We start from the raw sequence: 55,436 nt of genomic DNA on the forward strand, positions 1-55,436 counted from the left end.
TTATCGTAACGGCAAATCAGTGTATAGATTTCCCGTCTCACCCGCTCGAGGGGCGCTCGCGATCGTCACGAACGTTGTGGTGGGATGCGGTGGACGCTGATGTCGCGATTGACGGTCGCGGCGGATAGCGGACGGCGAAATCGTGCAGGCCTGACGCCCTAGTGGCAGGTGTCTCCCGCGAGATGCGAAAGCATCTTCGCGAGACGGTGACAAGCAAGCCCAGTCTCACCGGGGAGAGTACGTATAAGCCGTAACCCATCGCGCAGGGAAAGCCGGGTTGTTCCCGGTTACACCTGTGGTCCTACCCCCGTGCTTTCTACATTGCACGGGGCCCATGGGTGCGATCGGCACCCGGCTTTCCCTGCGCCCTCTGCTCACAGAGCGGCGAAACGAAGGGCAAGACTCGGACAGTTCATGTCGCGAGAACGCATGTCTTTACCACGCGGCCGCCAATCGCCGCCGCCTCCGGCCCTGTCCAAAGAAGTCTGCTCCCCATCCACCAATATAAAGAGAGGTACGCCGGATTCCGCCGCAACTCTGGGGCGTATTTTTCAACTCTGGGGATAGGATTCCGGCACGGAAGGTACCGCTTTCAATATCTGTCGATTTGACAGGGGCCGCCTCAGCACCCATGTTCGGCCCGACATGGCGGGTCGCGAGTCTAGTGGAACCCGTCTTCAAGTTTCCCCATAAGCTATTGGAATGACATGAATATCGTCATTGTGGAGTCGCCGGCCAAGGCCAAGACGATCAACAAATATCTGGGTGCCTCCTATGAGGTCCTGGCGTCGTTCGGCCATGTCCGCGACCTCCCTGCCAAGAATGGTTCCGTCGATCCGGACGCCAATTTCCAGATGATCTGGGAGGTCGACGCCAAGGCCGCCGGCCGGCTCAACGATATCGCCAAGGCGCTGAAGGGTGCCGACCGCCTGATCCTCGCAACCGACCCTGATCGCGAGGGCGAAGCGATCTCATGGCACGTGCTCGAAGTGATGAAGGAGAAGCGCGCGCTGAAGGACCAGAGGGTCGAGCGCGTGGTTTTCAACGCCATCACCAAGCAGGCGGTCACCGAGGCCATGAGGGCGCCGCGCCAGATCGACGGCGCGCTGGTCGATGCCTACATGGCGCGCCGCGCGCTGGACTATCTGGTCGGCTTCACCCTCTCACCTGTGCTGTGGCGCAAGCTGCCCGGCGCGCGCTCGGCCGGTCGCGTGCAGTCGGTCGCCCTGCGGCTGGTCTGCGACCGCGAGCTCGAGATCGAGAAGTTCGTGCCGAAGGAATACTGGTCGCTGGTCGCGACGCTGCTGACGCCGCGCGGCGAGGCCTTCGAGGCTCGACTCGTCGGCGCCGACGGCAAGAAGATCCAGCGCCTCGACATCGGCTCCGGTGCGGAAGCCGAGGACCTCAAAAAGGCCATCGAAGCCGCGCTGTTCACGGTCGCGACCGTCGAGGCCAAGCCCGCGCGGCGCAACCCGCAGGCCCCCTTCACCACCTCGACCCTGCAGCAGGAAGCGAGCCGCAAGCTCGGCTTCGCGCCGGCGCATACCATGCGTATCGCCCAGCGGCTCTACGAGGGCATCGACATCGGCGGCGAGACCACCGGTCTCATCACCTATATGCGGACCGACGGCGTGCAGATCGATCCGTCCGCGATCACCCAGGCGCGCAAGGTGATCGGCGAGGATTACGGCAACGCCTACGTGCCCGATGCACCGCGCCAGTACCAGACCAAGGCCAAGAACGCCCAGGAAGCCCACGAAGCGATCCGCCCGACCGATCTGTCGCGGCGTCCCGCCAGCATCGGCCGCCGGCTCGATGCGGATCAGGCGCGGCTTTATGAATTGATCTGGAAGCGTACCGTTGCGAGCCAGATGGAATCGGCGGAGCTCGAGCGCACCACCGTCGACATCGAGGCCAAGGCCGGATCGCGCGTGCTTGAGCTGCGCGCCTCGGGCCAGGTCATCAAGTTCGACGGCTTCCTCGCGCTCTATCAGGAAAGCCGTGACGACGAGGAGGACGAGGATTCGCGCCGACTGCCGGCGATGAGCGAGGGCGAAGCGGTGAAGCGCCAGAGCCTCGCTGTCACCCAGCATTTCACCGAACCGCCGCCGCGCTTCTCGGAAGCCTCGCTGGTGAAGCGGATGGAAGAGCTCGGCATCGGCCGTCCCTCGACCTACGCCTCGATCCTCCAGGTGCTGAAGGACCGCGGCTACGTCAAGCTCGAGAGGAAGCGGCTGCATGGCGAGGACAAGGGCCGCGTCGTGGTCGCCTTCCTCGAGAACTTCTTCTCGCGCTACGTCGAATACGATTTCACCGCCGACCTCGAGGAGCAGCTCGACCGCATCTCCAACAACGAGGTGGCCTGGCAGCAGGTGCTGCAGGATTTCTGGCGCGGCTTCATCGGCGCGGTGAACGACATCAAGGATCTCCGCGTCGCCGAGGTGCTCGATGCGCTCGACGAGATGCTGGGCCCGCACATCTATCCGCCCCGCGCCGATGGCGGCGATGTCCGGCAATGTCCGACCTGCGGCACCGGCCGGCTCAACCTCAAGGCCGGCAAGTTCGGCGCGTTCGTCGGCTGCTCGAACTACCCGGAATGCCGCTACACCCGTCCCCTCGCCGCCGACAGCGCCGAGAGCGCCGACCGCATCCTCGGCAAGGATCCCGAGACCGACCTCGATGTCGCGGTGAAGGCCGGCCGCTTCGGGCCCTACATCCAGCTCGGCGAGCAGAAGGATTACGAAGACGGCGAGAAGCCGAAACGCGCAGGCATTCCGAAGGGCACCTCGCCCGGCGATGTCGATCTCGAGCTTGCGCTGAAGCTGCTGTCGCTGCCGCGCGAGATCGGCAAGCATCCGGAGACCGGCCAGCCGATCACCGCCGGGCTCGGCCGCTTCGGGCCGTTCGTGAAGCATGAGAAGACCTATGCCAGCCTGGAGGCCGGCGACGAGGTGTTCGACATCGGGCTCAACCGCGCCGTGACGCTGATCGCCGAGAAGGTCGCGAAGGGTCCGAGCGGCCGCCGTTTCGGCGCCGACCCGGGCAAGCCGCTCGGCGACCATCCTTCACTTGGCGCAGTCGCGCTGAAGAACGGCCGCTACGGCGCCTATGTCACCGCGGGCGGCGTCAACGCGACGATCCCGAGCGACAAGACGCCCGACGAAGTCACGCTGGCGGAAGCGATCGCGCTGATCGACGAGCGCGCGGCCAAGGGCGGCGGCAAGGCCAAGAAGGCGAAGGCTGCGAAGCCCGCCAAGAAGGAAAAGGCTGCCGACAAGGCCGATGGCGACGCCGACGCCAAGAAGGCCGCGGCGAAGAAGGCTGCCGCCAAGCCGAATTCGGGCGCGACCAGCAAGGCGCGCGCCCCGGTCTCGTCGGCTGCAAAAACCTCGGCCGCGAAGCCCGCGGCAACCAAACCGCCCGCGAAGAAGAGCGCCGGCAAGGCAAGAGGATAAGTGAAAGCTAAAAAAGACCATGGCTTTCCGGCCCGGGACGCCATCGTCGCCTTCATCCGCGCCAATCCAGGCAAGGTCGGCACCCGCGAGATCGCCCGCGAGTTCGGCCTGAAGAACGCCGACCGCGTCGAGCTGAAGAAAATCCTGCGCGAGCTCGCAGACGACGGCACGGTCGCCAAGCGCGGCCGCAAGATGCACCAGCCGGCCGCGCTGCCGCCGACCGTGCTGGCCGACATCACCGGCCGCGACAGCGATGGCGAATTGATCGCCACGCCCGCCGAGTGGGACACCGAAGAGAACGGCAGCGCACCCAAGATCCGGATCGAAACGCCGCGGCGGCCGAAGCCCGGCACGTCAGCCGGCGTCGGCGACCGTGCGCTGCTGCGCGTCGAGATCACGGACGAGCGCGACGGCGCGCCCTATCGCGGCCGCGTCATCAAGGTGATCGACCATGCGCGGAGCCGCATCCTCGGCATCTTCCGCCGTAACCCCGACGGCAGCGGCCGGCTGATCCCCGTCGACAAAAAGCAGGCCGGCCGCGAGCTCAACATCGCAAGGCACGATACCGGCGAGGCCGAGGACGGCGATCTCGTCAGTGTCGATCTGGTCCGCAGCCGCGGCTATGGGCTTGCCTCGGGACGGGTCAAGGAGCGCCTCGGCTCGATCGCGAGCGAGAAGGCGATCAGCCTGATCGCAATCAACGCCCACGATATCCCGCAGGTGTTCTCCATGGCCGCGATCCGCGAGTCCGAGGACGCCAGGCCTGCAACCTTGCAGGGCCGCGAGGATTGGCGCGACGTGCCGCTCGTCACCATCGATCCGCCCGACGCCAAGGATCACGACGATGCCGTCCATGCCGAGGTCGACCCCGATCCGAACAACAAAGGCGGCTACGTCGTTCATGTCGCGATCGCCGACGTCGCCTTCTATGTGCGGCCGGGCTCGGCACTCGATCGCGACGCGCTCCAGCGCGGCAACTCGGTCTACTTCCCCGACCGCGTGGTGCCGATGCTGCCCGAGCGCATCTCCAACAATCTGTGCTCGCTGGTGCCGGGCGAGCCGCGCGGCGCGCTCGCGGTGCGGATGGTGATCGGCGCCGACGGCCGCAAGCGCTCGCACACCTTCCATCGGGTGCTGATGCGCTCGGCCGCGAAGCTGAATTACGCGCAGGCGCAGGCCGCGATCGACGGCAAACCGGACGACACCACCGGTCCCCTGCTCGATCCGATCCTCAAACCGCTGTGGTCGGCCTACGAGCTGGTCAGGCTTGCGCGCAACGAACGCGACCCGCTCGACCTCGATCTGCCCGAGCGCAAGATCCTGCTCAAGCCCGACGGCACCGTCGACCGCGTCGTGATTCCCGAGCGGCTCGATGCACACCGGCTGATCGAGGAGTTCATGATCCTTGCGAACGTCGCCGCGGCCGAGATGCTGGAGAAGAAGGGCCTGCCGCTGATCTACCGCGTGCACGACGAGCCGAGCCAGGAGAAGGTTCACAATCTCCAGGAATTTCTGAAGACGCTCGACCTGCCCTTCACCAAGCAGGGTGCGCTCAGGCCCTCGCAGTTCAACCGTGTGCTGGCGCAGGTCGCCGGCGAAGATTACGAGCCGCTGGTCAACGAGGTGGTGCTGCGCTCGCAGGCGCAGGCCGAATATGCCGCCGAGAATTATGGGCATTTCGGATTGAACCTGCGCCGCTACGCGCATTTCACCTCGCCGATCCGCCGCTATGCCGATCTGATCGTGCATCGTGCGCTGATCCGCGCGCTCGGCCTCGGCGAAGGCGCGCTGCCGCCGGACGAAACGATGGAGACGCTCGCCGAGATCGCAGCGCAGATCTCCGTCACCGAGCGTCGCGCGATGAAGGCGGAACGCGAGACCGCCGACCGGCTGATCGCCCATTTCCTCGCCGATCGCGTCGGCGCCAGCTTCCAGGGCCGCATCTCCGGCGTGACCCGCGCCGGCCTGTTCGTGAAGCTCGACGACACCGGCGCTGACGGGCTGGTCCCGATCCGCACAATCGGGTCAGAATATTTCAACTACGACGAGACCCGCCACGCGCTGATCGGCTCGCGCAGCGGGATCATGTACCGGCTCGGCGACGTGGTGGACGTGCGCCTGGTCGAAGCCGCCCCCATAGCGGGTGCGCTGCGGTTTGAGCTATTATCCGAGGGGCAGGCCATTCCGCGTGGCAGAAAACGCGATGGCGAAAGAGCCGGGCGGCGCGTCAAGGCGCACAAGGAGCGGAAGGCGCGCAGCAAGGACCGCAAGCCGGCCAAGCAGAAGCCCGGCAAGTCGAAGCGAGGCAAGTCATGGAAACGGTGACCCCGCCTACGGTTGTCTGGACCCGCGACACGGCCAATCCCGAGAAGCGCGACCTGTGGGGCGCGATGAAGCGCGGGTTCCGCGGCCGCTGTCCGCGTTGTGGCCAGGGCAAACTGTTCCGCGCCTTCCTCAAATGCGACGGCCACTGTCCGGTCTGTGATCTCGATTTCTCGCCGCATCGCGCCGACGATCTGCCCGCCTATCTCGTCATCATCATCGTCGGCCATATCGTGGTACCGACGGCTTTGATCGTCGAGACCGATTATTCGCCGCCGGTGTGGCTGCAACTTGCGATCTATCTGCCATTCACGCTGTTTGCGTCGCTCGCGCTGCTGCAACCGGTCAAGGGAGCCGTGATCGGGCTGCAATGGGCCCTGCGCATGCATGGCTTTGACGAAAATGCCCCTAGCGACATCCCGCCGGTCTAGCTAAACCGGACGCCAACAAGAGCCGAAAGGGATGAAATGACTGAAGCTGCCGCTGCCGTCCACCAGGGGGAAAAAGAACCCGATCATCATCCGTATTTCCGGCCGAAGGATGCAGCGACGCTGATCCTGATCGACCGCTCCGGCGCGAGGCCGAAGGTGCTGGTCGGCAAACGCCACGACAAGGTCGTGTTCATGCCGGGCAAATACGTCTTCCCCGGCGGCCGCGTCGACACGGCCGACAACCGCGTTCCCGTCGCCGCGCCGATCACCGCCGAGCTCGAGGCCAATCTCCTGAAGGGCAGTCCGAAGATCACTGCGGGACGCGCGCGTGCGCTCGCCAATGCCGCGATCCGCGAGGCCTGCGAGGAGACGGGACTTTGCCTCGGTCGCAAGGTCGAGAAGACGGCGAAACTCGAAGGCGCGTGGAAGCCGTTCGCCGATGCAGGCCTGTTGCCCGATCCGTCCGGCCTGTTCCTGATCGCGCGCGCGATCACGCCACCCGGCCGCGTCCGCCGCTTCGACACCCGCTTCTTCACCGCCGACGCCTCGACGATCGCGCACCGCGTCGAAGGCGTGGTTCATGCCGATGCCGAGCTGGTCGAGCTGGTGTGGGTCGAGATCGGCTCCGAGCCGCTCGCGGATGCGCATGCGATGACCAAGAACGTGCTCGCCGAGCTCGACCGCCGCCTCGCCACCGGCCCGCTCCGCCACGACGCAGCCGTGCCGTTCTTCCATTTCTATGGCGGCAAGATGCACAAGGACGTGCTGGGGGCGTGATATGAGGCGCGTCATTCCGGGGCGCGCTCCGGAATGACGTTGTCGAGGGAGCTCGCAAAAACAAAATAATCTTCCCGATGGCGCGCCGCGCACCGCCTCCCTATCTGTTCCGCTAACGACATCAAGGACGGAACGGGGCAATGGCGAAGCGTCAACTCAAGCTCGGCGCGTTCATGCGGCCGATCAGCATCCACACCGGCGCATGGCGCTATCCCGGAGCCTGGCCGGACGCCAACTTCAATTTCGGCCATATCAAGACACTGATCCGAAAGCTCGAGGCCGGCAGGTTCGACGCCTTCTTCATGGCCGACCATCTGGCCGTGCTCAACATGCCGATCAACGCGCTGAAGCGCAGCCACACGGTGACGTCGTTCGAGCCGTTCACGCTGCTCTCGGCGCTGTCGGCCGTCACCGAGCACATCGGCCTGATCGCGACCGGCTCGACCACCTTCGACGAGCCCTATCACGTCGCCCGCCGCTTCGCCTCGCTCGATCACATCTCCGGCGGCCGCGCCGGCTGGAACATCGTCACGACGTCCAATCCGGATGCCGCGCTGAATTTCGGGCTCGACGATCACATGGAGCACGCCGAACGCTACAAGCGCGCCCGCGAATTCTACGACGTCGTCACCGGCCTGTGGGATTCCTTCGCCGACGACGCGTTCGTGCGCGATGTGGAATCCGGCCTGTTCCTCGACCCTTCGAAAATGCACGTGCTCGATCACAAGGGCAAATATCTCTCGGTGCGCGGTCCGCTCAACATCGCCCGCCCGGTGCAGGGCTGGCCCGTGATCGTGCAGGCCGGCGCATCCGAGGACGGCAGGCAGCTCGCGGCCGAAACCGCCGAGGCCGTGTTCACCGGCGGCGGCAGCCTCGCGGACGGCCAGAAGCTTTATGCCGACATCAAGGGTCGCATGGAGAAGATCGGCCGCGATCCCGAGCACTTGAAAATCCTGCCAGGCGCGTTCGTCGTGGTCGGCGACAGCGACGAGGAGGCCCGCGAGAAGCGGGCCTTGCTCGACAGCCGCGTACACTATGAGAGCGCTATCGCCTCGCTCTCGGTGGTCCTCGGCACCGATGCCTCGGGCTTCGATCCCGACGGACAATTGCCGCCTATTCCGGAGACCAATGCCAGCAAGAGCGGCCGCCAGCGCCTCGTCGACGTGGCGGCGCGCGACAAGCTGACCGTGCGCCAGCTCGCCCAGCGCGTCGGCGGCTATGGCGGGCTCGCCTTCGTCGGCACGCCGAAGACCATCGCCGACCAGATGGAGCAGTGGCTGACGGAGCGCGGCAGCGACGGCTTCAACATCATGTTCCCCTATCTGCCGCAGGGGCTGTTCGAATTCGTCGACCGGGTGGTGCCCGAATTGCAGAGGCGCGACATCTTCCGCAAGGAGTACGAAGGCACGACGCTGCGCGAAAATCTGGGCCTGCCGCGGCCGAAGAACCAGTTCTTCGCGCCTTAGCGGCAAGCGCTGGTCATGGGAACAGGCCGTGGCCGGCGGTCCGACGCGTCGGGTTCGGCGAAAATCGCTGTATTTGCAGCAAAAGTTCCCGAAATCCGGGTGTTCGGGCCAGTCAAATCCTTGACTTTGGGCCGTTTCTGGCTAGTTTCCCGGCCAAACGCGGGCCGATTTGGCCGGCTCCCGATACCCCTGCATTTTCGAGGTTTTGCATATGGCCAAGGCGGTCACAATCAAGGTCAAGCTCGTGTCGACGGCCGACACCGGCTACTTCTACGTCGCCAAGAAGAACTCGCGCACCATGACCGACAAGCTGGTCAAGAAGAAGTACGACCCGGTCGCGCGCAAGCACGTCGAGTTCAAGGAAGCCAAGATCAAGTAATATCCGCTGACGTGGATGTTCGGAACGGGGCCTCGCGGCCCCGTTTTTGCTTTGCGGTGAGTGTCGTCCCTTCTGCGTTCCAGGCGGTGGGTTCACATGATCGCACCGCTCGAGGAAGGACATGTCGGAGGCTACTCGGTCGCCTATGGGCGCGAGGACATCTACTTTCCCGTCTATGTCACGGCTGCGCTGGCCGCGATCTTCCTGACCGCCGCGTGGATCACGGGAGCGCTCTATTGGCTGCCGCTTGCGGCCGCCGCGGCCGGTTTCACCTACTACAACATCCCACTGCTGGAGACCGGGCGGCCGACCGTCGGTGCCAATCAATATGGCATCTTCATCCAGGCCTTCGGGCTGATCCGCTGGCGCGCCATCGCTCGGATCGATCTGGTGGAGATCGCCGAGCGGGCCATGACCATTCACGAACTGCAGATCGCGCTCGATGCGCCGATTGGCAGCGCGCTCGTCGCCGACTGGCGGAAGCGGCCGGCCTATCGCGTGTTGATGCGCCTGCCGTGGCGGATGGATCATCGCGGCGTGGTGCGCGTCGATCTGGAGCCGTTCGACCGCGCGCCCGACGAGATCCATCGGACGGTCCTCAGGATGTGGCGCTACTACCGGAGCTAGCCGCGGAAGGCGTCATCGCGCAGATGCGCGTCGCGGATCTGCGCATCCGGATTGTGGGTGATGGTCATGAACCAAATGAGGCTGAAGAACAGCGACCAAGCCGTATCCCAATAGAACCAGTTCATGGGACTACCTCGAACAGGTTTGATCCGCGCGGCCGGCGCCGTTCGCCGGCCTCCACGGAGTATCCCCCATTGCTACTGCACGACCTCGCCATGCAGCGCGAGGTCAAGCCCTTCGCGCTCGATATCCTTCGTCACGCGCAGGCCGACGAAGAGATTGATCACGAACAGAATGATCAGGCTCACCACCGCATCGTAGACGAACACGGTGGCGACGCCAATGCACTGGTTGACGAACTGGGCAGGATTTCCCTCCAGAACCCCCGCAGTTCCGCCATACTGCTCGACCGCGAACACCCCGGTCAGCAGCGCCCCGACGATACCGCCGAGGGCATGGACGCCGAAGCAATCCAGCGCGTCGTCGTAGCTGAACATGCGCTTCAGGCCGGTGCATCCCCAGTAGCAGCAGACACCGGCTGCGACACCGATGGCAAAGGCGCCGACCGGCCCGACGAAACCGGACGCCGGCGTAATCGCCACGAGGCCGGCAACCGCGCCCGAACAGATGCCGACGACGGTCGGCTTGCCCTTGAGCGCCCACTCGACCAGCATCCAGGTGAAGCCGGCGACGGCGGTCGCGATCTGCGTCACCAGCATGGCCATGCCCGCCTGCATTCCCGCCGTGACGGCGGAGCCGGCATTGAAACCGAACCAGCCGACCCACAGCAACGAGGCGCCGATGAAGGTGAGCACCATGTTATGGGCCGGTCCCGTCTCGACGCGCCTGCCGAGCATGATCGCGCACATCAGCCCGGCCACGCCGGCGTTGATGTGAACAACCGTGCCGCCGGCGAAATCCAGCACCTTCACCCAGGCGGCATCGTTGCCCGCCGAGAATATCCCGTCAGGCCCCCAGACCCAGTGCGCGATCGGCGCATAGACGAAGATGGCCCAGAGCCCGATGAACCAGAGCATCGCCGAGAACTTCATTCGCTCGGCAAATGCGCCGGCTATCAGCGCGGGCGTGATGATCGCAAACGTCATCTGGAAGCAGATGTAGACGGACTCCGGAATCGTCGCGGCAAGCGGATTGGGGTTGCCTATGCCGCCCTTCCCGATGTCGCTCAGGATGTCCTTGAGGAACATCCGGTCCAGGCCTCCGATGAACGGCGAGCCGGACCGGAATGCGAGGCTATAGGTCAGGACGGCGAACAGGATCGTGACCAGGCAGGTCACGGCAAAGCTGGTCATCACCGTGTCGCCGACGTTCTTCTTGCGCACCATGCCGCCGTAGAACAGGCCGAGGCCTGGAACCGTCATCATCAACACCAGCGCGACGGAGGTGAGCATCCACGCGGTGTCACCGGGGTTCGGCGTGCACTTCTCGAGGATCTTGCCGCCGCAGGCCGGCGGTGTCGCGGCGTCCTCAGCCAACGCAAGGTCGCTGAACAGCAGATAGAGGGTCACCACCCCCAGGAAAGCAACCACAATCCTCACGAGCTTTTGGCGCGTGTCTGTCCGTAACTCCATCATCGTCCTCCCGTCGCAAGAGATCTCGGTGTTCGGAGCTATTTTTCGGGTCGCGCGCGGGCTCACCCGGCGGGTGAACGCGAATGCGTCAGTGGTGACCTGATCATCCGGTTCCGCAATGTCCGACCGCAGCAATGCGCGCGGCGCCGAATGCGGAGATCGCCGCATGGCGTAAGGCACAAGGCCTTCATTCTCGACGGCGCAGCGAGGGCCGTCGGGCTCGGATGTCTGCAGATTGACGCCGACTAGCCTCATCACGGCCAGCCCTTCCCATGCGTCCCCGTCGGCCCCTCAGCGAGGGGTCCGTACCATTTCTTGAGCAGATTCAATCAAGATTCGTGCCACCGATGCGGCCCGGATAAAGCGCTGAATAGCTTCCGCTTTTGTTGCACGCGAAAGCACGCGCCGTGCACGCCTGCATGATCTTGCTGCAAATGATGAACAAATAAGCAGCGATCGACGGCCGCCGCCTCGATTGGCGGCGGTCGGAATCCAGCGGACCGGAACGCTATGCGGTCCTGAGCAGCGGCGGCTGCGATGGCCGGATCAGCGCGAACGCCACCTGGATGATGCCGCCGGCGAGTCCGAGCGCCACACCGATGCGCCAGGCCATCGTGTAGGAGCCGAACGTGTCGTAGATCAGTCCTCCTCCGTAGGCGCCAAGGAAGCTGCCGACCTGGTGACTCATGAAGGCAAGGCCCTGGATCATCGCCTGCCAGCGCAGCCCGAACATCTCGGCGACTGCGCCCGCCACCAGCGGACCGACGCCCATCCAGAGGAAGCCCATGATGGCGCCGAACAGCAGCGTCGAGGCGGGTGTTGCCGGCAGCATGAAGTACCAGGCCAAGGCCAGCGAGCGGAAGATGTAGATGCCGCCCAGCAGCGCGAGCTTGTTCCAGCGCTGGCCGGCCCAGCCGAAGAACAGCGAGCCCAGCACGTTGAAGCCCCCGATCATGCCGAGCGTCTGCGCGCTCAGCATCGGATCAAGCCCGCAGATCGCCAGGTACGACGGCAGATGCGTGGTGAGGAAGACGAGTTGCATGCCACAGACCATGTAGGCGCCGGTCATCACAACGAAGGAGGCGTTACCGAACGCGGTCTTTGCCGCCGTTACAGCGGTCGCATTGCCGATATCGTCGCCCGCGGGCCTCGGCAGCGGAACACTGTCGACGCGGCCGGCGTACCACGCAGCCGGAATCATGAAGACGGACAGGATCACGAAGCCGGCGAGCCCGATGCGCCAGCCAAAGCCTTCATTGAGCATCTGGCCGATCGGGGCCGACATCAGTGCGCCGAGCGAACCTACACCCGATACGATGCCAAGCACCGTCGAGCGCACCGTCTCGGGCACCGCGCGCGCCGCGACCGACATTGCGATCGCATTGGCCGTGCAGGCAAGCGATGTGCCGATCAGCAGGCCGCCGCCGATCATGACACTCAAGAGCCCGTGCGCAGTCGTCAGCAGCACGAGGCCGGCGATGTAGAGCAGCGTGCCGAGCAGCATGATCGGGCGGAAGCCGTAGCGCACGGTCAATGCGCCGGCCATCGGTTGCAGAAAGCCCCAGGCGAGGTTCTGCACGGCGAGCGCCAGCGTGAAGTCGGACACCGAGATGTGGATGTCGCGGGTCAGCGGCTGCAGGAAGATGCCGAGGCTCTGGCGCAGCCCCATGCTCAGCGTGAGCATGATCGATGCGCCGATCAGGATCGGAAGCGTGGGACGCAGGACCTTCAGCAGGGGCATTGTTCTTGTTCTCCCATGGCGACGCGGCGCGCGTGCCGCGGCCTGCGATTCCCGTATTTTTCAGTTACACAGACCTGTGTAATTAGTCTATACAAGGCCCCTGCTGTCAAGCGACGAGGAGTTCGGCCGACGCATGGCTTCCCCGCCTCCCAAACAGACCATGAAGGAGCGGATCCTTGAGACCGCCGACCGGCTGTTCTACCTGCAAGGGATCCGCGCCATCGGCGTCGACACCATCGCGGCCAAGATCGGCATCAGCAAGCGCACGCTCTACAACCACTTCCCCTCGAAGGACGCGCTGATCGAAGCCTATCTCGAGCGCCGCTTCGTGCAGCCACGCCCGTCCGACAAGCCGCCGGCCGAACAGATCCTTGCGACCTTCGATTCGCTGGAGCGGCGTTTCGCGTCGCGGGATTTCCGCGGCTGCCCGTTCGTCAACGCAGTGGCCGAGCTCGGGCCCGATGTTCGGGCCGTCCGCAAGATCGCCGTCGCCTTCAAGGAGAGCCGCCGTATCTGGTTTCGCGACCTGCTGAACCAGCTCGGCGTCGCCGATGCCGAGGGAGTTGCGACGCAGCTTGTGCTGCTGGTCGACGGCTCGATCGCGCAGGACCTGGTGCGCGACGATCCGGCGATGGCGCGTGCGGCCCGGGAAGCCGCGCGCGTGCTGCTCGCCAATGCCGGGGTGAAGGTCGACAAGGCCGTGACCTCGGTGAAGAAGCCTGCATCCTGAATCCGGTTGCGTTGCGCAGTCACGTTTGATTGGTAGCGCTGACGGTGCCGGACGGCATCTCCGACAGGATATTCCGTCAGGCGAGATTGCCCATGGCCACTTGAACGGGCCGCGGCACAATGAGGGAGCGACCATGGAAGATCTGAAGGTGACCGCCAGCGGCTACGACTTTGCACCGGCGCGCGCGGCCATGCAGCGTTACATCGACAACGATCTCTTGTCCGGCATATCGTCGGCGGTGATGGTCGGCCGCGAACTGGTCGACGTCAGCTGCGTCGGGTGGTCCGATAAGGAAGCGCAGATTCCACTTCGGACCGACCACATCTTCCGCGTCTTCTCCAACACCAAGCTGATCACTTCCTGCGCGGCGCTCCTGTTATTCGAGGAAGGCCGCATCCAGCTCGACGACCCCATCGAGAAATACATTCCGCAACTCGGCAATCGCAAGGTCCTGCGGCCGGGCGCGACATCGCTCGACGACACCGAGCCTGCAAAGGGATCGATCACCATCCGTCAGTTGCTGAGCCACAGTTCCGGTCTGAGCTATGGTTTCTTCGACCCCGGCACCGTCATCTTCAAGGCCCTCAACGAGCGCGGGGTGCACAATCCCAATACGACCCTGGCCGAGATGGTGGATGTGCTGGCCGGCCTGCCGCTGATCTATCAGCCGGGCACGTCGTGGGAGTATTCGCTCGCGATCGACGTGGTCGCGCGGCTGGTGGAGGTCATCAGCGGCCAGACCTTCGACAAGTTCATCCAGGCGCGCATCCTCGATCCGCTCGGCATGGTCGATACCGGCTTCGTCGTTCCGCAGAAGGATCGAGGCCGCCTCGTCGCCTACTACGCCGGCGCCGACCTGATGGAGCCGATGAAGCCGGGCCTCACCCGCACCGACAATGCGCCCTTCCCTGGCGCCTATCTGAGCCCGGTCGCAAGGCTCAATGGCGGCGGTGGCCTGGTGTCGACGATGCCCGACATGGTCGCACTGATCCGAAGCCTGCTGCCCGGCGGACCGACGCTGCTCAGGCCGGAGACGATCGCGTTGATGATGACCAACCAGTTGCCCGAGGGACAGTGGATCCGCTTCGCCATGATGGGCGAACAGCCCGGCAAGGTCCACGGACTGGCCGGCGGCATCATCCAGACGCCCTCGCCGATCGATCATCCCGATGCTGCCGGTGAATTCTACTGGGGCGGCGTCGCAGGCACGCAGTGGTGGATCTGTCCGAAGGCCAACGTCGCCGGCGTGATGATGGCGCAGCGCCAGATGGCGTTCGTGCATCCGTTCTCGTTCGAGTTCAAGCGGATGGCGTATGACGCGGTGAGGCGCGGACGGTAGGAGCACCCGTAGCCCGGATGGAGCGCAGCGAAATCCGGGAAGGCCTGTCCAGGTGGCGCGATGCCCCGGATTGCGCTTCGCTTCATCCGGGCTACGAAAGCCGATTACGCCGCCGCCGAGACCACGCGGTTGCGACCGTCGTGCTTGGCGCGATAGAGCGCTGTGTCGGCGCGCTTGAGCACGTCGGTGACCGGCTCGCCCTTCCGTTCCAGCGTGGTGAGACCGATCGAGATCGTGACCTCGATCCGCTTGGCGCCCTTGTGGACCGCGAAGGTCTCGCCGGCGATCGAGCGGCGCAGCCGCTCGGCGACCGTGCCGGCAACATGGAGATCGGTTTCCGGCATCACGATCACGAACTCCTCGCCGCCATAGCGGCAGGCGAGATCGATGCCGCGGATCGACTTGCGGATGCGGACGGCGAATTCGCGCAGCACGTCGTCGCCGGCATCGTGGCCGTAGGTGTCGTTGATCGCCTTGAAGTAATCGATGTCGAGGATCATCAGCGCGAGCGGCTTGCCGCGCATCGAGGCCTGTTCGGCGAGCGTGCCGAGATGGCTTTCCATGTAGCGGCGGTTATGCAGGCCGGTCAGCGCGTCGGTGATCGCCATCTCGATCGAGTTCTGCACGTTGTCGCGCAGGTGATCGGTGTAGCGGCGGCGGCGGATCTGGGTACGGGCGCGCGCCAGGAGCTCGTTCTTGTCGACTGGTCGCAGCAGGTAGTCGTTGACGCCGATCTCGAGCCCGCGCATCAGGCGAGCGTTGTTGTCGGCATCCGAGATCGCCAGGATCGGCACCTGTCGCGTGCGCTCCAGCGAGCGCGCCTGGCTGCACAGCCGCAGGCCGTCGAAATTGTCGAGGCTCAGCGACACGATCAGCAGGTCGTAATTGCCTTCGGCCGCATGGAACAGCGCTTCCGAGGGATTGGTCTCGACATCGACGGCGTGCTCGCTCGACAAAACCGGCGCCAGCTTCTCGTAGGACGAGGGACGGTCGTCGACCAGCAGGATGCGACCGCCTTTGCCCTTGTCGGCGATCGCGCTGCGCTCGGGCGCCTGCATGCCGATCTCGAGCGAGGTGATGGCGCGCATGCGCAGCTCATCGGTCATCATCTTCAGCCGCGTCAGCGAGCGCACGCGCGCTATCAGCACGACGTCGGAAACCGGCTTGGTGAGGAAATCGTCGGCGCCGGCCTCGAGACCGCGAACGCGATCGGAGGGACTGTCGAGCGCGGTGACGATGACGACGGGAATGAAATGGGTCGCGGGATTGGACTTCAGCCGGCGGCAGACCTCGAAGCCGTCCATGTCGGGCATCATGACGTCGAGCAGGATGATGTCGCATTCCGCGCGCGTGCAGATCTCCAGTGCCTCGGTGCCGTTTGATGCGGTCAGTACATCGAAATATTCGGCCGACAGCCGGGCTTCGAGCAGCTTGACGTTCGCCGGAACGTCATCGACCACGAGGATACGCGCGGACATCGAAACTCCAATCCCCTATCCGATGAAGCGTCGGACAGTCTCAATGAATTTGCCGACCGAGATCGGCTTGGACAAATAGGCTTCGCAGCCGCCTTCGCGGATGCGCTCTTCATCGCCCTTCATGGCAAAGGCGGTCACCGCGACCACCGGGATGGCGCGCAGCTCCGGATCATCCTTGATCCAGCGCGTGACTTCGAGGCCGGATACCTGCGGCAATTGGATATCCATAAGAATCAGATCGGGACGCAGCTTGCGGACGAGATCGAGCGCCTCGAACCCGTTGCTCGTGCCCGAGGTCTGATAGCCGTGCGCTTCCAACAGATCGCGAAAGAGCTTCATGTTGAGCTCGTTGTCCTCCACGATCAGGACGGTTTTGGCCATCCCGTCCCTCCCAAACCTCGGAAACGGACCCGGCTGCGGCGCCTCACGCACCGCGCTTGGGGCGCGTAGAAATTGTGAATTCAAACTAGCGCCAGAATCGATCCAACCCGTTAAACCCGAACGCCAACTTCCGGTGTGTGGTTTCCGTTTGCTTGAACACGTTCGGAAGACTCGGGCATGATGGGCCTCTCATTAGAGACCATAAGTTAACGGAAAGGCAAACCGGCGCGTTGAAAAAGCCTGTTCACAACCCTCGGGAAGTCGCTGAAATCGTTGCGATTCAGGCGCTGAGCTTCATCGCCGGCGATCCTGAACGGCTGGGACTGTTCCTGGCTGAGACGGGAATTGGGCCGGAGACGCTGCGGAACGCCGCATCCGACCCTCAATTTCTTGCGAGCGTGCTCGATTTCGTGATGCGCGACGATGCCACGGTCAAGGCGTTCGCGACAGTCTCGGAACTCCACCCGACCAACATCGCCGCCGCCCACCAAGTGCTGGGCGACCCAAAATGGGAGCGCGACGTGCCGTGACGACGGCGCCGGCAGCATTGGACGGCCCCCTCAGTTTCTGTCGGGACTGTCTCGGCGATCTCGACATCAAGGCGAAGCGATGCAGCCATTGCGGCTCGCCCCGGCTGGTGCGCCAACGCACCCTCCCCGCGCTGGCACTTGCGCATATCGATTGCGACGCGTTCTACGCGACGGTCGAGAAGCGCGACAATCCTGACATCGCCGACCGGCCCGTCATCATCGGCGGCGGCAGGCGCGGTGTCGTCTCCGCCGCCTGCTACATCGCCCGCACCTACGGCGTCCGCTCGGCGATGCCGATGTTCAAGGCGCTGGAACTCTGCCCGGATGCCACCGTGATCCCGCCGGACATGACGAAATATGTCCGGGTCGGGCGCGAGGTACGCCGCGCCATGCAGGCACTGACCCCGCTGGTCGAGCCGCTATCGATCGACGAGGCGTTCCTCGACCTGTCCGGCACGCAGCGCGTTCACGGCATGATCCCGGCCAAGGTGCTGGCGAAGTTCGCGCGCGACGTCGAGCGCGACATCGGGATCACGGTGTCGGTCGGCCTCTCCTGCAACAAGTTCCTGGCCAAGATCGCCTCCGACCTCGACAAGCCCCGCGGCTTTGCTGCACTCGACCAGGACGAGGCGCGCGAAATGCTGGCCGACAAGCCTGTCGGCTTCATCTTCGGCGTCGGGCCTGCGACGCAGGAAAAGCTGGTTCAGCGCGGCTTCCGCCTCATCGCCGACCTGCAGCGCGCCGACGAGAACGAGTTGATGAAGCAGTTCGCGAGCGAAGGCCGCCGGCTGTGGCGGCTTGCGCGCGGCATCGACGACCGCCGCGTGGTGCCCGATCGGGGCGCCAAGACGATCTCGAGCGAGACCACGTTCGAGACCGACATCCGCGACTTCGTGACGCTGGAAAAACTGCTCTGGAAGCTGTCCGAGAAGGTCTCGGCGCGGCTGAAGACCAGCGAGCTTGCCGGCTGCACCATCACGCTGAAGCTGAAGACCGCCGACTTCCGCCAGCGCACCCGCTCGCAATCGATCCAGACGCCGACCCAGCTCGCCGCCAAGATCTTCGCGGTGTCGCGCGAGATGCTGGCGAGGGAAATCGACGGCACCGCGTTCCGCCTGATGGGCACCGGCGTCAGTGCATTGCGGCCGGGCTCTCTCGCCAACGACGCCGACATGCTTGACCGCCGCTCCGCCCATGCCGAGCGCGCGATGGACAATCTGCGCAAGAAGTTCGGCGATGCCGCCGTGATCAGGGGCATTGCCTATGAGGGGTTGAAGAAAGAGGCGGAGGAGTAGTTCGCCAACAGCCGGTCATTGCGAGGAGCTCGCGACAAAATTGCAGAGCATCGGGCGCGCATTCGCGGCTCGCAATGACGGGAAAAGGCGTCGCGCCTAGTCCGCCACCGCAATCGCCTCGATCTCGATCAGCCATTCCGGCGCCGCAAGCGCGGTGACGCCGACCAGCGTGCTTGCGGGCGGCTCCATGCCCTCGAAAAACGCGGAGCGCGCCTTACCGATGATCGGCCGAAGCTCGGGCTTGTAACCGACCACGAAGGTCGTGATCTTGACGATGTCTGAATAAGTGGCGCCGGCAGACTTCAGCGCCAAGCCGAGGTTCTGCATGACCTGCGTCGTCTGCGCGGCGAGATCACCGGGGGCGACCACCCGTCCCTCCTCGTCGGTCGACACCTGTCCCGAGATGTAGATGGTGCGCGCGCCCGAGGCGACGACGACATGGGAATAGGCCGGATTGTGGTGAAGCCCGCTTGGGCGGAGATGCTCGTGCTTGCTCATGATGTGCCTCCCTGACACGCATGTTTGGGGGAAGCGTATCCGGCTCTGGCGTTTCAGGCCATACCGAGTCTCACCACTTGCTCCGCCGTCGCCCCGGCGAAAGCCGGGACGACGAGCCGAGAGACGACGAAACCTACTTGCAGGGCTTGGAGGCCTTGACGTCGAACTTGTCCATCGCGCCCGAGATCACGAAATCGTTGTAGTCGAGCACGAGGGCGCGCGAGACGCCGTTCTCGTAGAGCTCGAACGACATCGCATAGGCCGGCGTCTGCTCGCCGTCCTTTGCCCGGGCGTCGCGGTCGTAATAGCTCACCGTCACCGGCCAGCGCGTCATCGACTTCATCGCGTCGTTCGAGGTCGACGGGTCGGGTGACGTCGGCGCGTGGTCGCCGGGGATCGGCTGGCCGATCACGCTCAGTGTGTTGTAGACCTTCTCGCCATTGTCGGAACCGTCATAGACGGTGAGCTCGAGCACCGATTTGCCCTCGCGGGCGGCCGCGATGATGTGCTGGATCTGCTCGGTGGGAAACACGGTCTTGCCGTCGAGATCGAAGGTCTTCTTCACCGGTTCCGTCAACTTGACGGTGATGTGGTCACCGACCCGCTCGGCGACACCGTCCACCGGCGAGGGCTGGCTGTCGTTCATGCGGGTGTCGATCTTGAAGCGGTAGCTCTTGCCGGCTGCGTCCTCCCAGGAGGTCGAGCGGAGGTCCGACAGCGTCACCTTGCCCTCGCCGCTGTCGAGCTCGGACACCTGGCGAAATTCCGAGGTGTAGCCTTCGCAGGAATTGCCGGAGAAATTGTAGAGTATGCGCCCGCGCGCATCGTTGATCGCGTTGTTGCCGCGCGACTTGACGAGGCTGAGGTCATAGAGCGCCTGGTGCGCGAGAAACGGCCCGCCGGCAGCGGCCGCAGCCGGCGCGTTCACCAGGGCCGATCCTGCGACGGCGGTGATCGCCAGCACGAGTGCACGTGACGGATTCCGGAACGGCAGGAACATGGACTCTCCTTGGCGCGGCGGCGACTCGCCACAATAGTGATGGCCGTATTGCGCCGCAACTGGGGCAGTTTCATAAAATGGTAACGAGCGGAAACGGAAATACCGGATTTTTCGGCAGGTTTACATGGGATTTCAAACGGATCCGCGGATATGACCGCGCTTCCCCTTAAGGTCCCCCTGGCTTGCAACCGTCGGCGCGATGCGCGAAACAAGGCCCGGCCGGAACGCGCTTTCAGGCAACCGATCATACAACCGGGGACAGGAACATGGCAGGTACAGTCGAACAGAAGCTCGTGGCACAGGGCATCACGCTGCCGAAGCCGACCTCCCCGGTCGCGAACTATGTGCCATTCGTGCGCAGCGGCAATTTGCTGTTCGTGTCGGGCCAGGTCTGCTTCGGCGCCGATGGCAAGCTGATTGCCAAGGGCAAGCTGGGGGCCGGCGTCAGCCTCGAGGACGGCGCCGCCGCGGCGCGCGGCTGTGCGATTAACCTCCTGGCGCAGGTCAAGGCGGCACTCGGCGACCTCGACAAGGTGGCGCGCGTGGTGCGGCTCGGCGGTTTCATCAATTCGGCGCCCGACTTTCTCGACGGACCGAAGGTGCTGAACGGCGCCTCCGACCTGATGGTCGCGGCCTTCGGCGACAAGGGCCGCCACGCGCGCACCACTGTCGGCGTCGCCTCGCTGCCCGCCGATGCTGCGGTGGAAGTCGAAGGCATCTTCGAAGTCGCCTGATCGATGCGAGCACCTGATTGGCTGACCAGGCGGCCGGTCGCCCATCGCGGCCTGCACGATGCCGCACGCGGCATCATCGAGAACATGCCGGCGGCAGCAAACGCCGCGATATCGGGCAATTTCGCGATCGAATGCGACATCCAGCTTACCGCCGACGGCGAGGCCATGGTCCATCACGACGATGCGCTTGGCCGCCTCACCGAGGGATCCGGGGCGCTGCTGACCAAGACCGCGGCGGAACTGAAGGCGGTGACGTTCAAGAATACCGCCGAGCGGATGATGACGCTCGGCGACCTCTGCACGCTGGTCGCCGGGCGGGTTCCCCTTGTTGTCGAGGTGAAGAGCCATTTCGACGGCGACCGCAGGCTGGTGCGGCGGATGGCCGAGGTGCTGGCATCCTATTCCGGTCCGGTCGTCGGCATGTCATTCGACCCGGACCAGGTGATGGCGCTGCGCGAGATCATGCCCGCCCTGCCGCGCGGGATCACCGCACAACGCACCTATGATGACGACGGCTCCTGGACCAAGCTGACGCCGGCGCAGCGCGACAGCATGCTCCATCTGCGCCACGGCTTCACGACCCAGCCGCATTTCGTCGCCTACTGGGTCAACCAATTGCCCGCCCCGGCGCCCTGGATCGCCCGCAACGTGTTCGGCTGCCCGCTGCTGACCTGGACGGTGCGGACGGCGGAACAGCGCGAACGTGCGGCGCGTTACGCCGACCAGATGATCTTCGAGGGGTTTGTCCCGGGAACCTGACATGTCCCTTGCAGCCTTGAAGTCGTCGCTGCGATGCACGATCTTGGCATGGGTTGGTCGCCGTGCACGATGGCCAAACGCAAGGCTTGATCCGGAAACATGGAAGCCGGGTTTCCAGAAGGATCATGCCCAAACGAGGCACCGGTTCTCATTCTCGATGGCGTCTTCTGAAATCACTCTCGAAGCTGTTCCAGACATCAGCGACATTCCCGCCGCCGAGTGGGACGCCTGCGCCGATCCGAAGGCCGATCCTGACAGCCTTGACAACCTCGACACGCTCGCAAGCGATTGTGAGGCGACATCAGGCACGAGCTACAACCCGTTCGTTTCCCACGCTTTTCTCGCTGCGGCCGAAGCCTCCAACTCGGCCTGCCCGCGCACCGGCTGGGGCCCGCGGCACCTCGTTGCGAAACTCGACGGCAGGATCGCCGGCGTCGTCCCCTGCTATCTGAAATCGCACTCGCAGGGCGAATACGTATTCGACCGCGGCTGGGCGGAGGCCTATCACCGCGCCGGCGGCAGCTATTATCCGAAACTCCAGGTCTCCGTCCCCTTCACGCCGGCGACCGGCCCGCGGCTCCTGATCCGCGACGGCGTCGACCGGGCGCAGATCGGCTCGGCACTGGCGCGCGGCCTGCGAGCGCTCTGCAACGCCACTGAAGCCTCCTCCGTACACGTGACCTTCGCCCGCGAGGATGAAGCCAAGTTCCTCGGCGGGCACGGCTTCCTGCAGCGCACCGACCAGCAGTTCCACTGGCACAATGCCGGCTTCAAGACCTTCGACGACTTCCTGGCCACGCTGAACTCGCGCCACCGCAAGGCGATCAAGCGCGAGCGCCGCGAGGCGGTCGCCGCCGGGATCACGATCCACTGGCTGACCGGCGCAGATATCACCGAAGACGCGTGGGATGCGTTCTTCGAGTTCTACATGGAGACCGGATCGCGGAAATGGGGCCGGCCGTATCTGACCCGAAAATTCTTCTCGCTGATCGGCGAGAGCATGAGCCGCGACGTGCTGCTTGTGATGGCCAGGCGCAATGGCCGCTGGATCGCGGGCGCGATCAACTTCATCGGCTCGGACACGCTGTTCGGCCGCAACTGGGGCGCCGTCGAGCATCATCCGTTCCTGCATTTCGAGGTCTGCTACTATCAGGCGATCGATTTCGCGATCCAGCGCGGACTGAAAGTGGTCGAGGCCGGCGCGCAGGGCGAACACAAGCTGGCACGTGGCTACGTGCCGCAGACGACCTATTCAGCGCATTTCATCGCCGATCCCGGCCTGCGCCGTGCGATCGACGATTATTTGAAGCGCGAACGTGCCTATGTCGCCGAGGTCGGCCGCGAGCTCGCCGAGGCCGGGCCGTTCCGCAAGGTCGACGACGAGGCTTGACGTCCCGACCGCGACCGGGACACTAACGCCAAAGAATTCGAGGAGCCGCCGCCATGCCCGCCTACGACCCGCAAAATCCCTTCGCAAAGATCTTGCGCGGCGAATTCCCCTGCTACAAGGTCTACGAAAACGAGCACGTGCTCGCCTTCCTCGACATCATGCCGCGCTCGCCGGGGCATACGCTCGTGATTCCGAAGGCCCCTGCCCGCAACATCCTCGACATCAAGGCCGACGACTTCACTCACGTCGCGCGCGCCGCCCACAAGATCGCCGCCGCCGCGATGACGGCGTTCGAGGCCGACGGCATCACCGTGCAGCAGTTCAACGAGCCCGCCGGCGGCCAGGTCGTGTTCCACCTGCACATGCATGTGATGCCGCGCAAGAATGGCGTCGCATTGCTGCTGCCCGCCAGCCACAAGGAAGACGGCAAGGTGCTGGAGGCGAATGCAGCGAAGCTGATCGCGGCGTTGAAATAGGTCACACGCGGCGCGCCTCACCTCGTAGCCCGGGCGGAGCGCAGCGCAATCCGGGAACCATGCTTTCCGTCCAGCACCGGCCCGGATTTCGCTTCGCTCCATCCAGGCTACGGCTTTCACTCCGTCTCGAAATCCCCTGACTGCGGTGGCGCAAGCGGGGTGAACTCGCAGCGATCGGGCTTGACGTCGATCAGCGGCGTCTCGTCGAGGCAATCGAGGCCGCGCACCAGGATCACATTGCCCTCGACGCCGACCAGCTTGACGATCGAGGTCCCGATCGGGTTGGGCCGCACCGGCGAGCGCAGCGAGAAGGTGCCGCGGGTGTTGCCGTTGTTCTTCGGGCTCTGCAGCACGATGTCGCGGCGCGACTGGTGCAGCCAGTACAGCACTTCGAGATTGGTGTAGAAATCGACGCCCTTGATCGCGGCGACCCACGGCTCGAAGATCTCGAGCCGGCACACCGGCCCGTCATGCCGCCCCTGTCGCGGCGTCGCCAGCCGCGAGGTCCAGGGCGTGCGGATCCGCCCGATGAAGACGAGGCCCGCGTCGCGCGCCGCCGGCATGTCGACGGCGACCTCGCCCTCGCGCAATTCCATTTCACGTACCATGCATCAGTCCAGGATGTCTGAAGTCTCTGGTGACGACACTACCCGAATGCGCCGCCGCTGCAATCAGCCGAAGATGCAGTGAAGCGCAATCCGGGACAGAACCATCCGCGGATGAAGTCGCCGGATTTCGCTTCGCGTCATCGGGGCGCACGGACTGCAAAGCACATGACTTGCTCCTCCTGGAGTGCTTTTGATATGTTGCACTATTTCAGATTGTATCGGAGCCGACATGGCCAAGCGTACATTTGAGAATGGACTGAAGAAACTGGATGAGCTGGCAAAGCATGAGCATGGCCTGTCATTGCAGGAACTGCTTGCAGATGGCGACGATGACACCCGGGAGAAGCGTCTGTGGCGGCTCACCGGTGTCCTGATCAAACAGCGCTTTTCGCTCCCGGTCCGACGAAGGCCTGCGCGCACCACAGGAGCGATGTATCGCTGGGAAATCGACCCAAAGCGTCTGCGCGAGCTTGCGGCGAAAAAATCGTGGGAAACGAACTTGCTCGCCTCTTTCAAAAGTCGCCGCAGAGACGAGTCGGTCGTCGCGTATGGTGTGCGACTAAAATCGGAGACCAGATACGGGAAGGAGTTCAAGAATGTGACGTGCGAGTGGTTGTGCCACGATCCCGTCGTCGTTCGCGAAATCGAGCAGGCATTCAAATCCGCCAAGTTGGGAAAGCTGCTGCATCTTTCGACTTCCGTGGGGTTGGTTGGCGGCCTCGCATTGGAATTGGCGTCGAAGATTCCGGCACTTTCGATGCTAGAGCAGAGCTTGGTCGTCGCAATGACAGTGATCATTGCAACGATAGGCATCATAGCCTTTTGCAGGGTTGCCGGATATTCAGTCCCCAAGAAGAAGGCGGCGCCCCGAAGCATTTCGCGAAGGCCGCTCGGCGTCGCTTAGGCCCGGTTCTTCAGCACGAAGCAGGCCCCGCCGGCCTTGCGGATACGGTTGCAGAGGCCGTCGGCCTCGGGGCGCGTGTCGGCGCCAATGCGCACCTGGTAGAAGGTGGCGCTGCCGCGAGTGCGCAGCCGCGAACTGAGCAGGCTGGGGTCCTGGTCGCCGATCACGGCGGAGAGGCTCTTGATCGCGCGGGCATACATCGCCAGCGCCTTGTCGCGGCTGAAGCCGGCGGCCAATTGCACGCCCCACAGTTTCGCCGCCGACAGCGTGACGTGCTCCTCGAGCCCGGCCACGAACGGGTTCGGCGCGCGCTTCAACAGCGCCATCAGCTCGCGGCAGCTCGCCGTCGGCCTGCGCTCGGGCATCTTGCCGTTGCGCCCCGCGGCGGCCCAGTCGTCGACGCTGGAGCCTGTAATCGCATACACATAGGCGCGCGTCTGCTGCGGCATGTAGCCTGACCCGGCGAGCCACTCCTGGATCCTGCGCGGGCCGGCATTGTAGGCCGCCGCCGCAAGGCCGAGATTGCCGAACTGGCCGCGCAGCTCGCTGAGGAACTCCGCCGACTTCGGCAGCGCCTGCACGGGATTGAAGGGATCGAGCAGCCCACGCTCGCTGGCGGTGCCGGGCATGAACTGCGCGATCCCCTGCGCCTGCTGGCCGTTGCGGGTGACGGGGCCGACCGCATCGGCCTGGAAGCGGCTCTCCTGCCAGATCACCCGGGCGAAGAATTCGAGCGGCAGGTCGTTCGCCCGCGCCGCCGACTCGATCATCAGGCACATCGCCTCGCGGGTGTCGCTCTCGCGCGCGTCCGGCGGCGTCTGGGGAGGCATCGCGAGCTCCTCGACGCTTGGATGCACGTAGAGTGGCGCCGCTGACGGGCTATCCTGCGCGCCGGCATGGACCGGCACGGCCAGCGTGGCCAGCATGCTCAGTCCGGCATACAGGGCTGTTCGCATCGCAATCCTGTTCCCGCGCGGCACGGCTTGACACGCGACGTTCCTGGTCTAGCTATGGCTGACAATGATGGCGCGCAGAAGGGAGCGCAACATGGCGGCAAGTTCGGACGATCAACTCGGCTTCGCGCCCGACGACGATGCTCCCGTTGGCTACATGAAGCGCACCCGCGATTATTATGCGGCGATCGGCTACACCACGCCGTACCATTGGGCGCACTACACCTCAGCGCCGTTCCAGCCACTGAACAAGCCGCTCAGCCGCTCCCGCGTCGCGATCATCACGACCGCGGCACCGTTCGATCCCGCCAAGGGCGACCAGGGTCCGGGCGCGAAATATAACGGCGGCGCCAAGTTCTATTCGGTCTATGACGGCGATACGTCGAAGCCACATGATCTGCGAATCTCCCACATCGCCTATGACCGCGTTCACACCTCGGCCAAGGATAGCGGCACCTGGTTCCCGCTGGCGCAGTTGAAGCGGCTTGCCGAGGCCGGCACAATCGGCGAGGTCGCACCGCGCTTCTTCGGCGCGCCGACCAACCGCAGCCATCGCGTCACCATCGAGACCGACGCGCCCGAAATTCTCAAGCGCTGCCGGGCCGACGGCGTCGATGCCGCGGTGCTGGTGCCGAACTGCCCGGTCTGCCACCAGACCGTCAGCCTGGTCGCGCGGCATCTCGAGGCCAACGGCATCCCGACCGTCGTGATGGGTTGCGCGAAGGATATCGTCGAGCACGCGGCGGTATCGCGCTTCCTGTTCTCGGATTTTCCGCTCGGCAATTCCGCCGGCAAGCCGAACGATATGGCCTCGCAGGCCTTCACGCTCGAGCTGGCGCTGCGCGTGCTGGAATCCGCCCCGGGTCCGCAAACCACCGTACAGTCCCCGCTGCGCTGGAGCGAGGAGCATTCCTGGAAGCGCGACTACAGCAATGCGGATGCCCTGAGCGCCGAGGAGCTGGCGCGCCTGCGCCGCGAATTCGACGCGCAGAAGGAGATCGCCAAGGGCCTCCGCGAGCGCGTCGCGTAGGCCTCTTGTCAATGCGCTTGCAGCAGCGCCCCGCCCGTCTCGCCTGAGCCGGCCTGGGCGTGGCCGCCATAGCTCCGCGCCAGGGCAGCGCAGGTCATCAGCTGGATCTGATGGAACAGCATCAGGGGCAGCACGATCAGCCCGACCGGTTGACCCGCCAGCATCAGGCTCGCCATCGGCAGTCCGCTTGCCAGACTCTTCTTCGAGCCACAGAACATGATGGCGATGCGATCCTCGCGGGAGAAGCCGAGCAGGCCGCTGCCGAAATGGGTGATCAGCAGCACCAGCGCCAGCAGAACCATGTCGATCCCGAACACGGTGACCATCTGGGTCGCGTTGACCTGGTGCCAGATGCCGTGGCTCACCCCATCGCTGAACGCGGTGTAGACGATGAGCAGGATCGAGCCGCGATCGACCAGGCCAAGCAGCCGATGATGCCCGATGACCCAGCCGCCGATCAGCGGCCGCGACAATTGTCCCGCCAAGAACGGCAGCAGCAATTGAACGACGATGTCGAGCGCGGCGGTCCCGGAGAACCCGCCATGACTCGAGAGCAGGGCGCCGGCCAGCAGCGGCGTCGCGACGATGCCGACCAGGTTGGATGCGGTCGCCGAGCATAGCGCCGCCGACACGTTGCCGCCCGCGATCGAGGTGAAGGCGACCGACGACTGCACTGTCGACGGCAGGATGCAGATCAGGATCACGCCGGTCCACAGCGCCGGTGTCAGCAGATGCGGCGCCAGCGCGTGCGCCGCGAGCCCGAGCAGCGGGAACAGTCCGAAGGTGGCGAGGAAGATCACCAGATGCAGCCGCCAGTGCCGGGCGCCGACCAGCGCCTCCGTCGTCGACAGCCGCGCACCATGCAGGAAGAACAGCAGCGCGATCGCCACATCGGTCGCATGACCGCCGATCGCGGTCCCCACCCCGTGCAGCGGCAGCAGCGTGGCGAGGCCGACCATGCCGACGATGGCGGCAATGTAGGGATCGACAGGGATCGACGAGCGCAGGCGGCTGATGGTCATGGCAGGGTCCTTCCCTGCCCCTAGATGCCCGCTCGGCCAGCAATTGTGAACCGTGCTTACCGACGTTATTGTAATTGCGATTTGCAATGACCGCTCAGGCACCAGCCATGCTCGACCCGACCCAGCTCGAGACCTTCCTCACCGTCGCGCAAACGCAGAACTTCACCGAGGCCGGCCGCCGCCTCGGCCTGAAGCAATCGACGGTGAGCCAGCACATCCGCAAGCTCGAGGCTGCGGCCGGCCGCCGCCTGTTCGTGCGCGACACCCATTCGGTGGTGCTGACGGCCGACGGCGAGGCCATGACGGGCTTTGCGCGTCCGATCCTGGAGGCCAACGCCCGTGCCCGCGACTATTTCGCGGGATCGCAGGTGCGCGGCAAGATCCGGTTCGGCGCTGCGGAGGATTTCGCAAGCTCGCGCCTGCCCGACCTCTTGCGCGATTTCGTCCGCCGGCACCCGCAGGTCGATCTCGAGCTGACGGTGGGCCTGACCGGCCTGCTCTACCAGCAGCTCGATGCCGGTGAGCTCGATCTCGTGCTGGGCAAGCGCAGGCCGGGAGACGCGCAGGGCCAGTTGGTGTGGCAAGACCGCCTGGTGTGGACTTCAGCGCCGGGCAAACGCCTCGATCCGGATCAGCCGCTGCCCCTCATTCTCTACGCGCAACCGAGCGTCAGCCGTGGTGCGGTGCTCGAGGCGATGGAGCGCTTCGGGCGACCGTGGCGCATCGTCTGCTCGAGCGGCAGCCTCAGCGGCCTGCGCGCCGCGGCGCTCGCCGGCCTCGGCATCACCCCGCAGGCGCAAGGGTTGATTCCTGACGGCCTTGTGGAAGTAGCGGCGTCAGGGCTGCCGCCGCTCGGCAGCGTCGAATTCGTGGTTCGCGCGGCGCGGCGGCCCAGGCGCGGCCCGGCGGTCGAACTGGCCCAGGCGATCACGGCGCAAGGCGGCCGGCTTCGCCCGTAGATCCCAGCTCAGCTGCCACCTATGGGCTGACGGCGCCGAGCATTCCGGTGCGCTCGTGGCAGTCGAGATATTCGAAGAACTGCTCGTCCGCGGCGGCGACCGTGACCTCGTGATACAGCCGGAGCTTGGCATTCGGCCCGAGCGTCGACAGGTACTTCATCGCCGCGCCGAAGATCCGGACATGGGTCGGATGCGATTCTGCCCAGCGCTCCAGTGCCGCGAGACTCTTCCACCAGCTCTGGCCGTAGGACTTCTCGGTGGGAGCACCGCCGGCGTCGAGCACGCGCATGTAGCGGTTGGCATAGCAGCCGATCGGCGCACCCTCGTCGCGCAGGAAATCCATGCCTTCGCGCAACACCGGCTCGACGTCGTCGAGATACATCTTCCGCTCGGAGGCCTCGGTGTCGCTCCAGTCCTGGCCGGAGCGGATCAGGCAGAGATTGTCGTGGGCAACCACGCGGATGCGCGCACCGTCACGGACGACGCGCGGCTCGCCGCCCGGCGTCATTGCATCGGTCTGCGACAGCGGGATGCGGTCGCGCATGCCGCCCCAGTAGGCGTGCTCCTGCACCTCCCCGCTCATGCCGTCGGCGAGGACGGCCACACCTTCGGGCCGGCCGAGCGACGAGAACAGCGTCTCGTAGCGCTCGACACGGGGCCGCAGCACCTCGATGAAGCGGCCGACGCCAGCTCCCGGCTCGCTGCCGGTCCAGGCGTCGCGGGCTTTCGGAAGGAAAGCATCGAAGCGCGCGGCATCGTCCCAATAGGCGACCGAGACGACGTTGGTGAACCCGGCCTGGTCGACATATTGCGCGCGGTCCCAATGCGTCGGGCCGTTCTCCCCGGCAAAGCGCGTCGCAATCCCGGCAAGCGCCTTCGTCGCAGCCGCGGTCGGCTCGCCGCGATATTGCGCGCCGAAATAGGCCATGGTCACGCTTTTGACGGCCGGCTTGTGGCGCGCGACGAAGGACGGGTAAGGCGGCGTGTAGTCGTCGGGCACGCGCCGATGACGGGACCGCGCGGTCTGCAGATGTGAGGGAATCGCGGATTCCATGGCAATTGCCTCCGGTTGTCCAAGAGCGTTTTTCGAGCGAAGTGGATACCGTTCGCGCGAAGAAAACGCGTCAAAACACGAATCCAGCCCCGCTCCGATCCCGTCGGATCGGGGCTCTCGGTTAGCTCGCGGCCGCGTCGAGCTCGTCGCCCGCGAGACTGTCGAGCGGCAGCGCAAAATGCTCGACGCGCTTCGAGGGCTTCTTGTTGAGCAGGAGACGCGTGACGTCGGGCCGCGAATAATGTCCGGCCGGATCGGCCGCGTTCTTGGCGACGCCGATTGCGCCGAGATCGATATCGGCGATCAGGAGGCCTTCCTGCTCCGGCGGAAGTTTTTCGGCGATCGAGCTGCCGTCCGGGCCGTAGATCGCCGCATGGCCGCCACCGACATGCAGCAGCGCATGCTTGTCCTCGCGGTCGCACATCTCGTCGACCATCGCCTGCGAGACGGTGGCGCAAGGCGCCAGCACGAAGCAGGAGCCTTCCACCGCATAGACGCGCGAGGCCGCGTTGTTGACCTCCCAGCCGAGCGCCGGCGCGAACGGATCGTACAGCGAGAAGCTCGGCCAGGCCGCGACATGGACCTGCTCGTTCTGCGCGTACATCGCGTATTTCGACAACGGTTGCAGATGCTCCCAGCAGCACAGTGCGCCGAGACGGCCAATACCGGGACGGTCATGAACCGCCAGATCGCTGCCGTCGCCCTCGCCATAGACGGTGCGCTCGGCATGGGTCGGCCGCAGCTTGCGCCGCTTTGCAATGGTTTCGCCGTCGGGCCCGATCAGCCATTGCGCCAGATAGAGGCTGCCGCCGTCGCGCTCGGACAGGCCGAGCACGGCAGTCATGCCGGTCTTCTTCACCGCGAGCCTGAGGCGCTCGGCCTGCGGGCTGTCATAGGAGAGCGAGTTGTCGAAATAGCGCTGCACAAAGCCGCGCCCGATCGCCCAGGCCGGCGAGTCCAGCCAGATGTACCAGGGATAGCCGGGGATGAAGGCCTCCGGGAACGCGATCAGCTTGGCGCCCTTGCCGGCTGCCTCCTCGATCAACGCAATGGTCTTGGTCACTGACGCATCGAGATCGAGCCAGGCGGGCGCCGCCTGCACCACCGCAACGCGATATTTCGGATGTTCGATGCCCATGATGTCCTCCTCGCCGCCGGCGATGCGGCCGGTTCGCACTTGATCGGCCCCGCTGGCCTCTGACATCATGCTGCTCCCAAACCGGGACTGGCGTTCGACTGGGGCGGAAGGAAAATTCGACTGCCGAGCCGATTTGCCGGCCGGCGCCCGGTACGGAGCTTGCTTTGGATCGAGCGACTGGCGCCTAGTGAAGGGAGCAAATCATGCCGGCCCTGTTCACCACGGACAACGCACCCACCCACCGGCGCCTCGCGCTCTGGCAGGACATCGTCTGCGACGTCTTCGTCCAGCTCGACTGCAAGTCCGACCTCGGAGGCGCCTTCCACGGCGCCATCACGTCTTCGCAACTCGGCCGGGTCAAATGCTCGGACGTCTCGTCGGGCCGGCAGCGGGTGTTCCGCACGCCGTCACGGATCGCACGCGCCAGCGAGGACTATGTGCTGTTCGCGCTGGGGCGGCACGGCACCGGCGCCGTGCTCCAGGACGGCCGCGAGACCGTGATCCAGCCGGGCGAATTCGCGTTCTACGACACCACCCGACCCTACGAGCTGCGGTTCGATAACGATTTCACGCAGACCATTTTCCAGGTGCCGCGCGAGATGCTGCATCGGCGCTTTGCCGGCTCCCAGAATTTCACAGCGACCACGTTCACGTCTGACGGCCCCGTGCAGCGGCTCGCCTATCAGTTCATCGCTTCTCTGGCCGACGTCGCCGACAGGCTCGATGCCGACAGTGCGATCCGGCTCGCCGATCAGGCTGCGGACCTGCTGGCGATGGCCATGAGCGAACGGCTCGGCGGCGCGGGACTTCCGGCCTCGACCCACCGTTCGGCGCTGCTGTATCGGCTCAAGGCGCATGTACTGGCGCATCTGCCGAACCCTGATCTCGGCCTTGCCGAGACCGCCGCGGCGTTCGGCATCTCGCCGCGTTACGTCAACAGCCTGTTCGGGGATGAAGGGACCTCGTTCCAGCGCTTCGTGCTGGCGCAGCGGCTCGAGCACTGCAAGCGCGACCTCGCCTCGCCGGCGCACGCGCACCGCCACATCGGCGAAATCGCCTTTGCCTGGGGCTTCAACGATCTCTCGCATTTCGGCCGCGTGTTCCGCGAACACTACGGCCTGTCGCCGCGCGACTGGCGGCAAAGCCGGCTGCCGAACTGAGCGCTGCCATAGCGTTTTCGAGCAACGTGGAGACCGGTTCGCGTGAAGAAAACGCGTCAAACCTGAAATCAGCCTTTTGCAACGCAAAAGCTACCGCGAAGTCCGGGGCGACGCGGATGCAAGGAATTTACGTTAACTGCAACAGGTTCCAACGACGAGTTCCACATCGCGGCATATCCCGGTACAGTCCGGCCATTCAATTGGAGGATTTTCCGATGCAGGACCGGCGCCAAGGCCCGCGCGACAAGGTGCTCTATGGCGGGGTCGCGGCAATCAACGAGCGCGGCTCCACGATGGATTGCCTCGTTCGCAACATCGGCGAGGGTGGCGCCTGCGTCGAGTTCGAGACGGCGGCGAAACTGCCGGAAGAGATGAACCTGACCATCGCACGCCGCGGCCGTTCTTACCTCACGCGGATGATCTGGCGCCAGGCCAACAAGGTCGGCCTTGCCTTCCGGATCATGACCTCGGACACCCCGGTCAGCGATCTCGACGAGCGGCTGCGCCGCAGCGAGATCAAGAAACGGCAGCTGCAGCGACGGATCAAGGAATTGCTCGGCGAAGGCTGAGCCGCGTCCGCTTCCGGCGGACTGGCCCGGTTTCGGGACCTGATACTCCATTCCGGCAAGCCGCCCGGCGTTTTCGGGGGTTGCAAAGCACAGGCCAATCCAGCATGCGGTAGGCCTGTCCATGCCGGAACGGAGAGCAACTTCACGACATGTCGTCCGCGATCACAGAGCATGCCGACGGCCTGCCGCAGCCGCAACGCAATCTGGCCATTCTCACGATCGCGCTCGGCCTCGTGATGGCCGTCATCGACGGCTCGATCGCCAACGTCGCCCTCCCCACCATCGCCAAGGCCCTCGACGCCAGTCCCGCCTTTTCGGTCTGGATCGTCAACGGCTACCAGCTCGCGATCACGATTTCGCTGCTGCCGCTGGCCTCGCTCGGCGAAATCATCGGCTATCGCCGGGTCTACCTGGCGGGGCTCGTGCTGTTCACGGTGGCGTCGCTGTTCTGCGCTCTTGCGCATACGCTGCCGCTGCTGACGGTCGCCCGCATCATCCAGGGATTTGGCGCGGCTGGTATCCTCAGCGTCAACTCCGCACTTGTCCGCTTCACCTATCCGCATGCCCTGCTCGGCCGCGGCATCGGCATCAACGCGCTGGTCGTCGCCGTCTCGGCCGCGGTCGGCCCCACAGTGGCGTCGTTCATCCTGTCGGTCGGAACGTGGCCGTATCTGTTCGCCATCAACGTCCCGCTCGGCATCGTGACCCTGGCGTTCGGCTTGCGTTACCTTCCGCACACGATGCCGGCCGTTCACGCCTTCGACTGGCAAAGTGCGGCGCTGAGCGCCGTGACGTTCGGGCTCGGCATCGCCGCGATCGACAGCGCCGGCCACGGCGAGGCGTTGTTTTTCTGCCTCACCGAGTTTGCGATCGCGGCGATCGCAGGCTTCCTGCTGGTGCGGCGGCAGAGGCACCTGCCCTCACCGCTATTGCCGATCGACCTGCTGCGGATTCCCATCTTCGCGCTGTCGATCGGCACCTCGATCGCCTCGTTCTGCGGGCAGATGCTGGCCTTTGTCGCGATGCCATTCTACCTCGAGAACCATTTCGGCTATTCGGCGGTGCAGATCGGCCTTCTGATCACGCCCTGGCCGATCGCGGTCGCCTGTGCCGCGCCGCTCGCCGGCCGGCTGGTCGAGCGTTATCCGGCCGGACTCCTGGGCGGCATCGGATTGCTGCTGTTCGCGCTGGGATTGGGTGCCCTGGCGCTGCTGCCGGCCACCGCAACACCGTTCGACCTGATCTGGCGCATGGCGCTCGCTGGCGCCGGCTTCGGCCTGTTCCAGACCCCCAACAACCGCACCATGATCGCCGCCGCCCCGCGCGAGCGCTCGGGCGGCGCAAGCGGTATGCTCGGCACCGCGCGGCTGCTGGGACAGACCACTGGAGCTGCCCTGGTGGCATTGCTGCTGGGGCGCTATCCGACTGATGGCACCAGGATCTCGTTGATGGTCGGCGTCGGCTTCGCGCTGGCGGGAGCTGCGCTCAGCACATTCAGGCTGTCCTCGACGGGCAGCCGCGGCGCCGAGCAGGTGCGCGTCCACGAGGGCCAGCGCCTCAAGGGCGAGTGAGCGCCGCAACTAGAAAGGCGCAAGCAAAAAGGCCGGCTTTGCAGCCGGCCCTTTCGATGTTGCACTTCGCGAGACCCTTCAGGCCTTGACCAGTGGCCCGCGCGAGGCCGGACCCTTGGTGCCGCCACCGCCGCCGCTGGAGCCACCCGACTTCGGCGGCTTGCGCTTGCGCGGTGGAAGCTTCTCGGGCTTCGGCGTGACCGGGCCTTCGACGAACTCGAAGCCGATCTTGTCCTTGGCGGTCGCCTCGTCCTTCACCAGTACGACGCGGACATGGCCGCCACCCTTGAGCTGGCCGAACAGCACTTCATCCGCCAGCGGCTTCTTGATGTGCTCCTGGATGATGCGCGCCATCGGACGGGCACCCATCTGCTCGTCATAGCCGTGCTCGATCAGCCAGGCCTTGGCGGGCTCGGAGAGCTCGATCGTGACGTCGCGGTCGGCAAGCTGAGCCTCGAGCTGCAACACGAACTTCTCGACCACCATGCCGATCACGTCGGCATTGAGGTGCGCGAACGAGACGATCGCATCCAGACGGTTGCGGAATTCAGGCGCGAACTGCCGGTTGATGGCCTCGTGGTCGTCTCCCTCCCGCTTCGAGCGGGTGAAGCCGAACGCCTGGCGCGCCAGATCGGAGGCGCCCGCATTCGTGGTCATGATCAGAATCACGTTGCGGAAGTTGACCTGCTTGCCGTTGTGGTCGGTGAGCCGGCCGTGATCCATGATCTGCAGCAGCACGTTGTAGAGATCCGGGTGCGCCTTCTCGATCTCGTCGAGCAGCACCACGCAGTGCGGATGCTGGTCCACGCCATCGGTGAGCAGGCCGCCCTGGTCGAAGCCGACATAGCCGGGAGGCGCGCCGATCAGGCGCGACACGGTGTGCCGCTCCATGTATTCGGACATGTCGAAGCGCAACAGCTCGACGCCGAGCGTTGCTGCCAGCTGCTTGGCGACCTCGGTCTTGCCGACGCCGGTCGGTCCCGAGAACAGATAGCAGCCGATCGGCTTCTCCGGCTCGCGCAACCCGGCGCGTGCCAGCTTGATCGAGGCCGACAGCGATTCGATCGCCTTGTCCTGACCGAACACCGTGCGCTTCAGGGTCTGCTCGAGATGCTTGAGCACCTCGGCATCGTCCTTCGACACGCTCTTGGGCGGAATCCGTGCCATGGTCGCGATCGTGGTCTCGATCTCCTTGATGCCGATCGTCTTCTTGCGCTTGTTCTCGGCAACCAGCATCTGCGCCGCGCCCGACTCGTCGATCACGTCGATCGCCTTGTCGGGCAGCTTGCGGTCGTGGATATAGCGGGAGGAGAGCTGCACCGCAGCCTCGATCGCCTCGTTGGTGTATTTCAGCCGGTGGTAATCCTCGAAATACGGCTTGAGGCCCTTGAGGATCGCGATCGCGTCCTCCACCGTCGGCTCGTTGACGTCGATCTTCTGGAAACGCCGCACCAGCGCGCGGTCCTTTTCGAAGTGCTGACGATATTCCTTGTAGGTGGTCGAGCCCATGCAGCGGATCGTGCCCGAGGCCAACGCCGGCTTCAGCAGATTGGACGCGTCCATAGCGCCGCCCGAGGTCGCGCCTGCTCCGATCACGGTGTGGATCTCGTCGATGAACAGGATAGCGTTGGGATGCGCCTCCAGCTCCTTCAGGACCTGCTTGAGCCGCTCCTCGAAATCGCCGCGATAGCGGGTGCCCGCCAGCAGCGTGCCCATGTCGAGCGAGAACACGGTGGCGGCCGCCAGCACCTCGGGCACATCGCTGTCGACGATGCGCTTGGCGAGGCCTTCGGCGATCGCGGTCTTGCCGACGCCGGCTTCGCCGACGAACAGCGGGTTGTTCTTCTGGCGGCGGCACAGCACCTGGATCGCGCGGTTGATCTCGGCATTGCGGCCGATCACCGGATCGATCTTGCCGTCACGCGCCTTCTTGTTGAGGTTGACGCAATAGGTCTCGAGCGCCTCGCCCTTCTTCTTAGCGTCCTCGTTGCCCTTGGTCTCGGTTTCCTCGTCGACGCCGCGCACCGGCCGCGCCTCGGAGACGCCGGGGCGCTTGGCGATGCCGTGGCTGATGTAATTGACGGCGTCGTAACGCGTCATGTCCTGCTCCTGCAGGAAATACGCGGCGTGGCTCTCGCGCTCGGCGAAGATCGCGATCAGGACGTTGGCACCGGTCACTTCCTCGCGACCGGACGACTGCACATGGATCACCGCGCGCTGGATCACGCGCTGGAACCCGGCGGTCGGCTTGGCGTCGTCGGCGCCGTCGGTCACCAGGTTTTCGAATTCGGTCTCGAGATAGTTGACGAGACTGGTCCTGAGCTTGTCGAGATCGACGCTGCAGGCCCGCATCACCGCGGCCGCATCCGAGTCATCGATCAGCGACAGCAGAAGGTGCTCAAGCGTCGCGTATTGATGGTGACGCTCGTTTGCAATCGCCAGTGCACGATGCAGGGATTGTTCAAGGCTTTGGGAAAAAGTTGGCATTCGCGTCCTCTACGGTCCCCGGCCATCATGATCGCCATTACCCGGTCAGGCAACAACAACCTTCGTGATCACCTGTCATATAGTTACGACGGATCGTGGCGAAAGACCGGTTCCGGCACGATGGTTTTCCTCTAAATTCTGGACCATCAGGGTGTCGCGAAACCGCTGCCCGTGAAGATACGGGACGCCGTTCGCTTCCGACATGAATGATTTGATGCAAGACCCGTTCCGCTGACGCGGCGTCGAAGGTTACCGGCGAACTACTTCTTTTCCATCACGCATTGCAGCGGGTGCTGGTGCTTGCGCGCGAAATCCATCACCTGCGTGACCTTGGTCTCGGCGATCTCGTAGGTGAAGACGCCGCACTCGCCGATGCCGTGATGATGAACGTGCAGCATGATCTTGGTGGCCGCTTCCGCGTCCTTCTGGAAGAACTTCTCCAGCACGTGAACGACGAACTCCATCGGCGTGTAGTCGTCGTTGAGGATCAGGACCCGGTACAGATTCGGCCGCTTGGTCTTCGGCTTGACCTTCGTGATGACCGAGGTCGACGGGCCACCCGTCCCTCCGGGATTGCGGTTCTCGTCGCCGCTCATCCTGGGCGTGCGGGACGACATCGAGTCGGCGACAGGGACTGTGGACGTGGATCGCAACATGGCTCAGGCGTTCGAATTCCCCAGGGGAAACCGGTTGGCGTATCGGGGGTGTTTCGCGATTGCCGCAGCAGTCATCGCGGAACTCCCGGCAACGCTTTCCAGATTGCCGCTCCCGGTCCGACCCAGCGGCTGGATCGGCATCCCGAATATGGGCCCGGCAACGCGCTGCCGCAAGCACGGAAGCGTTGCCGGTCTTGACCCAAACCCGGCCGATTCCCGGCCCGGCAATCCCCTCAAGGTTAATCGTTTCCGTCGGATTTGACAAAGGAGTCCATCCAACCCCTTAAGCGGCCGTTGAGGATAAGCGCGGTTTTTGACCGGTTTTTCATCCGTTGCGGCAGGCCGTTACCGGGTATGGGCGCGTTTCCCGGGTACGATTCATCAACCGTTTAGCCGATCGCGCAGAAATTGCGCATCAGATCAATTTCGATGAGCAGGTCATGCTTGGTAAAGCCCTTTTCGGCCGACTCGGCTCGGCCGCCCGCCGGTTTGCAGCTGCACGCGACGGCAACATCGCCGTGCTGTTCACCCTCGCGGCCATACCGGTCGTCACCTTCGTCGGTGCGGCGGTCGACTATTCGCGCGCCAATGCGGCCCGCTCCTCGATGCAGTCGGCCCTCGATTCGACGGTGCTGATGGTGTCGAAGGATCTGACCGCCGGAACCATCACGACGGCCCAGATCGCGACCCAGGCGCAGAACTACTTCAACGCCCTCTACACCAACAAGGATGCCCAGGGCATTACCGTCACCTCCAGCTATACCACCGCCACCTCGAGCGCGGCGGCGACCATCCTGCTGAGTGGGTCCGGCCATATCAAAACCGACTTCATGCAGCTGGCCGGCTTCCCGACGATGAATTTCGCCACCACGTCGACGAGCACCTGGGGCAACGTCAAGATGCGCGTCGCGCTCGCGCTCGACAATACGGGATCGATGGCGCAAAGCGGCAAGATCACGGCGCTGCGCAACGCGGTCGCCGGCAGCGGCGGCCTGATCGATCAGCTCTCCGCGCTCTCCAAGACCAATGGTGACGTCTACATCTCGGTCATCCCATTCGCCAAGGTCGTCAATGTCGGCAACTCGAACTACTCGCAGAGCTGGATCGACTGGACCGACTGGCTGAATCCGCCGACCACCCAGCCCAATAACGGCAGCACCCAGGCGAGCCTGCCGATGAACTGGCATGCAGTGGGACCGGGCGCGCAATGTCCGTGGACCAATACCAGCGGCGGCTTCACCTGCCTCTCCAGTCCGACCAGCACCTCGAGCGTGTCGACGATTCCGTCGAGCGGCAGCTACAAGGGCTACATCTGCCCGAGCGTCGATTACAATTCCCACAGCGCCTACAATGGCTGCTGGGTCAGCACCGCGGCCGGCACGGGCGTGTTCTGCTCGGGATCGTCATCCTGCGCCTGTCCGACCAATTCCTCCGGAGCCGCCGTATCCGGCTGCAGTTGCTCCGGCAGCGGCAGCGGCAAATCCTGCACCGGCAATCTCTACACCCACGACTGGACGCAGCCGGGTGCCAACGACACCACGCACAATACCTACCAGCCCCGGGTCAGCGCCGTCGTCGGCTGGACCAACAACAAATGGACGTCGACCAATTCGACGCCCACGGTGCAGAACAACTGGACCCAGGCGTCGACCGACCCGATTACCAACTGGACCGGCTGCATCACCGACCGCACCCAGCCCAACGACGCCACCGGCGTGCTGCCGGCGTCGTCCGATGTCACGACGCTCTTCCCGGCAAACGAATATTACGAAAACAGCACAGCCTATTGCAGCAGCAGCGCCTCGACGCCACTCGAGCCGATCATTCCGCTGAGCTACAACTGGAGCACGCTGAAGACCGCCGTCAACGCGATGCAGCCGACCGGCGGTACCGATCAGTCGGTCGGATTGGCCTGGGCATGGCAGTCGCTCATCGTGGGCGGTCCGCTGAATACGCCGGCCGAGGATGCCAACACCACCTACAATCGGGTCATCATCCTGCTGTCCGACGGTCTCAACACCGAGGACCGCTGGCCCGATTACGGCAATGGCAATACGCAGGCATCGGGCAATCCGATCGATGCCCGGCAGACGACGCAATGCCAGAACATCAAGAACGCCACGGATTCCAAGGGCCAGCCGATGTACACGATCTACACGATCCAGGTGAACACCGACGGCGACCCCACCTCCACCGTTCTGCAGAACTGTGCGAGCAGCCCGGACAAGTTCTTCATGCTGACCAGCTCGAGCCAGATCGTGACCACGTTCAACACGATCGGCACCGCGCTCAGCAAGCTGCGGCTGGCGAAATAAGCAGCCGCAGAAGGCAAAACGAAAAAAAGCCCGGCCGATGCGGCCGGGCTTTTGTCTTTCGGCACGTGGAGCGTTTTCGAGCGGAAAACGCGCTAAAAGAAAACCGAGCTCGGTCCGGACTGAATCGGAACGGAGCCCGGTGCTGGTGCGACGATCAGTTCGAGGACGCAGGCGCGAACTTGGCGACCAGGCCCTCATAGGGCTTGAAGGTCTGCTTGGCGCAATCGCTGTAGAGACCGGCGATCTTCTGCGATTCAGCGACGAAGGTCTCGTAGGCCGAGCGCACGAACTCGGTCTGCGCCTCGAGCGCCTTGTCGAGCGACTTCACGCCGGACAGCTTCTCGACGAAGGACTTGGTGTCCTCGAACGACTTCTTGGCATAATCGCCATACGCGGTGGCGATCGCCTGGACACCGCTCTGCAGGTTGGTCGCGGAGGCCTGGACCGATTCCAGATGCTCTTTGCCGTAGTTCTGAATGTCTTCAATCTTGACCATAATGGAGTTCCTTTTTCCCAGACTTGAACGTGCAGTTCCAATTGCCGGGAAGCTCCCGGCCCCCTGACACGCACAACATAGTGCACTGCACAATACAGTCAAGCACAATTGTGCGATGCACAATCTCCACGGCTCCGCGGGCCCCGATTCGCAGCATTTGCGATAAACCCCGGGCTCTTGCGCAACGGTTGCTTAATCCTTTGGAAACTCGCGCCCCCTAACCTGATTCCCGGACTTTGTTCGCCTTCCGACAGGCAGCCTTAAAACTGTTTGTGAACAGCATCTTAGCTAGAACAGCGACCTGCGCGGCCACCGGGGCCGATCGTTCAACCCGGAGGTGGCTCGTTGCGCAGGCAAGGATCAGTGGTCGTTGGGCACAATTTCGCCTCACGAGCCGGTGATCTAGATAGAAATTGGGACGGGGAAGTAAATGCTTCGCACAACCTTGGCTTCCTCGCGCGCGTTGCGAGTTGGCGTTCTCGGGCTCGTAACCCTCACGACTGCGGTCCTGATCAGTGGCAGCGCCGAGGCGCGCCATCGGCACCGCCACCACGTCAGCCATCACGGCAGCGAAGATTCCAGTGACAGCGACAGCCCGCGCTTCGCCTCGATCATCGTCGACGGCAATTCCGGTACGGTGCTGACGGCGACCAGCCCCGACGGCCTGCGCCATCCCGCATCCCTCACCAAGATGATGACGCTCTATCTCCTGTTCGAGCGCCTGGACGCCGGCAAGATCAAGCTCGATACCGAGATGCAGGTCTCGGAGCACGCATCAGAGCAGGACCCGACCAAGCTCGGCCTGCGCCCCGGCCAGACCATCAGGGTCGAAGACGCCATCAAGGGCCTGATCACCCGCTCGGCCAATGACGCTGCGGTGGTGATCGCCGAGGCGATCGGCGGCAGCGAAGACGACTTCGCCCGGATGATGACCCGCAAGGCGCACGCGCTCGGCATGAGCCGCACGATCTACCGCAACGCCTCGGGCCTTCCCAACGACGAGCAGGTGACGACGGCGCGTGACCAGTCCGTGCTGGGCCGCGCGCTCCAGGATCGCTTCCCGCGCTATTATCGCTACTTCGCGACCACCGCCTTCAATTTCCGCGGCCACACCATCACCGGCCACAATCACCTGCTCGGCAGCGTCGAGGGCGTCGACGGCATCAAGACCGGCTACACCCGCGCCTCCGGCTTCAACCTCGTCACCTCGATGCACCGCGGCAACCGCTTCCTGATCGGCGTGGTGCTCGGCGGCCGCAGCGGCGGCTCCCGCGACGCCATCATGCGCAATCTGCTCGCCGAGAACCTCGCCAAGGGCGCGACCACCCGCACCGCGGCGGCGATCACCGAGCGCAACCCGGCCGACGCCAAGGTCGAGGTCGCCGACTCCGATGACGCGCCGGGCGCCTCCGAGCCGATGGCGGCCCCGTCCGAACCCGTCGCAGCCGCCGCGCCCGCACCGCGCCCGGCGAGCAAGCCCTCGCTGATCGCGCAAGCCGCCGCGGCACTGCCGCCGCTGCCCTCGCGGCCCGAGCCGCAGGCCAAGCCCGAGCCGGCGCCGCTGACGTCAGGCGTGATCCAGACCCAACAGATCGCCGCGATCCCGGGCTCCGACGAACCGATGAAGCCGGTGAAGGTGAAGACGGTTCAGGTCAAGGCCGGCCAGATCAAGCTTGCTGCTGCCGGCCCGACGCAGCCGGCGCCGCCGATCACCAGCACGATCCCGTCCCGCTCCGATGTCGCCGAGACCTCGAATGCCATGATGGCGCGGGCCGCCGAGACCAACCGGCCCGACATGCCACCGCAGCCCGCCAATTTCGGCACCGGCAACGGCGTGCTTGGCGTGCTGCCCGCCTCCAGCCTGCAATCGCCCCCGGCGACCGCGCAGGCGATGGCATCGATCGAACCCGCCCGCAGCCAGCCGGCTGCCCAGACCAGGCTGACCTCCGCGGCTGCCCATACCGGCTGGATCATCCAGGTGGGCGCGCTGGAGTCCGAGAACGAGGCCAAGCAGCGTATCGACCTCGCCCGCAATTCGGCCCGCGGCCTGCTCAGCAAGGCGGATCCGTTCACCGAGACCGTCGTCTCCAAGGGCGATCGCACGCTCTATCGGGCCCGCTTCGCCGGCCTCGAGCGCGATCAGGCCGAAGCGGTCTGCCGGACGCTGAAGCGCGCCGATATCTCCTGCATCACCGTCCGCAACTGATCGAACTCATCGTCTGGGACAGACAAGGCCGGCGCCGCAAGCGCCGGCCTTGTTGCTTTTGGGCCGCAGTCGCAAATGCCGATCGCGGCAGCGATCCCGCGAAAACTTCTCGTCAAGATTTTACGGTTAAATTTCAGCGAATGAAGCATCGACCATGCCGGACAACGGTGGGCGATACGGGGCATCGATCGGAGATCAGCAGGAAGCAGCTCTCGGCTTGTGGCGTTGAGTGGCGTTGCCGGAGTTAGCTAACGATGCGTGCGAAGCAAAGTATCCTTGGCCTCGTTTACACGGGCAGCGAGATACGTCGAGCCCCCCTGGTCGGGATGCAGTTTCTTCATGAGGGCGCGGTGAGCCCGGCCGATGTCGTCACGCGACGCACCCGGCTGCAGGCCAAGGATCTGATAGGCCTCCTCATCCGTCATTTTGCCGGTCGCCGCCGCACGGCGCTGCCCCCCTGCCCGGTCGCCCTGCGCGTCCTGACGCCAGGCGGGAAACCGGCGGTCCAGATAGCTTTCAAGTAGCGCCACGCTCTCGGCGTCGAAGCCCGGGACCATCGCCAGCAATTGCGGCAGGTCGAACTCGTCGAGCATGCGGCCCGCATGGGCGCCGTCCACGATCTGGCCCCTGAGGACGCCGCTGTCGTGATCGAGGCTCATATCGAGATATTGCGAGCGCACGCGCGAAGCCTGTCCCGCCGCCCGCTGCGTGCCGCCGCCGAACATGCTGCCGAGATTTGTGAAGCCTGTCGTCCCGAATGGTGACCAGCCGAGCAGTCCAGCGCCGAAGATTCCGAGCGGGATCGCGACTGCAAGCTCGCCCCTGACGCCAATGAAGGCCGCGAACGCAAGCGCCAGCACGCCGCCCACGATCTTGATGACGCGGGCAAGCACGACCGGGTTCGCCGCACGAAACATCTGCAGCGCGGAATAAAGCACGATAACGGCAACGACGCCGGCGATCAGGGTTGGCATGCGCGGAATATAGGCGCCTCGGCCGCAAAAAGCATGCGCAGCTTCGCCTCACCGCAGCGTGAAACGTCGCGGCGTGGCGGCAACCAGTGCAATTGATTAGGGTACCGACGGGCTGAATCAGGGAGCAGCATGATGACCGTTGACGGATTGATCAGCCTTCGCAGCAATGTCGGACCGCAGCAGACGATCGAGCGGCTCAAGGCTGAACTTGCGGCGAGCGGACTGACGGTGTTCGCCGAGATCGATCACGCCGCAGGCGCCGCCGTGGTCGGCCTCGAACTCCGCCCGACCACGGTCCTGATCTTCGGCAACGCCAAGGGTGGTACGCCGCTGATGCAGGCGGCGCAGACGATCGGCATCGACCTGCCGCTGAAGGCGCTGGTCTGGCAGGATGCCGCCGGCGACACCTGGTTTTCATACAACGACCCCGCCTGGCTGGCGCAGCGGCACGGCATCGCGGAGCAGACCAAGATGGTTGCAGCCAACATGTCGACGATGCTCGCCGCGGTCGGGAAAGCCGCGATCGCGCGGTAGCGCCGCGGGCGGGTTGCCTATTTCATCTGGCCGATCAGCCGTGCTGCGCCGCTGGTGCTCTTCGCAAGCTGAAGCAGCGCATCGCGCCCGCCGGCTGCATAGGCCGCAGCGGCACGCAGGAGATCGCGCAGTTGCGCTGCGGCGCCTGGATCGAACCGGCACCATGCCCCGCCCGTCAGCCGGGCGATCTCGCGAAAGGTCTGCTCGGCGACCGCGTCATTGCCTTCCTGGAACATGAAGACCGGCACCTTGAGCAGGCCGAGCTCACCCGCCCTGGCGCAGAGCGCGTCGGCATTCTCCTCCATCGCATCGCCGACGAACACGACCGCGCGCACGCCGGCGGCAACCGCCTCGCGGCGCGCCTCCGACAGCACCTTGCCGATCTGCGTGTTGCCGCCCTGGCAGCCGATCTTGCCCATCAGCCGGGCGAGCTGCGCGCTGTCGGAAATCCATCCCGTGGCGCGGCACTCGTTGAAGCCGCGATAGTAGACGAGACGGATGTCGAGGCTGCCCAGCGATGCAGCCTCGCGGAACATGTCCGCCTGCAACGCGCACGCCATGTCCCAGGTCGGCTGTCGGCTCATGGTGGCATCGAGCGCGAACACCAGCCTGCCGCGCGCGCCGGCGCGGTGCGGCGACATCGCGTGCGCCTTCGCCACGAACGCGGCGATATCTTCCGACGTCGAGGGCCGCGCCTCCGGCAACGAGCCGGCCTTGCGCAGGTCAGGCGAATCCGCCTTGCGCACGTCGTTTCCGGATCCCGGTTTGGTCGGCTCGCCAGCCATCAGCACTCGCTTCCCTGAGCGAGGATTATGTGGGCCGACACGCCGGGTTGGTCAATGCGGATGAACACTCGCCCGGCTCGGCGGCCGGGCGGCAGAAGTCAGTTCATGGCCTGGGACGAATCTTTTTCTGTCTTCTTCAGCGGCAGCATGTTCTTGAGCTTCTCGACGAAGCTCGGCCGCGGCGTCTTCTCAGGGACATAGAGCGACACCGGGCCCGGCTCGAGGATCTTCGGCGGCGCGTTCCTGGTATCGACAGCCGCAACGTCGGCGTCGGTGTCGGCAAGGAATTTATCGAGCATGGCCTCGATCGAGTTCTTGGCGGTATCCGGGCCGGTGTCGCGCATGTCGTTGTGCTGGAAGTTGGTGTTCACGACGGTAATGCCGGCCTTCTCGCACTCGGCCGGGTCAGGCACCACGCCGGGATCGGTCTTGAACTGCGGATCATGCGAGCGGAACGACAGGATCTTGAACTTGCCGTCCGTCATGAACGGCACGCGCAGATTGTCCAGCGTCACGACCTTCCTGATTTCGTCGGGATACTGCTTGGCGAAATACATCGCGATGTCGCCGCCATTCGAATGGCCGACCATCGTCAGCTTGCTGTAGTCCGCGTTCGGCTCGACCTTCTTCATCTCGTCGATGGCGAATTTGATGTTGGTGATGCCGCGCTGATACTGCGGCAGACGGCCGACATAGAGTTCGCCGACCTTGGTGACCATCGGGCCGTCCTGAGGCAGGTCGTTCTGGATGCTGACCGCCAGATAGCCGCGCGCAGCGAACACGTTCGCGAGGAAGGAATATTCGGTGAATTTGACGGTATTACCATGATTGAGGATCGCGACCGGCAGCGTGATCATGCCGGCGTCGGCCTGCATTTGCTTGTCGAAGCGCACGGCGACGTCGACCTGCACCACGCGTTCGTCGCGAGTCGGATCGCGGAACGTGATGGTTTGATGACTGATCGCCCACTTGCTCGCAGTGAAGTAGGCCGCCGTGAAAACGACGGAGAGAGAAAGCAGAACCGCAATTCCACGTTTCATGACGTCCTCGAGGCGCCCGCCAATTCCAGGGCTATCTTTGGCCGGAGGCTCTTCGGCCTCCTGCTTGAGCATATATGTCACAGCGGCGTGACAGGAAGTCCAAATGTTGTGACTTAACCGCCCTAACGTTGTGCGATGCACCTATACATTGTGCATAGCAACAACCGGACAATCGTACCTCCATGAGTATACGACGCCGGCAATCACGCTTCGGTTCGGTGTTTCGCTAAAAGTGTCGGGAGAACACTGATGGCGGCGGCTTTGTTCCAGCTTTTTGGCCGAGATGTGGCGGACATGGCCGCAAGACTACGGGATTTCAAGTCGCCCCGCTGTAAATGATCGGCTCGGCGCCGGATCGTCGCGGGCCTGAAAGCTCACATATTCCGGGTCGGGGCGGCCGTGACGGAGTGCTTCAACGGCCTGCGGCTGGCGGTGCCCCCGCGCCGGGTGCGCGCCTGGGGTCCCGACGCGAACCCCGCTCGGACCCGCCCCGGGGCACGCCCACGAAAAAGGCGGCCGCTCGGGCCGCCCTTTTCCCGTCCCTGTCGAAAGGGATTACTGGCAGAGATGCTGCAGGCCATCCGCACCCTTGAATGTGGTGCCGGGCATGCAGACAAGATTGTTATGGGCGGCGTAGGTCTTCCAGTCGCGGCCGCCATAGCCGTAGCCATAGTAGTCGTTATAGCTGGTGGCGTAACCGTAGTAGCCGTTGTTGTAGCCGCTGTCGAAGGCGCGGAAGGGCGCAGTGGCAATTGCCCCCGCGGTCGCGACGGCGCCTCCCACGATGTCGCCCGCCACCCCTGCGGGCCCGGCAGGCCTGCGATACACTCTCTCGTGCGGCAAGGCCGCGTTGGCGTTTCGCATCCGCTCGCTGCGGTAGATCGCATGACGCTGAGCGTGGCGCTCGCCCCTGGCGAGAGTTTGAGATCCCTTGGTTCCGGCCTGAGTGTGCTTCACACCCTTGGCCATCGTTCCCTCGGCCAACGCTGGGCCCGCGAGCAAGGAGCCGACGATGGCCGCGCTACCGAGGATGGCAAGACTTGCAGTGTTCAGTCTCCTCATTGGACGCTCCGTTTCAATGATTTGTGGCAAGCACGAGCGACCGACGGATGTTCCGAACTGCGCGTCTCAAACCGATGTGATCGGACATTCAAGTTCCGCGGAACGGGGAACAATCGCAGCAACACAAACCGCCGGCCGATGGGCCTCTCGCCGTCTCAGTCCGGCTGGCCGATACCCGTGTCGTCATCCGGCTCGCCCGGTTGCGAAGCGTGCCTGGCCAGCGCGAGGCGGCGGAATTCGGTGGGTGTCACGTCGGTGGCCGCCTTGAAGGCCCGATTGAACGGGCCGACCGACTGGAAGCCGGCATCCATGGCGATCGTCAGCACCGGCACCAGCCTTTGCTTGGGGTCGGCCAGCGCCGCCTTGGCTTCATCGATCCGGTAGCGATTGAGGAAGGCATTGAAGTTGCGGTGCCCGAGCCCTTCATTGATCAGCTGCCGCAGCCGGTATTCCTGAACGCCCAGCTCGGCGGACAGCGAGCCGATGGTCAGTCCTTCACGCCGATAGGCGCGTTCCACGCTCATCAGCCGCTGCAGCCGGCGCAACAACTCGCGATCGATCGCGGATGGCTTGTCCTCTCCTTCAGGACGCGCACTGCCGAGATCGCCCGGAATTCTGCCGGCGGCAGGCAGAAGGATCGATGCTTGCTGCATGCGGGCCGCCTGAAACAGGCTCCATGCACTGAGACTCAGCAGCACCAGAAGCCCGAACGCGTTGACGATGCTCCAGACGGAGGAGCCGGCAACCGAAGCCGGCCAAAGCTTGTGAAAAAAGGCCGCGGCGCTATAGGCCACCGCGCCGAGCAGGACGACAACTCGCAGCCGCCGCCGTCCTGCCACCAGGTCCGCCCGCCATGTCGCGAGCGTCTGCCCCGCAGCCGCTATGGCAAGGCCGAGATAGACGACCGATAGCGTTCGATCGAGGTCGCCTCTGAGTGCGCCTCTCGTCGGCCAGGCGTCAAACAGCTGCACGCTGACGACAGCGACCAGCAAAGCGCCGTGCCAGGGTCGCAGCACGAAATCATCATCGAAGGTCGCGCGCGCCCAGAGCCAGAACAGGACCGCCCCGCTGCTCGACAAGGCCAGCAGGATCAGGCCCCAATACGGCCATGGCCGAGGAAATCCCGGCGCCTCGGAAACCGCGGAAGCCGCGACGGCGACCACCAGTGCGGCGCTCAGCCGCGCCGCCATGTCCCCGCGGTCTCGCAGCAAAACGCCGGCGATCAGCAACGACAGTCCGACAGCGGCGCCTCGACAACCCAGCTCGATCGCCATCAACCCGGCGCTACCCACGATCAAGATCTCTCCATCCGCCATGTTGGAGGTCGAGGCTGAGGCTTATAGGGAAAGACTTCAGCGCATCAAGCGCTCGCCGGCCGCCAGCGATACAGGCCGCAAGGCCCCGCTTCAGATGATGTCGTGGACATCAAGCGGCTTGTCGACCTGGCTGAACCATTCGGCCCGGTTGGCGGCGCGGCGCCGGCCGCGCTCGTCGAGCGGCAGCTTGAGCTGGCGCAACAGGCTCGTGACCTCCTCGCGCGCGGTGACATGGCCCATGCTCGGCCGTGTCCCGAGCGTCGCCTCGTCGATGTCGTCGAGCGCAGTCAGTCCGCGCGGGAAAAACTCGCGATAGACCACCCGCTCGGCAAAGCCGTCGACCGAACGGAACCCGAGGCGGAGCGACAGCTGCTTGAGACCGTCGGCGACGAGCTGTTTATTGCGCGAGCCGAGCATCGACAGGCGGTTGCGCACCACGATCCAGTCGGTCGAGGCACCGTCGAGCTGGCGGCGCTTGCGCCTGGTGTCGCGCACCATCTCGGCGTAATGGCTCTCGCCGGTCACCGCATAGGTCGCGGGATCGACCGTGCCCAGCACGTCGAAATCGAGGAAGCTGTCATTGATCGGCGTCACGAGGGTGTCGGCCATCGAGTGCGCCAGCCGCATCAGGTAGCTGTCCGCGCCCGGCGTATCGATCACGATGAAATCATAGGCACGTTCCACCGCGCTGACCGCGTGCATGAATTGCTGGAACTCGGCGTTCTCGTTCTCCTCGATCTGCATCGTGTCGCCGTATTTGATGCAGGTGTGCACGGGAAGTTCGAGGTCGATCCCGGTGCGCCGCGCCCAGGCCCGGCGGTTGTTGATGTAGCGGGTGAAGCTTTGCTGGCGGCAGTCGAGATCGATGCTGGCGACGCGCTGCCCGGCCTTCATCAGGGCGACAGCGATATGCAGGGCGGTGGTCGACTTGCCCGAACCGCCCTTCTCGTTGCCGAGCACGACGACGTGCGCGGAGCCGGATTGACCCTGACTAGCCTGCACCAACATGATTGATCCCCCGCGACATCTTCAAATCGCGTGCGGCCATGGTCAAGTGAAATGCATGACAGATTACTGAAATCAATTGCTGCCTCGCTTCATTATGAATCGATCGCACGACGCTGCTGCGCCGATCGCGCAGGTTTGCCGTCAGCGCATCGATCTTGGTAAACTTGGCAGACCCGCCGAAGACCAGATCCCCTCCCCGGAATTACCTGAAGAGATCGAGACCAGATGCCGAGAAATCCTGCTGTCGTCCGCACCGTTCCCGCCCTGCGTCGCGCCGTAAATGACCTGCGCGCGCGAAAAGCGACTATCGCACTGGTCCCGACCATGGGAGCGCTCCATGACGGTCACGTGTCGCTGGTGCGGCTCGCCAGACGCCATGCCAGGCGGGTCGTCGTCTCGATCTTCGTCAACCCGACTCAATTTGCTCCAACGGAAGACTTCGGCTCGTATCCGCGCACCTGGAAGGCCGATGTCGCAAAGCTCGCCGCGGAGGATGTCGACCTGATCTGGCACCCCGAGGTCAAGGCGATGTACCCCGACGGATTCGCCACCCGGATCGTTCCGGAGGGGCCGGCCACCGCCGGGCTCGAGGATCGCTTCCGGCCACAGTTCTTCGGCGGTGTCGCGACCGTGGTCGGCAAGCTGTTCACGCAGGTCAGGCCGGATGTCGCGATCTTCGGCGAGAAGGATTTCCAGCAGCTCCGGGTGGTGAGCCAGATGGCCGCCGACCTCGATCTCGGCGTCAAGGTGATCGGGTCCAGGACGGTTCGCGAGCGCGATGGTCTCGCCATGTCCTCGCGCAACGTCTACCTCGCGCCCGACGAGCGTCGTGCGGCTCCGACGCTCCACCGGGTGATGAAGGAAACGGCAGCCCGCTTACGCGCCGGCGAGGACACCGCGACCGCCGTCGCGGCCGGCGCCGCTGAGATCACCGAGGCCGGCTTCAAGCTCGATTACCTCGAGGTCCGCCATGCCGCGACGCTGGCGCCGATCGCTTCGCTGAAGGAGGGCCCGATGCGGATGCTGGTGGCGGCCAAGCTCGGCAGCACGCGCCTGATCGACAACATCGCGGTCTAGAGCTTGATCCCGACAAACGCGAAGCGTTGCGCGGGGATCAAGCTCAATTGACAAGCTGAATCCCGCGACCGGTGGCGCAAAGTGTGAAGCGGTGCGCTTGCGCCGCCCCGGCGGGGGATGGATGATCGCGCCTTTCAGAGGCAATCGTCATGACCAGACTATTCGGGCCGTCCATTATTTTCTGCTTCGCGCTTCTGGCCGCCGGCGTGGCCGAGGCCCAGACCAGGCCGCCGGTCGGCGGCGTCAATTCGATGCCGGGCGCGATGATCTTCTATGTCGCGCATGGTGCCGCCGATGCATGCGGCCCTGGGTGCTCGGACTGGATCGCGGCAGAAGGCGCCGTGCAATGGGACACCTACAAGCGCCTGCTGGCGATCCTTGACCGGCAGACCGGGCGCAAGCTGCCGGTCGTGATCAACATCAAAGGCCAGTCGAACCTCAACGTCGCCGTCAGCCTCGGCCGGATCCTGCGCGATCGCAACGTCGATGCGGCGGTCGCCGCGACCGTGGTCGACGCCTGCAGCGACAAGTCCGAGGCGGACTGCTTTGCGCTGAAGCGGCCGGGTGGCCCGCTCGATGCAAAGGAGAAGGTCTCGAGCGTGATCTGCGATTATGCCTGCCTGCTGGTGCTTTCGGGTGGCGTCCATCGCAGCCTGCCGGCGGGCACGCGGGTCGTCCTGAGCGGCATGACGATCCAGAACCGGCTGGCGCCCAATGTCTCGGCCGAGCAGCGCGAGAGCCTCACCACGGTCTTCACCGACCAGTTCCGGCGCTATTTCGGCGAGATGGGCATCGACCACGAATTGCTCGACGTCGCCGTCAGGAGTGCAGGCAGTGGCCGCTACGTCGAGATCCCTGCCGCGCAATGGGAGCGCCTGCACCTCGTGACGCAGCCCTGATCCGCGCGAGTTTCGGCAATCCGATTGCTCACAGCAATCCGATTGCTACAGCAATCCGAGGTCGCGCAGTTCGCGGCGCATCGGCTCCGGCATCGATGCCACGGTTGCCGCGCTCGATCTGGTGAGGTCGGGCGGCGCGGCGTCGGCCGTCAGGTAGCGCCAGCCCTGGAACGGCCGCATCGGCCGCGGCGAGACCGCGATCACCTTGGGCTGCATCACGAGACGACAGCGCCCGATGCCGTCCTTGTCGCGGAACGGCTCGATCGCGACGAGCTTCTCGCGCGCGGCGATCTCGCCCTTGATCACCCAATAGAGCGAACCGCCGGCGAGGATCTCCTCGTCGCGCTTCGGCGTCATGCGGGTGATGTGGATGTGACGGAGCGGCAGGCCTTTTTTCTTCGCGGTCGCCATCCGTTCGGCAACCCAGCCCTTGAGTTCCTTGACCGACTCGCAGCCGACGGCAAGCTTGATGAGATGAAGCGGCATGGGGCGGATTTAACGGCCGACGCCCCCTTTGAAAAGGGAGCGTGCCCGGTTTTCCCCGCTGCGCAAGCGCAGCGCCCTCTGCGTGAACCGGATGCCCTATTGATCGCTCGCGGCGGCCGGCGGGCTGGCAGCAGGTGGCGCAGGCGCGGGCGGCGGCGCGAGCGGAACCGGCGCGGCGCGCTTCGCGGGCGGCCGCTTCGCCGCCGCAACCGTCGGCGCATGTGCGGCCGGCGGCGGTGCGGCAGCGGCAGGCTTGCCCGGCTCAGGACTCATGATGCTGACGGGCGGCGTTGAGGATGCGCTCGGAAACTCGGCATTGGTCGGCTTGCCCGTCGGCACCGACGACGGCAGCGCCGCAACAAGGCCCGCCGGTACCGGCGGCGCCGTACCCGCGGGAGCATTCCACGACGCAGCGTAGCGGGTGACCAGGTTCTCGTAGACGCGATCGTTCATGTTGGAAACGATCTGGTGGTTGTCGCCCAGGGACCGGAACGCCGGGCATTCGGTCGGCGTGCAATGGTCGCGCGCCATCAGCGCATAGGCCATCAGGCCGTAGCGGTCATGCTCGATCGCGCGGCGCAACGCCTGCAGTTCGGTGGTCGTATTGCGCTCGGCGGTCGCGAGGTCGCCATGGGCGGTCAGGCGCGATATCTGGGCCGCCGCATAGCTGACGGCGGCCGCGGTGGCGTCGGCGGAACCGAACAGAACCTTCTCGCAACCGTTCAGGACGGCATCACCGGCAAGATCGTCGACACAGGCGAGTGCCGGCAGCATTGTTTGCGCCGACGCCTGGGCGGTGCGGGTCTCCGTCTGTCCGGCCTGCCCGCCCGCGCCGAAGCCGCGGATCGTGGCGGCAACCGCAACCGCGATCGACAGCAGCGTGATCACAGTCAGCGCGCCGTTGGCGACGGATTTCTCCGCGCGCAGCAGCGTGACCAGGACGACAATTCCGAAAAATCCCGCCGCGGCCAGCGTCAGCCACATCGGGAAGGTCGGCGAGCGCCAGATCTGGTCCAGCGAGGAAGCCCAAGCCAAGTTCATGCGCGAATGTCCCTCAACGCAGCATATTCACCATCAGCCAAAACCGAACGCCGCCACCCCGGCATTCAAACGTCAGCAGAATGTCCGCGAACAGGGCCTTTTGACGGCGGCGGGGCGGAATCGCCCCGGCCACTCCGTTGCGCACCGCGCCTTGTCAGAGCCTGATCCGGAAAATGCGAGGCGGCTTTCCGAAAAGACCATGCCCAAACAAGGAGCTAGGGCGACATGACGACACTTTGTCTCATTGCGCTCTAGGACAGCGCGAGCTGACTCTCCTTGGCCACCCGTTCGAAAGCTTCGGTCGAACTCTTGATGCGGTACTGGCAGTCGTCGCCTTCGGTCGGCAGCAGACGGATCACCTGGTAGGTGCCGCTCGCGGCAGGACGGGCCACGTTGCTGGCAGTGAAATAGACAGTCTCGCCAATCGAGTACTTGTGCTTCAACGCCCTCTCCATTTTTTTAGAGATTGCCGGCCACGCTCACGGTCCCGCTAGCGCTTGCCAACATATTGAGAACCCTACGGTAACCTAGCACACCGCACCGCCCGAAATCCAGCAGGATCGGGGTGCGGTCGGTCCACAATTTCGGCAGATTTTTCAGCGCGATAGGCCGAAATCGGGGGGTCGGGCGGAAATTGCCGGCCGCGACCCCGCGAGACCGCGTTCGCGCGTCCTCAGGCGGTGTGCGGCAGCTTGCCGTCAGGGCTGGCGTGGTCGACCGCGGCCGGCAGCTGCTGGGCGAGGATCTGGGAGATCTGGTCGACCGGGATGTTGTACCTGGCGGCGAGTTGCCTCACCGTATCGTTGCCCAACACCTGCTGGAGTTGCTGAGCACTGATCGGCAGATTCTGGCCGGTGCCGATCCAGGATTTCACCTGGTCGCCGAAGCCGGCCTGCTCGAGCTTGGCCACGATCGACGACAGGGTGCCCTGTCCACTGCTGTTGCCCATCACCTCGCCGAGCACCGCGGGCAGCACTGCAGCCCCGAGCTGGCCCAGCACTCCCCTCAGCTCGGGAGAGTTTTCCAGAGAATCGAGAATGCCCATGGGCTTAGTCCTTTCGCTGATGGCAAAGACCGTGCGGGATTCAGACGCCTTCGGCGCCATGGCGTCAAGCCGCGTTGTTTGTTGCAATGTCACAATTCCGAAGCGGATCACTCGTCAGACGTTCTCGAATCGGTCGATCAGCAGCGTCTCGGCGAGGCCGTCGCGGGTCCATTCCTGGAACGCAGCAAGCGACGTCATCGCGTCGACGTAATGCCGCGCCTCGGCCTTGACCGGGATCGCATAGGTGCGGAAGCGATGGACGACCGGCGCATACATCGCGTCGGCGCCGGAGAAGGCCCCGAACAGGAAAGGCCCCTGCCTGCCATAGCGCGCATGGCAGTCGGCCCAGATCTCCTGGATGCGATCGACATTGGCGCGTGCATCATCCGACAGCGTCACGGGACGGATCGGCCGGTGCAGGTTCATGCCGCATTCGTTGCGCAGCGCCGCGAAGCCGGAATGCATCTCGGCCGAGATCGCGCGGGCATGCGCGCGCGCGGCGCGGTCCGCCGGCCACAGCTTCGCCTCCGGGAATCTCTCGGCGAGATATTCGATGATCGCAAGCGAATCCCACACCGTGACGTCGCCGTCGACCAGCGTCGGCACCTTGCCCGCCCTGCTGAAGCCGAGGATGCGATCCTTGTCGGCCTGGTCGGTGTAGAGCGGGATGAAGACCTCCTCGAACGGGATGTCGTTGGCGCGCAACGCCAGCCACGGCCGCAGCGACCATGACGAGTAGTTCTTGTTGCCGATGACGAGCTTGAGCATGTCGCGGAGAATCCTGTTGTCGAGGCGCAGTGTGCCATAGTGCATTGCACGCGTTCAACCTGTACATGACGCGAGACGCGGCATTCGCAGGAGAAGGCAAGCATGACGGGCTCAACATGACGGGCTATTGGGTCGATGTCGCGGCGGTCGGCTTCTTCGCGCTGGAATGGCTGGTCTACGCCATCACGCTGGAGCACACCGCCTACGGACGCGACAGCCTGTCGGCGCGCATGCATGCCTACCGCGAGACCTGGGTCAGGGACCTGCTCCACCGCGAGGCGCGGATGGTCGACATGCAGATCATGGCGAGCCTGCAGAACGGCACCGCGTTCTTCGCCTCCACCAGCCTGATCGCGATCGGCGGCGCGCTGGCGCTGCTGCGTGCGACGGGCGATGCGCAAGCGCTGCTCGGCGCCCTGCCGCTCGATCTCAGCCCGCAGCCGGCGCTGTGGGAGGTCAAATGCATCGGGCTGATCCTGATCTTCATCTACACCTTCTTCAAGTTCGCCTGGGCCTATCGTCTCTTCAACTATGTCGCGATCCTGTTCGGCGCGATGCCGCCGGCCGGCCAGCGCGACACGCCCGAGGCCGAGGCCCATGTGATCCGCACCACGCGGCTGTTCGAGTCCGCCGGCCAGCACTTCAACCGCGGCCAGCGCGCGTTCTTCTTCGCGCTCGGCTATCTCGGCTGGTTCATCAGTCCGTGGCTGCTGTTCATCACCACGGCCGCCGTCGTGGTCGTGATCTGGCGCCGGCAGTTCGCCTCGAACGCCTGGCAGGCGATGGGGAGCTGAAGGATCTGGTCGAGCGACCGCGTCGGTACTGTGCTCCCTCGCCCCGTTCTTACGGGGAGAGGGTCGGGGTGAGGGCTGC

53 protein-coding genes are annotated in these 55,436 nt (G+C 64.9%); 27 read left to right on the forward strand and 26 right to left on the reverse strand.

Translation table 11 applies throughout. The features are described 5' to 3' along the window. Positions 1-707 precede the first annotated feature (707 nt). From topA to JQ586_RS23615, 7 genes are all read left to right on the forward strand, one after another. Positions 708-3,455 carry a type I DNA topoisomerase gene (gene topA, locus JQ586_RS23585; protein WP_212397013.1) on the forward strand — a complete coding sequence of 916 codons (2,748 nt, stop codon included), beginning with the start codon at positions 708-710 and terminating at the stop codon, positions 3,453-3,455. Beyond that, a complete protein-coding gene (gene rnr, locus JQ586_RS23590) occupies positions 3,456-5,780 on the forward strand; it encodes a ribonuclease R (RefSeq protein WP_212397014.1) in 2,325 nt (774 codons plus the stop codon). Further along, positions 5,768-6,208: a DUF983 domain-containing protein gene (locus JQ586_RS23595; RefSeq protein WP_212397015.1), complete on the forward strand. Its 441-nt coding sequence runs from the start codon at positions 5,768-5,770 to the stop codon at positions 6,206-6,208. Before rnr ends, JQ586_RS23595 begins: the two co-directional genes overlap by 13 nt. Positions 6,209-6,244: 36 nt before the next feature. Beyond that, positions 6,245-6,985: an NUDIX domain-containing protein gene (locus JQ586_RS23600; RefSeq protein WP_212397016.1), complete on the forward strand. Its 741-nt coding sequence runs from the start codon at positions 6,245-6,247 to the stop codon at positions 6,983-6,985. Positions 6,986-7,125: 140 nt separating this feature from the next. Next, a complete protein-coding gene (locus tag JQ586_RS23605; protein WP_212397017.1) occupies positions 7,126-8,451 on the forward strand; it encodes an LLM class flavin-dependent oxidoreductase in 1,326 nt (441 codons plus the stop codon). Positions 8,452-8,662: 211 nt separating this feature from the next. Further along, positions 8,663-8,830, forward strand: a complete 168-nt coding sequence (gene rpmG / locus JQ586_RS23610; RefSeq protein ID WP_212397018.1) for a 50S ribosomal protein L33 — start codon at positions 8,663-8,665, stop codon at positions 8,828-8,830. Positions 8,831-8,926: 96 nt separating this feature from the next. Next, positions 8,927-9,457: a hypothetical protein gene (locus JQ586_RS23615; protein WP_212397019.1), complete on the forward strand. Its 531-nt coding sequence runs from the start codon at positions 8,927-8,929 to the stop codon at positions 9,455-9,457. Here the strand turns inward: JQ586_RS23615 and JQ586_RS41165 are convergent. The 3 genes from JQ586_RS41165 to JQ586_RS23625 form a co-directional block, all read right to left on the reverse strand. Then, the gene (locus tag JQ586_RS41165) at positions 9,454-9,582 is read right to left on the reverse strand and encodes a hypothetical protein (RefSeq protein ID WP_283815477.1); all 129 of its coding nucleotides are present in this window, start codon (positions 9,580-9,582) and stop codon (positions 9,454-9,456) included. The two genes, JQ586_RS23615 and JQ586_RS41165, sit on opposite strands and share 4 nt — an antisense overlap. 72 nt (positions 9,583-9,654) lie before the next feature. After that, positions 9,655-11,049, reverse strand: a complete 1,395-nt coding sequence (locus JQ586_RS23620; protein ID WP_409334558.1) for an ammonium transporter — start codon at positions 11,047-11,049, stop codon at positions 9,655-9,657. Positions 11,050-11,557: 508 nt separating this feature from the next. After that, positions 11,558-12,790: an MFS transporter gene (locus JQ586_RS23625; protein WP_212397021.1), complete on the reverse strand. Its 1,233-nt coding sequence runs from the start codon at positions 12,788-12,790 to the stop codon at positions 11,558-11,560. Between the two features lie 133 nt (positions 12,791-12,923). Between JQ586_RS23625 and JQ586_RS23630 the strand changes: the two genes are divergently transcribed. Then, positions 12,924-13,520 carry a TetR/AcrR family transcriptional regulator gene (locus JQ586_RS23630; protein WP_212397022.1) on the forward strand — a complete coding sequence of 199 codons (597 nt, stop codon included), beginning with the start codon at positions 12,924-12,926 and terminating at the stop codon, positions 13,518-13,520. Between the two features lie 133 nt (positions 13,521-13,653). Continuing rightward, entirely contained in the window at positions 13,654-14,859 is a 1,206-nt protein-coding gene (locus tag JQ586_RS23635) for a serine hydrolase domain-containing protein (protein ID WP_249148010.1), read from the forward strand. 104 nt (positions 14,860-14,963) lie between these two features. On the opposite strand, the gene JQ586_RS23640 is transcribed toward JQ586_RS23635, so the two are convergent. Together JQ586_RS23640 and JQ586_RS23645 are read right to left on the reverse strand one after the other, a co-directional pair. Continuing rightward, complete coding sequence (locus JQ586_RS23640) at positions 14,964-16,337, reverse strand: PleD family two-component system response regulator (RefSeq protein WP_212397023.1); 1,374 nt, start codon at positions 16,335-16,337, stop codon at positions 14,964-14,966. A 15-nt stretch (positions 16,338-16,352) separates the two neighbouring features. Continuing rightward, entirely contained in the window at positions 16,353-16,718 is a 366-nt protein-coding gene (locus tag JQ586_RS23645) for a response regulator (protein ID WP_027538546.1), read from the reverse strand. Positions 16,719-16,948: 230 nt separating this feature from the next. Here JQ586_RS23645 and JQ586_RS23650 point away from each other — a divergent pair, with 230 nt between their 5' ends. Together JQ586_RS23650 and JQ586_RS23655 are read left to right on the forward strand one after the other, a co-directional pair. Continuing rightward, complete coding sequence (locus tag JQ586_RS23650) at positions 16,949-17,248, forward strand: DUF3572 domain-containing protein (RefSeq protein ID WP_212397100.1); 300 nt, start codon at positions 16,949-16,951, stop codon at positions 17,246-17,248. Next, entirely contained in the window at positions 17,227-18,543 is a 1,317-nt protein-coding gene (locus JQ586_RS23655) for a DNA polymerase IV (RefSeq protein ID WP_212397024.1), read from the forward strand. Before JQ586_RS23650 ends, JQ586_RS23655 begins: the two co-directional genes overlap by 22 nt. A 96-nt stretch (positions 18,544-18,639) precedes the next feature. On the opposite strand, the gene JQ586_RS23660 is transcribed toward JQ586_RS23655, so the two are convergent. Continuing rightward, positions 18,640-19,041 carry a RidA family protein gene (locus tag JQ586_RS23660; RefSeq protein WP_212397025.1) on the reverse strand — a complete coding sequence of 134 codons (402 nt, stop codon included), beginning with the start codon at positions 19,039-19,041 and terminating at the stop codon, positions 18,640-18,642. A 133-nt stretch (positions 19,042-19,174) separates the two neighbouring features. Continuing rightward, on the reverse strand, positions 19,175-20,041 hold the full coding sequence (locus JQ586_RS23665) for a cell envelope integrity EipB family protein (RefSeq protein WP_212397026.1): 867 nt from the start codon (positions 20,039-20,041) through the stop codon (positions 19,175-19,177). Between the two features lie 266 nt (positions 20,042-20,307). Here JQ586_RS23665 and JQ586_RS23670 point away from each other — a divergent pair, with 266 nt between their 5' ends. The 4 genes from JQ586_RS23670 to JQ586_RS23685 all read left to right on the forward strand — a co-directional run bounded on the left by JQ586_RS23670 (position 20,308) and on the right by JQ586_RS23685 (position 23,400). Next, the gene (locus JQ586_RS23670; RefSeq protein WP_212397027.1) at positions 20,308-20,775 is read left to right on the forward strand and encodes a RidA family protein; all 468 of its coding nucleotides are present in this window, start codon (positions 20,308-20,310) and stop codon (positions 20,773-20,775) included. 3 nt (positions 20,776-20,778) lie between these two features. Continuing rightward, the gene (locus JQ586_RS23675) at positions 20,779-21,534 is read left to right on the forward strand and encodes a glycerophosphodiester phosphodiesterase (protein WP_212397028.1); all 756 of its coding nucleotides are present in this window, start codon (positions 20,779-20,781) and stop codon (positions 21,532-21,534) included. Between the two features lie 157 nt (positions 21,535-21,691). Continuing rightward, positions 21,692-22,924 carry a GNAT family N-acetyltransferase gene (locus JQ586_RS23680; protein WP_212397029.1) on the forward strand — a complete coding sequence of 411 codons (1,233 nt, stop codon included), beginning with the start codon at positions 21,692-21,694 and terminating at the stop codon, positions 22,922-22,924. Between the two features lie 53 nt (positions 22,925-22,977). Continuing rightward, positions 22,978-23,400, forward strand: a complete 423-nt coding sequence (locus tag JQ586_RS23685; protein WP_212397030.1) for an HIT domain-containing protein — start codon at positions 22,978-22,980, stop codon at positions 23,398-23,400. A 116-nt stretch (positions 23,401-23,516) separates the two neighbouring features. Here JQ586_RS23685 and tsaA read toward each other — a convergent pair whose 3' ends face one another. Next, complete coding sequence (gene tsaA, locus JQ586_RS23690) at positions 23,517-24,008, reverse strand: tRNA (N6-threonylcarbamoyladenosine(37)-N6)-methyltransferase TrmO (protein WP_212397031.1); 492 nt, start codon at positions 24,006-24,008, stop codon at positions 23,517-23,519. A 229-nt stretch (positions 24,009-24,237) separates the two neighbouring features. Here tsaA and JQ586_RS23695 point away from each other — a divergent pair, with 229 nt between their 5' ends. Then, complete coding sequence (locus JQ586_RS23695; protein ID WP_212397032.1) at positions 24,238-24,912, forward strand: hypothetical protein; 675 nt, start codon at positions 24,238-24,240, stop codon at positions 24,910-24,912. Here the strand turns inward: JQ586_RS23695 and JQ586_RS23700 are convergent. Continuing rightward, positions 24,909-25,868 carry a lytic transglycosylase domain-containing protein gene (locus JQ586_RS23700; RefSeq protein WP_249148011.1) on the reverse strand — a complete coding sequence of 320 codons (960 nt, stop codon included), beginning with the start codon at positions 25,866-25,868 and terminating at the stop codon, positions 24,909-24,911. The two genes, JQ586_RS23695 and JQ586_RS23700, sit on opposite strands and share 4 nt — an antisense overlap. 91 nt (positions 25,869-25,959) lie before the next feature. Here JQ586_RS23700 and JQ586_RS23705 point away from each other — a divergent pair, with 91 nt between their 5' ends. Further along, a complete protein-coding gene (locus tag JQ586_RS23705; protein ID WP_212397033.1) occupies positions 25,960-26,895 on the forward strand; it encodes a glycine/sarcosine/betaine reductase selenoprotein B family protein in 936 nt (311 codons plus the stop codon). Between the two features lie 8 nt (positions 26,896-26,903). On the opposite strand, the gene JQ586_RS23710 is transcribed toward JQ586_RS23705, so the two are convergent. Then, positions 26,904-27,917: a bile acid:sodium symporter family protein gene (locus JQ586_RS23710; protein ID WP_212397034.1), complete on the reverse strand. Its 1,014-nt coding sequence runs from the start codon at positions 27,915-27,917 to the stop codon at positions 26,904-26,906. Positions 27,918-28,003: 86 nt separating this feature from the next. Here JQ586_RS23710 and JQ586_RS23715 point away from each other — a divergent pair, with 86 nt between their 5' ends. Further along, on the forward strand, positions 28,004-28,876 hold the full coding sequence (locus JQ586_RS23715) for a LysR family transcriptional regulator (protein ID WP_249148018.1): 873 nt from the start codon (positions 28,004-28,006) through the stop codon (positions 28,874-28,876). Between the two features lie 19 nt (positions 28,877-28,895). Here JQ586_RS23715 and JQ586_RS23720 read toward each other — a convergent pair whose 3' ends face one another. Both JQ586_RS23720 and JQ586_RS23725 read right to left on the reverse strand, forming a co-directional pair. Then, positions 28,896-29,930, reverse strand: a complete 1,035-nt coding sequence (locus JQ586_RS23720; RefSeq protein ID WP_212397035.1) for a phenylacetaldoxime dehydratase family protein — start codon at positions 29,928-29,930, stop codon at positions 28,896-28,898. Positions 29,931-30,051: 121 nt separating this feature from the next. Further along, positions 30,052-31,068 (reverse strand): carbon-nitrogen hydrolase family protein, encoded by a 1,017-nt coding sequence (locus tag JQ586_RS23725; RefSeq protein ID WP_212397102.1) that lies wholly within the window; start codon positions 31,066-31,068, stop codon positions 30,052-30,054. A 203-nt stretch (positions 31,069-31,271) separates the two neighbouring features. On the opposite strand from JQ586_RS23725, the gene JQ586_RS23730 reads away from it, so the two are divergent. The 3 genes from JQ586_RS23730 to JQ586_RS23740 all read left to right on the forward strand — a co-directional run bounded on the left by JQ586_RS23730 (position 31,272) and on the right by JQ586_RS23740 (position 34,368). Further along, a complete protein-coding gene (locus JQ586_RS23730; RefSeq protein ID WP_212397036.1) occupies positions 31,272-32,228 on the forward strand; it encodes a helix-turn-helix domain-containing protein in 957 nt (318 codons plus the stop codon). A 215-nt stretch (positions 32,229-32,443) separates the two neighbouring features. Continuing rightward, complete coding sequence (locus JQ586_RS23735; protein WP_212397037.1) at positions 32,444-32,797, forward strand: PilZ domain-containing protein; 354 nt, start codon at positions 32,444-32,446, stop codon at positions 32,795-32,797. Between the two features lie 149 nt (positions 32,798-32,946). Next, the gene (locus tag JQ586_RS23740) at positions 32,947-34,368 is read left to right on the forward strand and encodes an MFS transporter (RefSeq protein ID WP_212397038.1); all 1,422 of its coding nucleotides are present in this window, start codon (positions 32,947-32,949) and stop codon (positions 34,366-34,368) included. A gap of 78 nt (positions 34,369-34,446) precedes the next feature. Here JQ586_RS23740 and clpA read toward each other — a convergent pair whose 3' ends face one another. Both clpA and clpS read right to left on the reverse strand, forming a co-directional pair. Then, positions 34,447-36,855, reverse strand: coding sequence for an ATP-dependent Clp protease ATP-binding subunit ClpA (clpA, locus tag JQ586_RS23745; protein ID WP_212397039.1), 2,409 nt, complete (start codon positions 36,853-36,855; stop codon positions 34,447-34,449). Between the two features lie 260 nt (positions 36,856-37,115). Then, on the reverse strand, positions 37,116-37,451 hold the full coding sequence (gene clpS, locus JQ586_RS23750; RefSeq protein WP_212397103.1) for an ATP-dependent Clp protease adapter ClpS: 336 nt from the start codon (positions 37,449-37,451) through the stop codon (positions 37,116-37,118). Between the two features lie 500 nt (positions 37,452-37,951). Between clpS and JQ586_RS23755 the strand changes: the two genes are divergently transcribed. After that, on the forward strand, positions 37,952-39,826 hold the full coding sequence (locus JQ586_RS23755) for a TadE/TadG family type IV pilus assembly protein (RefSeq protein WP_212397040.1): 1,875 nt from the start codon (positions 37,952-37,954) through the stop codon (positions 39,824-39,826). Between the two features lie 154 nt (positions 39,827-39,980). Here the strand turns inward: JQ586_RS23755 and JQ586_RS23760 are convergent, their stop codons facing one another. Then, positions 39,981-40,322: a phasin family protein gene (locus JQ586_RS23760; RefSeq protein WP_212397041.1), complete on the reverse strand. Its 342-nt coding sequence runs from the start codon at positions 40,320-40,322 to the stop codon at positions 39,981-39,983. Between the two features lie 430 nt (positions 40,323-40,752). Here JQ586_RS23760 and JQ586_RS23765 point away from each other — a divergent pair, with 430 nt between their 5' ends. Further along, positions 40,753-42,528, forward strand: coding sequence for a serine hydrolase (locus JQ586_RS23765; protein WP_212397042.1), 1,776 nt, complete (start codon positions 40,753-40,755; stop codon positions 42,526-42,528). 248 nt (positions 42,529-42,776) lie between these two features. Here JQ586_RS23765 and JQ586_RS23770 read toward each other — a convergent pair whose 3' ends face one another. After that, positions 42,777-43,502 (reverse strand): DnaJ domain-containing protein, encoded by a 726-nt coding sequence (locus JQ586_RS23770; RefSeq protein ID WP_212397043.1) that lies wholly within the window; start codon positions 43,500-43,502, stop codon positions 42,777-42,779. A 132-nt stretch (positions 43,503-43,634) separates the two neighbouring features. Between JQ586_RS23770 and JQ586_RS23775 the strand changes: the two genes are divergently transcribed. Beyond that, entirely contained in the window at positions 43,635-44,036 is a 402-nt protein-coding gene (locus JQ586_RS23775) for a DUF302 domain-containing protein (RefSeq protein ID WP_212397044.1), read from the forward strand. 17 nt (positions 44,037-44,053) lie between these two features. On the opposite strand, the gene JQ586_RS23780 is transcribed toward JQ586_RS23775, so the two are convergent. The 5 genes from JQ586_RS23780 to JQ586_RS23800 form a co-directional block, all read right to left on the reverse strand. After that, on the reverse strand, positions 44,054-44,821 hold the full coding sequence (locus JQ586_RS23780) for a VWA domain-containing protein (RefSeq protein ID WP_212397045.1): 768 nt from the start codon (positions 44,819-44,821) through the stop codon (positions 44,054-44,056). A 98-nt stretch (positions 44,822-44,919) separates the two neighbouring features. Next, positions 44,920-45,861 carry an alpha/beta fold hydrolase gene (locus JQ586_RS23785; RefSeq protein WP_212397046.1) on the reverse strand — a complete coding sequence of 314 codons (942 nt, stop codon included), beginning with the start codon at positions 45,859-45,861 and terminating at the stop codon, positions 44,920-44,922. Positions 45,862-46,416: 555 nt separating this feature from the next. Beyond that, positions 46,417-46,923 carry a hypothetical protein gene (locus JQ586_RS23790; protein ID WP_212397047.1) on the reverse strand — a complete coding sequence of 169 codons (507 nt, stop codon included), beginning with the start codon at positions 46,921-46,923 and terminating at the stop codon, positions 46,417-46,419. Between the two features lie 155 nt (positions 46,924-47,078). Next, positions 47,079-48,215 (reverse strand): AraC family transcriptional regulator, encoded by a 1,137-nt coding sequence (locus JQ586_RS23795; RefSeq protein ID WP_212397104.1) that lies wholly within the window; start codon positions 48,213-48,215, stop codon positions 47,079-47,081. 114 nt (positions 48,216-48,329) lie between these two features. Then, positions 48,330-49,247 (reverse strand): division plane positioning ATPase MipZ, encoded by a 918-nt coding sequence (locus JQ586_RS23800; RefSeq protein ID WP_212397048.1) that lies wholly within the window; start codon positions 49,245-49,247, stop codon positions 48,330-48,332. Positions 49,248-49,472: 225 nt separating this feature from the next. Here JQ586_RS23800 and panC point away from each other — a divergent pair, with 225 nt between their 5' ends. Together panC and JQ586_RS23810 are read left to right on the forward strand one after the other, a co-directional pair. After that, positions 49,473-50,324 (forward strand): pantoate--beta-alanine ligase, encoded by an 852-nt coding sequence (panC, locus tag JQ586_RS23805; RefSeq protein WP_212397049.1) that lies wholly within the window; start codon positions 49,473-49,475, stop codon positions 50,322-50,324. A 149-nt stretch (positions 50,325-50,473) separates the two neighbouring features. After that, on the forward strand, positions 50,474-51,223 hold the full coding sequence (locus JQ586_RS23810; RefSeq protein ID WP_212397050.1) for a hypothetical protein: 750 nt from the start codon (positions 50,474-50,476) through the stop codon (positions 51,221-51,223). 45 nt (positions 51,224-51,268) lie between these two features. Here the strand turns inward: JQ586_RS23810 and JQ586_RS23815 are convergent, their stop codons facing one another. From JQ586_RS23815 to JQ586_RS23835, 5 genes are all read right to left on the reverse strand, one after another. Beyond that, the gene (locus tag JQ586_RS23815) at positions 51,269-51,709 is read right to left on the reverse strand and encodes a DUF1489 family protein (protein WP_212397051.1); all 441 of its coding nucleotides are present in this window, start codon (positions 51,707-51,709) and stop codon (positions 51,269-51,271) included. A gap of 96 nt (positions 51,710-51,805) precedes the next feature. Continuing rightward, positions 51,806-52,750: a hypothetical protein gene (locus tag JQ586_RS23820; RefSeq protein WP_212397052.1), complete on the reverse strand. Its 945-nt coding sequence runs from the start codon at positions 52,748-52,750 to the stop codon at positions 51,806-51,808. Positions 52,751-53,001: 251 nt separating this feature from the next. Continuing rightward, positions 53,002-53,205: a hypothetical protein gene (locus JQ586_RS23825; RefSeq protein ID WP_021080554.1), complete on the reverse strand. Its 204-nt coding sequence runs from the start codon at positions 53,203-53,205 to the stop codon at positions 53,002-53,004. A 218-nt stretch (positions 53,206-53,423) separates the two neighbouring features. Further along, on the reverse strand, positions 53,424-53,795 hold the full coding sequence (locus tag JQ586_RS23830) for a YidB family protein (RefSeq protein ID WP_212397053.1): 372 nt from the start codon (positions 53,793-53,795) through the stop codon (positions 53,424-53,426). Between the two features lie 114 nt (positions 53,796-53,909). After that, positions 53,910-54,608: a glutathione S-transferase family protein gene (locus JQ586_RS23835; protein WP_249148022.1), complete on the reverse strand. Its 699-nt coding sequence runs from the start codon at positions 54,606-54,608 to the stop codon at positions 53,910-53,912. 71 nt (positions 54,609-54,679) lie between these two features. Here JQ586_RS23835 and JQ586_RS23840 point away from each other — a divergent pair, with 71 nt between their 5' ends. After that, positions 54,680-55,357, forward strand: coding sequence for a DUF599 domain-containing protein (locus JQ586_RS23840; protein ID WP_212397106.1), 678 nt, complete (start codon positions 54,680-54,682; stop codon positions 55,355-55,357). The last annotated feature ends 79 nt before the right edge of the window (positions 55,358-55,436 follow it).

It is taken from the genome of Bradyrhizobium jicamae (assembly GCF_018130215.1).
GTDB classification, from domain to species: domain Bacteria; phylum Pseudomonadota; class Alphaproteobacteria; order Rhizobiales; family Xanthobacteraceae; genus Bradyrhizobium; species Bradyrhizobium jicamae_A.

What these genes read in the sequence shown, in the direction of transcription:
- clpS (WP_212397103.1), bottom strand. Translation starts at nt 37,451, where the DNA reads ATGAGCGGCGACGAGAACCGCAATCCCGGAGGGACGGGTGGCCCGTCG.
- JQ586_RS23685 (WP_212397030.1), top strand. Translation starts at nt 22,978, where the DNA reads ATGCCCGCCTACGACCCGCAAAATCCCTTCGCAAAGATCTTGCGCGGC.
- JQ586_RS23820 (WP_212397052.1), bottom strand. Translation starts at nt 52,750, where the DNA reads ATGAACTTGGCTTGGGCTTCCTCGCTGGACCAGATCTGGCGCTCGCCG.
- tsaA (WP_212397031.1), bottom strand. Translation starts at nt 24,008, where the DNA reads ATGGTACGTGAAATGGAATTGCGCGAGGGCGAGGTCGCCGTCGACATG.
- JQ586_RS23700 (WP_249148011.1), bottom strand. Translation starts at nt 25,868, where the DNA reads ATGCGAACAGCCCTGTATGCCGGACTGAGCATGCTGGCCACGCTGGCC.
- JQ586_RS23615 (WP_212397019.1), top strand. Translation starts at nt 8,927, where the DNA reads ATGATCGCACCGCTCGAGGAAGGACATGTCGGAGGCTACTCGGTCGCC.
- JQ586_RS23710 (WP_212397034.1), bottom strand. Translation starts at nt 27,917, where the DNA reads ATGACCATCAGCCGCCTGCGCTCGTCGATCCCTGTCGATCCCTACATT.
- JQ586_RS23720 (WP_212397035.1), bottom strand. Translation starts at nt 29,930, where the DNA reads ATGGAATCCGCGATTCCCTCACATCTGCAGACCGCGCGGTCCCGTCAT.
- JQ586_RS23640 (WP_212397023.1), bottom strand. Translation starts at nt 16,337, where the DNA reads ATGTCCGCGCGTATCCTCGTGGTCGATGACGTTCCGGCGAACGTCAAG.
- JQ586_RS23630 (WP_212397022.1), top strand. Translation starts at nt 12,924, where the DNA reads ATGGCTTCCCCGCCTCCCAAACAGACCATGAAGGAGCGGATCCTTGAG.
- JQ586_RS23660 (WP_212397025.1), bottom strand. Translation starts at nt 19,041, where the DNA reads ATGAGCAAGCACGAGCATCTCCGCCCAAGCGGGCTTCACCACAATCCG.
- JQ586_RS23815 (WP_212397051.1), bottom strand. Translation starts at nt 51,709, where the DNA reads ATGCCGCTTCATCTCATCAAGCTTGCCGTCGGCTGCGAGTCGGTCAAG.
- JQ586_RS23725 (WP_212397102.1), bottom strand. Translation starts at nt 31,068, where the DNA reads ATGGGCATCGAACATCCGAAATATCGCGTTGCGGTGGTGCAGGCGGCG.
- JQ586_RS23600 (WP_212397016.1), top strand. Translation starts at nt 6,245, where the DNA reads ATGACTGAAGCTGCCGCTGCCGTCCACCAGGGGGAAAAAGAACCCGAT.
- JQ586_RS23765 (WP_212397042.1), top strand. Translation starts at nt 40,753, where the DNA reads ATGCTTCGCACAACCTTGGCTTCCTCGCGCGCGTTGCGAGTTGGCGTT.
- JQ586_RS23695 (WP_212397032.1), top strand. Translation starts at nt 24,238, where the DNA reads ATGGCCAAGCGTACATTTGAGAATGGACTGAAGAAACTGGATGAGCTG.
- JQ586_RS23605 (WP_212397017.1), top strand. Translation starts at nt 7,126, where the DNA reads ATGGCGAAGCGTCAACTCAAGCTCGGCGCGTTCATGCGGCCGATCAGC.
- JQ586_RS41165 (WP_283815477.1), bottom strand. Translation starts at nt 9,582, where the DNA reads ATGAACTGGTTCTATTGGGATACGGCTTGGTCGCTGTTCTTCAGCCTC.
- JQ586_RS23735 (WP_212397037.1), top strand. Translation starts at nt 32,444, where the DNA reads ATGCAGGACCGGCGCCAAGGCCCGCGCGACAAGGTGCTCTATGGCGGG.
- JQ586_RS23835 (WP_249148022.1), bottom strand. Translation starts at nt 54,608, where the DNA reads ATGCACTATGGCACACTGCGCCTCGACAACAGGATTCTCCGCGACATG.
- panC (WP_212397049.1), top strand. Translation starts at nt 49,473, where the DNA reads ATGCCGAGAAATCCTGCTGTCGTCCGCACCGTTCCCGCCCTGCGTCGC.
- JQ586_RS23670 (WP_212397027.1), top strand. Translation starts at nt 20,308, where the DNA reads ATGGCAGGTACAGTCGAACAGAAGCTCGTGGCACAGGGCATCACGCTG.
- JQ586_RS23740 (WP_212397038.1), top strand. Translation starts at nt 32,947, where the DNA reads ATGTCGTCCGCGATCACAGAGCATGCCGACGGCCTGCCGCAGCCGCAA.
- JQ586_RS23830 (WP_212397053.1), bottom strand. Translation starts at nt 53,795, where the DNA reads ATGGGCATTCTCGATTCTCTGGAAAACTCTCCCGAGCTGAGGGGAGTG.
- JQ586_RS23730 (WP_212397036.1), top strand. Translation starts at nt 31,272, where the DNA reads ATGCCGGCCCTGTTCACCACGGACAACGCACCCACCCACCGGCGCCTC.
- JQ586_RS23655 (WP_212397024.1), top strand. Translation starts at nt 17,227, where the DNA reads ATGGGAGCGCGACGTGCCGTGACGACGGCGCCGGCAGCATTGGACGGC.
- JQ586_RS23760 (WP_212397041.1), bottom strand. Translation starts at nt 40,322, where the DNA reads ATGGTCAAGATTGAAGACATTCAGAACTACGGCAAAGAGCATCTGGAA.
- JQ586_RS23645 (WP_027538546.1), bottom strand. Translation starts at nt 16,718, where the DNA reads ATGGCCAAAACCGTCCTGATCGTGGAGGACAACGAGCTCAACATGAAG.
- topA (WP_212397013.1), top strand. Translation starts at nt 708, where the DNA reads ATGAATATCGTCATTGTGGAGTCGCCGGCCAAGGCCAAGACGATCAAC.
- JQ586_RS23620 (WP_409334558.1), bottom strand. Translation starts at nt 11,049, where the DNA reads ATGGAGTTACGGACAGACACGCGCCAAAAGCTCGTGAGGATTGTGGTT.
- JQ586_RS23665 (WP_212397026.1), bottom strand. Translation starts at nt 20,041, where the DNA reads ATGTTCCTGCCGTTCCGGAATCCGTCACGTGCACTCGTGCTGGCGATC.
- JQ586_RS23780 (WP_212397045.1), bottom strand. Translation starts at nt 44,821, where the DNA reads ATGGCTGGCGAGCCGACCAAACCGGGATCCGGAAACGACGTGCGCAAG.
- JQ586_RS23770 (WP_212397043.1), bottom strand. Translation starts at nt 43,502, where the DNA reads ATGCCAACCCTGATCGCCGGCGTCGTTGCCGTTATCGTGCTTTATTCC.
- JQ586_RS23675 (WP_212397028.1), top strand. Translation starts at nt 20,779, where the DNA reads ATGCGAGCACCTGATTGGCTGACCAGGCGGCCGGTCGCCCATCGCGGC.
- JQ586_RS23840 (WP_212397106.1), top strand. Translation starts at nt 54,680, where the DNA reads ATGACGGGCTATTGGGTCGATGTCGCGGCGGTCGGCTTCTTCGCGCTG.
- JQ586_RS23785 (WP_212397046.1), bottom strand. Translation starts at nt 45,861, where the DNA reads ATGAAACGTGGAATTGCGGTTCTGCTTTCTCTCTCCGTCGTTTTCACG.
- JQ586_RS23810 (WP_212397050.1), top strand. Translation starts at nt 50,474, where the DNA reads ATGACCAGACTATTCGGGCCGTCCATTATTTTCTGCTTCGCGCTTCTG.
- JQ586_RS23705 (WP_212397033.1), top strand. Translation starts at nt 25,960, where the DNA reads ATGGCGGCAAGTTCGGACGATCAACTCGGCTTCGCGCCCGACGACGAT.
- JQ586_RS23775 (WP_212397044.1), top strand. Translation starts at nt 43,635, where the DNA reads ATGACCGTTGACGGATTGATCAGCCTTCGCAGCAATGTCGGACCGCAG.
- JQ586_RS23715 (WP_249148018.1), top strand. Translation starts at nt 28,004, where the DNA reads ATGACCGCTCAGGCACCAGCCATGCTCGACCCGACCCAGCTCGAGACC.
- JQ586_RS23755 (WP_212397040.1), top strand. Translation starts at nt 37,952, where the DNA reads ATGCTTGGTAAAGCCCTTTTCGGCCGACTCGGCTCGGCCGCCCGCCGG.
- clpA (WP_212397039.1), bottom strand. Translation starts at nt 36,855, where the DNA reads ATGCCAACTTTTTCCCAAAGCCTTGAACAATCCCTGCATCGTGCACTG.
- JQ586_RS23680 (WP_212397029.1), top strand. Translation starts at nt 21,692, where the DNA reads ATGGCGTCTTCTGAAATCACTCTCGAAGCTGTTCCAGACATCAGCGAC.
- JQ586_RS23635 (WP_249148010.1), top strand. Translation starts at nt 13,654, where the DNA reads ATGGAAGATCTGAAGGTGACCGCCAGCGGCTACGACTTTGCACCGGCG.
- JQ586_RS23800 (WP_212397048.1), bottom strand. Translation starts at nt 49,247, where the DNA reads ATGTTGGTGCAGGCTAGTCAGGGTCAATCCGGCTCCGCGCACGTCGTC.
- JQ586_RS23625 (WP_212397021.1), bottom strand. Translation starts at nt 12,790, where the DNA reads ATGCCCCTGCTGAAGGTCCTGCGTCCCACGCTTCCGATCCTGATCGGC.
- rpmG (WP_212397018.1), top strand. Translation starts at nt 8,663, where the DNA reads ATGGCCAAGGCGGTCACAATCAAGGTCAAGCTCGTGTCGACGGCCGAC.
- JQ586_RS23595 (WP_212397015.1), top strand. Translation starts at nt 5,768, where the DNA reads ATGGAAACGGTGACCCCGCCTACGGTTGTCTGGACCCGCGACACGGCC.
- JQ586_RS23825 (WP_021080554.1), bottom strand. Translation starts at nt 53,205, where the DNA reads ATGGAGAGGGCGTTGAAGCACAAGTACTCGATTGGCGAGACTGTCTAT.
- JQ586_RS23790 (WP_212397047.1), bottom strand. Translation starts at nt 46,923, where the DNA reads ATGAGGAGACTGAACACTGCAAGTCTTGCCATCCTCGGTAGCGCGGCC.